Annotated in this window: 47 protein-coding genes (2 of these 47 running past the window's edge); 27 read left to right on the forward strand and 20 right to left on the reverse strand. The window is 33.7% G+C overall.

Annotated elements, in window-relative coordinates; all coding sequences use genetic code 11:
• The 5 genes from C4S35_RS02835 to C4S35_RS02855 all read left to right on the forward strand — a co-directional run.
• A protein-coding gene (locus C4S35_RS02835; RefSeq protein ID WP_425269132.1) for a M23 family metallopeptidase crosses the window boundary here: on the forward strand, positions 1-1,118 show its 3' portion. Its footprint begins 115 nt before the window's first position; only the last 1,118 of its 1,233 coding nucleotides appear in the window; its start codon lies off the left edge, out of view; it ends in the stop codon at positions 1,116-1,118.
• Positions 1,119-1,370: 252 nt separating this feature from the next.
• Positions 1,371-3,014: a glucose-6-phosphate isomerase gene (pgi, locus tag C4S35_RS02840; protein ID WP_103998703.1), complete on the forward strand. Its 1,644-nt coding sequence runs from the start codon at positions 1,371-1,373 to the stop codon at positions 3,012-3,014.
• A 313-nt stretch (positions 3,015-3,327) separates the two neighbouring features.
• The gene (locus tag C4S35_RS02845; RefSeq protein ID WP_103998704.1) at positions 3,328-6,117 is read left to right on the forward strand and encodes a TonB-dependent receptor; all 2,790 of its coding nucleotides are present in this window, start codon (positions 3,328-3,330) and stop codon (positions 6,115-6,117) included.
• Between the two features lie 98 nt (positions 6,118-6,215).
• Positions 6,216-6,638, forward strand: a complete 423-nt coding sequence (locus C4S35_RS02850) for a hypothetical protein (protein ID WP_103998790.1) — start codon at positions 6,216-6,218, stop codon at positions 6,636-6,638.
• An 83-nt stretch (positions 6,639-6,721) separates the two neighbouring features.
• Positions 6,722-7,204 (forward strand): septal ring lytic transglycosylase RlpA family protein, encoded by a 483-nt coding sequence (locus C4S35_RS02855; protein ID WP_103998705.1) that lies wholly within the window; start codon positions 6,722-6,724, stop codon positions 7,202-7,204.
• A gap of 1 nt (position 7,205) precedes the next feature.
• On the opposite strand, the gene C4S35_RS02860 is transcribed toward C4S35_RS02855, so the two are convergent.
• Entirely contained in the window at positions 7,206-7,673 is a 468-nt protein-coding gene (locus C4S35_RS02860) for a CYTH domain-containing protein (RefSeq protein ID WP_103998791.1), read from the reverse strand.
• Between the two features lie 306 nt (positions 7,674-7,979).
• On the opposite strand from C4S35_RS02860, the gene C4S35_RS02865 reads away from it, so the two are divergent.
• The 3 genes from C4S35_RS02865 to C4S35_RS02875 all read left to right on the forward strand — a co-directional run bounded on the left by C4S35_RS02865 (position 7,980) and on the right by C4S35_RS02875 (position 11,813).
• Positions 7,980-10,061 (forward strand): recombinase, encoded by a 2,082-nt coding sequence (locus C4S35_RS02865; RefSeq protein ID WP_103998792.1) that lies wholly within the window; start codon positions 7,980-7,982, stop codon positions 10,059-10,061.
• 54 nt (positions 10,062-10,115) lie between these two features.
• Entirely contained in the window at positions 10,116-11,198 is a 1,083-nt protein-coding gene (gene dinB / locus C4S35_RS02870; protein ID WP_103998706.1) for a DNA polymerase IV, read from the forward strand.
• Between the two features lie 96 nt (positions 11,199-11,294).
• Entirely contained in the window at positions 11,295-11,813 is a 519-nt protein-coding gene (locus tag C4S35_RS02875) for a PAS domain-containing protein (RefSeq protein WP_103998707.1), read from the forward strand.
• Between the two features lie 44 nt (positions 11,814-11,857).
• Here C4S35_RS02875 and C4S35_RS02880 read toward each other — a convergent pair whose 3' ends face one another.
• The 6 genes from C4S35_RS02880 to C4S35_RS02905 form a co-directional block, all read right to left on the reverse strand.
• Positions 11,858-12,628, reverse strand: a complete 771-nt coding sequence (locus tag C4S35_RS02880; RefSeq protein ID WP_103998708.1) for a Bax inhibitor-1/YccA family protein — start codon at positions 12,626-12,628, stop codon at positions 11,858-11,860.
• Positions 12,629-12,761: 133 nt separating this feature from the next.
• Complete coding sequence (pyk, locus tag C4S35_RS02885) at positions 12,762-14,192, reverse strand: pyruvate kinase (RefSeq protein WP_103998709.1); 1,431 nt, start codon at positions 14,190-14,192, stop codon at positions 12,762-12,764.
• Between the two features lie 5 nt (positions 14,193-14,197).
• Positions 14,198-14,686, reverse strand: a complete 489-nt coding sequence (locus C4S35_RS02890; protein WP_103998710.1) for an IPExxxVDY family protein — start codon at positions 14,684-14,686, stop codon at positions 14,198-14,200.
• Positions 14,687-14,799: 113 nt separating this feature from the next.
• Positions 14,800-15,540 carry a ribonuclease III family protein gene (locus C4S35_RS02895; RefSeq protein WP_103998711.1) on the reverse strand — a complete coding sequence of 247 codons (741 nt, stop codon included), beginning with the start codon at positions 15,538-15,540 and terminating at the stop codon, positions 14,800-14,802.
• Between the two features lie 4 nt (positions 15,541-15,544).
• On the reverse strand, positions 15,545-16,798 hold the full coding sequence (gene fabF, locus C4S35_RS02900) for a beta-ketoacyl-ACP synthase II (RefSeq protein WP_103998712.1): 1,254 nt from the start codon (positions 16,796-16,798) through the stop codon (positions 15,545-15,547).
• 183 nt (positions 16,799-16,981) lie between these two features.
• Positions 16,982-17,218, reverse strand: a complete 237-nt coding sequence (locus tag C4S35_RS02905; protein ID WP_007137004.1) for an acyl carrier protein — start codon at positions 17,216-17,218, stop codon at positions 16,982-16,984.
• Between the two features lie 175 nt (positions 17,219-17,393).
• Here C4S35_RS02905 and purN point away from each other — a divergent pair, with 175 nt between their 5' ends.
• Together purN and rnhA are read left to right on the forward strand one after the other, a co-directional pair.
• Entirely contained in the window at positions 17,394-17,963 is a 570-nt protein-coding gene (gene purN / locus C4S35_RS02910; protein WP_103998713.1) for a phosphoribosylglycinamide formyltransferase, read from the forward strand.
• 42 nt (positions 17,964-18,005) lie between these two features.
• Entirely contained in the window at positions 18,006-18,476 is a 471-nt protein-coding gene (gene rnhA, locus C4S35_RS02915) for a ribonuclease HI (RefSeq protein ID WP_103998714.1), read from the forward strand.
• Positions 18,477-18,479: 3 nt separating this feature from the next.
• On the opposite strand, the gene C4S35_RS02920 is transcribed toward rnhA, so the two are convergent.
• Positions 18,480-19,418, reverse strand: a complete 939-nt coding sequence (locus tag C4S35_RS02920) for a hydrogen peroxide-inducible genes activator (RefSeq protein ID WP_103998715.1) — start codon at positions 19,416-19,418, stop codon at positions 18,480-18,482.
• A gap of 100 nt (positions 19,419-19,518) precedes the next feature.
• Here C4S35_RS02920 and C4S35_RS02925 point away from each other — a divergent pair, with 100 nt between their 5' ends.
• From C4S35_RS02925 to C4S35_RS02940, 4 genes are all read left to right on the forward strand, one after another.
• Entirely contained in the window at positions 19,519-21,042 is a 1,524-nt protein-coding gene (locus tag C4S35_RS02925; RefSeq protein WP_103998716.1) for a catalase, read from the forward strand.
• Positions 21,043-21,101: 59 nt separating this feature from the next.
• Positions 21,102-21,617, forward strand: coding sequence for an ankyrin repeat domain-containing protein (locus C4S35_RS02930; protein WP_103998717.1), 516 nt, complete (start codon positions 21,102-21,104; stop codon positions 21,615-21,617).
• A 166-nt stretch (positions 21,618-21,783) separates the two neighbouring features.
• Positions 21,784-22,707 (forward strand): PfkB family carbohydrate kinase, encoded by a 924-nt coding sequence (locus C4S35_RS02935; protein ID WP_103998718.1) that lies wholly within the window; start codon positions 21,784-21,786, stop codon positions 22,705-22,707.
• 216 nt (positions 22,708-22,923) lie between these two features.
• Positions 22,924-24,822, forward strand: a complete 1,899-nt coding sequence (locus C4S35_RS02940) for an amidophosphoribosyltransferase (RefSeq protein WP_103998719.1) — start codon at positions 22,924-22,926, stop codon at positions 24,820-24,822.
• A 315-nt stretch (positions 24,823-25,137) separates the two neighbouring features.
• Here the strand turns inward: C4S35_RS02940 and C4S35_RS02945 are convergent, their stop codons facing one another.
• Together C4S35_RS02945 and C4S35_RS02950 are read right to left on the reverse strand one after the other, a co-directional pair.
• On the reverse strand, positions 25,138-25,746 hold the full coding sequence (locus C4S35_RS02945; protein ID WP_103998720.1) for a superoxide dismutase: 609 nt from the start codon (positions 25,744-25,746) through the stop codon (positions 25,138-25,140).
• A gap of 334 nt (positions 25,747-26,080) precedes the next feature.
• Entirely contained in the window at positions 26,081-26,764 is a 684-nt protein-coding gene (locus tag C4S35_RS02950) for a ComF family protein (protein WP_103998721.1), read from the reverse strand.
• Positions 26,765-26,861: 97 nt separating this feature from the next.
• On the opposite strand from C4S35_RS02950, the gene C4S35_RS02955 reads away from it, so the two are divergent.
• Positions 26,862-28,403 carry a glycine--tRNA ligase gene (locus tag C4S35_RS02955; RefSeq protein ID WP_103998722.1) on the forward strand — a complete coding sequence of 514 codons (1,542 nt, stop codon included), beginning with the start codon at positions 26,862-26,864 and terminating at the stop codon, positions 28,401-28,403.
• Positions 28,404-28,455: 52 nt separating this feature from the next.
• On the opposite strand, the gene C4S35_RS02960 is transcribed toward C4S35_RS02955, so the two are convergent.
• Positions 28,456-29,001 carry a DUF3575 domain-containing protein gene (locus C4S35_RS02960; protein ID WP_103998723.1) on the reverse strand — a complete coding sequence of 182 codons (546 nt, stop codon included), beginning with the start codon at positions 28,999-29,001 and terminating at the stop codon, positions 28,456-28,458.
• Positions 29,002-29,471: 470 nt separating this feature from the next.
• Here C4S35_RS02960 and C4S35_RS02965 point away from each other — a divergent pair, with 470 nt between their 5' ends.
• The 4 genes from C4S35_RS02965 to C4S35_RS02980 all read left to right on the forward strand — a co-directional run bounded on the left by C4S35_RS02965 (position 29,472) and on the right by C4S35_RS02980 (position 33,600).
• A complete protein-coding gene (locus C4S35_RS02965) occupies positions 29,472-30,281 on the forward strand; it encodes a LytR/AlgR family response regulator transcription factor (RefSeq protein ID WP_103998724.1) in 810 nt (269 codons plus the stop codon).
• A gap of 176 nt (positions 30,282-30,457) precedes the next feature.
• On the forward strand, positions 30,458-30,739 hold the full coding sequence (locus C4S35_RS02970; protein WP_103998725.1) for a 3-oxoacyl-ACP reductase: 282 nt from the start codon (positions 30,458-30,460) through the stop codon (positions 30,737-30,739).
• Positions 30,740-30,859: 120 nt separating this feature from the next.
• Positions 30,860-32,902 carry an ATP-binding protein gene (locus tag C4S35_RS02975; protein ID WP_103998726.1) on the forward strand — a complete coding sequence of 681 codons (2,043 nt, stop codon included), beginning with the start codon at positions 30,860-30,862 and terminating at the stop codon, positions 32,900-32,902.
• A 2-nt stretch (positions 32,903-32,904) separates the two neighbouring features.
• Positions 32,905-33,600: a response regulator gene (locus C4S35_RS02980; protein WP_103998727.1), complete on the forward strand. Its 696-nt coding sequence runs from the start codon at positions 32,905-32,907 to the stop codon at positions 33,598-33,600.
• A gap of 64 nt (positions 33,601-33,664) precedes the next feature.
• Here the strand turns inward: C4S35_RS02980 and thiL are convergent, their stop codons facing one another.
• Positions 33,665-34,714 (reverse strand): thiamine-phosphate kinase, encoded by a 1,050-nt coding sequence (gene thiL, locus C4S35_RS02985; RefSeq protein ID WP_103998728.1) that lies wholly within the window; start codon positions 34,712-34,714, stop codon positions 33,665-33,667.
• Positions 34,715-34,821: 107 nt separating this feature from the next.
• Between thiL and C4S35_RS02990 the strand changes: the two genes are divergently transcribed.
• Positions 34,822-35,754: a 1-phosphofructokinase family hexose kinase gene (locus tag C4S35_RS02990; RefSeq protein WP_103998729.1), complete on the forward strand. Its 933-nt coding sequence runs from the start codon at positions 34,822-34,824 to the stop codon at positions 35,752-35,754.
• A 99-nt stretch (positions 35,755-35,853) separates the two neighbouring features.
• Here C4S35_RS02990 and lepA read toward each other — a convergent pair whose 3' ends face one another.
• The gene (lepA, locus tag C4S35_RS02995; protein WP_103998730.1) at positions 35,854-37,650 is read right to left on the reverse strand and encodes a translation elongation factor 4; all 1,797 of its coding nucleotides are present in this window, start codon (positions 37,648-37,650) and stop codon (positions 35,854-35,856) included.
• Positions 37,651-37,892: 242 nt separating this feature from the next.
• On the opposite strand from lepA, the gene C4S35_RS03000 reads away from it, so the two are divergent.
• Genes C4S35_RS03000 through dusB form a run of 3 tightly spaced genes read left to right on the forward strand, consistent with a single transcriptional unit; the run spans position 37,893 to position 40,950 of the window.
• Complete coding sequence (locus tag C4S35_RS03000; RefSeq protein ID WP_103998731.1) at positions 37,893-39,173, forward strand: putative DNA modification/repair radical SAM protein; 1,281 nt, start codon at positions 37,893-37,895, stop codon at positions 39,171-39,173.
• Positions 39,151-39,918 (forward strand): TIGR03915 family putative DNA repair protein, encoded by a 768-nt coding sequence (locus C4S35_RS03005; RefSeq protein WP_103998732.1) that lies wholly within the window; start codon positions 39,151-39,153, stop codon positions 39,916-39,918. The genes C4S35_RS03000 and C4S35_RS03005 overlap by 23 nt, the downstream gene beginning before the upstream one ends.
• Positions 39,919-39,957: 39 nt before the next feature.
• Entirely contained in the window at positions 39,958-40,950 is a 993-nt protein-coding gene (dusB, locus tag C4S35_RS03010) for a tRNA dihydrouridine synthase DusB (RefSeq protein ID WP_103998733.1), read from the forward strand.
• A gap of 89 nt (positions 40,951-41,039) precedes the next feature.
• On the opposite strand, the gene C4S35_RS03015 is transcribed toward dusB, so the two are convergent.
• The gene (locus tag C4S35_RS03015; RefSeq protein ID WP_103998734.1) at positions 41,040-42,239 is read right to left on the reverse strand and encodes an ABC transporter permease; all 1,200 of its coding nucleotides are present in this window, start codon (positions 42,237-42,239) and stop codon (positions 41,040-41,042) included.
• A gap of 3 nt (positions 42,240-42,242) precedes the next feature.
• A complete protein-coding gene (rbfA, locus tag C4S35_RS03020) occupies positions 42,243-42,635 on the reverse strand; it encodes a 30S ribosome-binding factor RbfA (protein ID WP_103998735.1) in 393 nt (130 codons plus the stop codon).
• A gap of 203 nt (positions 42,636-42,838) precedes the next feature.
• Between rbfA and C4S35_RS03025 the strand changes: the two genes are divergently transcribed.
• From C4S35_RS03025 to C4S35_RS03040, 4 genes are all read left to right on the forward strand, one after another.
• The gene (locus C4S35_RS03025; RefSeq protein ID WP_103998736.1) at positions 42,839-45,988 is read left to right on the forward strand and encodes a UvrD-helicase domain-containing protein; all 3,150 of its coding nucleotides are present in this window, start codon (positions 42,839-42,841) and stop codon (positions 45,986-45,988) included.
• A gap of 70 nt (positions 45,989-46,058) precedes the next feature.
• A complete protein-coding gene (gene kbl, locus C4S35_RS03030; RefSeq protein ID WP_103998737.1) occupies positions 46,059-47,252 on the forward strand; it encodes a glycine C-acetyltransferase in 1,194 nt (397 codons plus the stop codon).
• Between the two features lie 134 nt (positions 47,253-47,386).
• The gene (locus C4S35_RS03035) at positions 47,387-48,820 is read left to right on the forward strand and encodes an OmpA family protein (RefSeq protein WP_103998738.1); all 1,434 of its coding nucleotides are present in this window, start codon (positions 47,387-47,389) and stop codon (positions 48,818-48,820) included.
• A 64-nt stretch (positions 48,821-48,884) separates the two neighbouring features.
• A complete protein-coding gene (locus tag C4S35_RS03040; RefSeq protein ID WP_103998739.1) occupies positions 48,885-51,650 on the forward strand; it encodes a PD-(D/E)XK nuclease family protein in 2,766 nt (921 codons plus the stop codon).
• On the opposite strand, the gene C4S35_RS03045 is transcribed toward C4S35_RS03040, so the two are convergent.
• The 5 genes from C4S35_RS03045 to aceB form a co-directional block, all read right to left on the reverse strand.
• Entirely contained in the window at positions 51,647-52,429 is a 783-nt protein-coding gene (locus C4S35_RS03045; RefSeq protein WP_103998740.1) for an alpha/beta fold hydrolase, read from the reverse strand. The two genes, C4S35_RS03040 and C4S35_RS03045, sit on opposite strands and share 4 nt — an antisense overlap.
• A gap of 267 nt (positions 52,430-52,696) precedes the next feature.
• A complete protein-coding gene (locus C4S35_RS03050; RefSeq protein ID WP_103998741.1) occupies positions 52,697-53,497 on the reverse strand; it encodes a TIGR00266 family protein in 801 nt (266 codons plus the stop codon).
• A gap of 276 nt (positions 53,498-53,773) precedes the next feature.
• Positions 53,774-55,066 carry an aminopeptidase P family protein gene (locus C4S35_RS03055; protein ID WP_103998742.1) on the reverse strand — a complete coding sequence of 431 codons (1,293 nt, stop codon included), beginning with the start codon at positions 55,064-55,066 and terminating at the stop codon, positions 53,774-53,776.
• 156 nt (positions 55,067-55,222) lie between these two features.
• Positions 55,223-56,503, reverse strand: coding sequence for an isocitrate lyase (gene aceA, locus C4S35_RS03060; protein WP_103998743.1), 1,281 nt, complete (start codon positions 56,501-56,503; stop codon positions 55,223-55,225).
• 36 nt (positions 56,504-56,539) lie between these two features.
• Positions 56,540-57,671 carry the 3' portion of a malate synthase A gene (aceB, locus tag C4S35_RS03065; protein WP_103998744.1) on the reverse strand. Its footprint extends 470 nt past the window's final position, so the window shows 1,132 of its 1,602 coding nt (coding positions 471-1,602); its start codon lies beyond the right edge, outside the window — the gene reads right to left on this strand; it ends in the stop codon at positions 56,540-56,542.

Below are 57,671 nucleotides of genomic sequence, written 5' to 3' on the forward strand. Positions count from 1 at the left end.
AAGTTGAATTTGGATTTAAATATTCTGATTTTAATGTGATTAAGGACACTATAAAAAAGGGAGACACTTTTGGGACTATTATACAAAAGCAAAATATTGGCAATAGAGAGGTATTCGATATTGTTAAAAAAGTAAAGGACTCATTTGATGTAAGAACTATCAGATTAAACAGGCCTTATACTTTGCTTAGATCCAAAAATAAAACCAACAAATTACAGGTTTTTATTTACCAGCCAGATGCATTACACTATTATGTTGTTGATTTACGAGATACAACTGTAGTTGCTTATGAAAAAACCTATCCGCTTACTTTTAAGAGTAGAACAATTGGTGGCTTGTTGAAAGGTTCATTGTCAGAAACTTTAGAAAATGCTAAAGTCGAAGGTTCCTTAGCGAGTAAAATATCTAAAATTTATGCGTGGTCAATAGATTTTTATAAACTAAAAAAAGGGGATCGATTTGGAATTACTTTCAAAGAGCGATTTATAAACGACACTGTTTATGATGGTGTAGAAGATCTGGAGGCAGCATTTTTTGAGTACAAAGGAAAAATTATTTACGCATTTCCTTATGCTCAAAATGTATCCTCCGGTAAAATAGAATATTATGATGAGGAGGGAAAAACACTTAAAAATTTCTTTCTAAAAACACCAATAAAATTCAGTAGAATTTCTTCCCGATTTTCAACTAATCGATTTCATCCCGTGCAACATTCTTGGAAAGCTCATAAAGGAACGGATTATGCAGCTCCATACGGAACGCCGATCACAACCACTGCCGGTGGCACAGTTGAGCAAACTGGTTTTACCGCTGGTAACGGAAATTTTGTCAAAGTGAAACACAATGGAACCTATTCAACCCAATATTTGCATATGTCAAGAATTTTGGTGCGACGAGGTCAACATGTAAATCAAGGACAAGTTATTGGTCGCGTTGGAAGCACCGGCTTAGCAACAGGTCCGCATGTATGTTATCGATTTTGGAAAAATGGGATTCAGGTCGATGCATTAAGACTTAAATTACCAAATGGTGAACCTATGAACAGTAGAGATAAAAGCCGATTTTTAAAGATGATTGCTCCTCTCAAATGGGAATTAGATAGTATTTCTAATTTATAATTTAATTTTAGCCATTACGTAATGGATTTGCACTTTTTGATTTTTTATAAATTCAATAGTTATGATTTGCTTTCTTGTTATTAGGATATAGAATTAAATCTATCGTATTCTAATTTGAATTGTGTTGAGTTCAGAACTTTATGGATTTAGCATATTTGTCATAAATTGTTATATAATTGTAAAGGTATTTTTCATTAAAACTAATTTCGGTATTTTTGCCAAAAACTAAACAAAACTACAATTCTAATAATAATGGCTTTAAATACGATAAACCCCACAGAAACAGTATCTTGGAATAAACTTCAATTGCATTATAAAGAATTACAAAAAGCTTCCATGCATGAAATGTTTCAATCTGATACGTTAAGAACAGAAAAATTCAGCTTAAAATGGAATGATTTTTTACTTGATTATTCAAAAAACATTATCAATCAGGAAACGATTACTTTACTGCTGGAGTTGGCAAATGAAGTTGGACTTAAAAATGCGATTAAAGACTATTTTGAGGGTGCTATAATCAATCAAACTGAAAACAGGGCAGTACTTCACACGGCTTTAAGGGCTAAAGAATCAGCAATTATATATGTTGACGGTAAAAATGTAGTTCCTGAAATTTATGATGTAAAAAACAAAATAAAAGCATTTACGAATGAAGTTACTTCTGGTAAAAGAACAGGTTTTACTGGAAAAACTTTTACAGATGTTGTAAATATCGGTATTGGTGGGTCAGACTTAGGACCTGCTATGGCGGTTGAAGCATTACAATTTTATAAAAATCATTTAAACGTACATTTTGTATCGAATGTTGACGGGGATCATGTAAATGAAATTATTAAAAAATTAAATCCGGAGACGACTCTTTTTGTTATTGTTTCCAAAACATTTACAACACAAGAAACATTGACTAATTCTGAAACGATCAGAAAATGGTTTTTAAGATCAGCAAAACAAGAAGATGTTGCCAAACATTTTGTTGCGGTTTCAACCAATATCGCAAAAGTAACCGAATTCGGAATAAATCCTGACAATATATTTCCTATGTGGGATTGGGTTGGCGGACGTTTTTCTTTATGGAGTGCGGTTGGTCTTACAATTAGCTTAGCGGTAGGATTTGAAAATTTTGACGAATTATTAAGTGGTGCAAATGAAATGGATGAGCATTTCAAAACTGTTGATTTTGACCAAAATGTCCCAGTGATTTTGGCTTTATTAAGTGTTTGGTACAATAATTTTTTTGGAGCCGAAAGCGAAGCTTTGATCCCATATACCCAATATTTGCAAAAATTAGCCCCTTACTTACAGCAGGGAACTATGGAAAGCAATGGCAAAAGTGTGGGTAGAGACGGTAAGCCCGTAAATTATCAAACCGGAACCATTATTTGGGGTGAGCCCGGAACTAATTCTCAGCATGCGTTTTTTCAATTGATTCATCAGGGAACTAAATTGATTCCAACTGATTTTATTGGATACGTAAAACCATTGTATGGAGACAAAGATCATCATGATAAATTGATGTCTAACTTTTTTGCACAAACTGAAGCGTTAATGCAAGGAAAATCAAAAGAGCAGGTTCAATCAGAATTTGATAAGCAAGGGCTCTCCGCTGATAAAGCAAAATTTCTTTTGCCATATAAAGTTTTTACGGGAAACAAACCCACGAACACTATACTAATACAAAAATTGACGCCAAAAACCTTAGGTTCTTTAATCGCATTATACGAACATAAAATTTTTGTGCAAGGAATTATTTGGAATATTTTTAGTTTTGATCAATGGGGAGTTGAACTTGGAAAACAATTAGCAAATTCTATTTTAGAAGAAATTAATACAAAAGAAGTGAAAAATCACGATAGTTCAACTGCATTTTTGTTGAATCATTTTTTGAAGAATAAATAGATTATCAGAACAATTTATTGAAAAACCTCAATTTTACTATATGAAATTGGGGTTTTCTCTTTATAAGTGTCTAAATGATAGTTTTTTGATTAATTAAATTTTGGGATTTTGTTTTTTTTCGAATGTTATTTTTTTATTGTTTCTACAATATAATTTGTATATAAATACAATAAATATAATTTTTTAACAATTTTTACAAGAAAATCATTTGACAATAATGTGCCTACGTTAAAAACACACTTTATTAACATTGTGTTAACTTTTCAATCTAAAAATGTTATATTTTTGTCAAATATTAATAAACTAAACAATAATGACAACAATGAAAAATTGGTTACTCACTGGATTAATGTTTTTGGTAGTTTCAACGGTATTCTCACAAGGAAAAGTTACAGGAACTATTACAGATGGTCAAGGTTCTTTACCGGGTGCAAATGTTGCAATTAAAAATACAAACATTGGAGCTTCTGCAGATTTTGACGGTAAATTTTCTATTAATGCTTCTGTTAAATCAGGAGAGTTAGTTATTTCTTTTATAGGTTTCGAGTCTAAAACAGTTAGATTTTCAGTTGAAAATGGTGCTACAACTAATTTAGGAACGATAGTTTTAAATTCCAATAATCAATTGGAAGAAATTGTTGTTAGAAGTAGTGTTATAGATATTGCAAAAGACAGAAAAACACCTGTGGCAGTTTCAACAATTAAAGCTGCAGAAATTCAGGAAAAATTAGGATCTCAGGAATTTCCTGAAATTTTAGCGAATACACCTTCAGTATACGCTACTAAATCGGGTGGTGGTTTTGGAGATTCAAGAATCAATATTCGTGGTTTTGATCAAAGAAACATTGCGGTAATGATCAATGGAATGCCAGTAAATGACATGGAAAACAGTGCGGTTTACTGGAGTAACTGGGCAGGTTTGTCAGATGTTACTTCTGCAATGCAGGTTCAAAGAGGTTTAGGTTCTTCTAAATTGGCTATTTCTTCTGTAGGAGGAACTATCAATATTGTTACAAAAGCTTCTGATATGAAAGAAGGAGGTACAGTAGCATCAACTTTTGGAAATGCTAATTATCTAAAAACACAAGCATCATATTCTACAGGAAAAATGGGAAATGGATTGTCTGCTTCTGTTTTATTGAGTCAAACGCGTGGTGACGGATATATTGATGGAACTAAATTTCAAGGATACAATTATTTTCTTGCCCTTGGTTATGAAATCAATAAACAACATGATATCCAATTTACGTTTACAGGTGCTCCTCAATGGCATAATCAAAGATCTGCTGCTCCAACAATTGCAACTTTTCAGAAATATGGGTCAAATGGAGAGCCTAATACTAAATACAACTCGGACTGGGGTTATTTAAATGGACAAGAGTATAGTTTTAGAACTAACTATTATCATAAACCAGTTGGTTCAATCAATTGGGATTGGAAAATAAACGAAACGACTAAATTGTCAACCGTAGTTTACGGATCTTGGGGTCGTGGAGGAGGTTCTAACGGAGCTGGAGCAATAAGAGGGAATAGATTTTTTGGAGATGCTTTAAAAACAGCAGATGGTTTAATAAATGTTGACTTAATACAAGCTTATAATTCAGGTCAACCGGTTGTTGTAGGTGGAAACACTGTTACAAGAGCTAAAATAGGCGGAGCATATCAAAATAGTTCTTCTACAGCTAATAACAATACTAATGGTATTTCTCAAATCGCTTCAGTTAACTCTCACAACTGGTATGGTGGTGTTATGAACTTAAACAAAAGACTAAATGAAAAATTAGTTTTAGATTTTGGTGTTGATGCAAGAACATATAGAGGTATTCATTACCAAGTGTTAAATGATTTATTGGGAGCAAATAGATATTCAGATAATACAGATGTGAATAATGTTAATGCAGCTAATGCTCAAGTTCCAAGGCTTTTAACTAATACTTATGAAGCAAGACCAAATGCGAATCCTTTTTATAATGGTTCAAATCAAGAAAAAATTAATTTCAATAATGACGGTCTGGTTAGATGGTATGGTGCTTTTACTCAATTAGAGTACAGTGCTGATAATCTTACTGCTTTTATCCAAGGAGCGGTTTCTCAGCAAGCTTTCAAAAGAAATGATTTCTTTAAATATAAAACAACTGATCCTTTATATTCTACAGATTTTGAAAATATTTTAGGAGGAAATGTAAAAGGAGGAGCGAATTATAATATTAATGAAAACCATAATGTTTTTGTTAACGCAGGATATTATTCAAAACAACCTTTCTTTAATGCGGTTTATCCTAATAATGCTTCTGTTGTAGCAGCAAATTTAACTAATGAAAAAATTACTGGATTAGAAGCAGGATACGGTTTCCGTTCAGCTGTTTTCAATGCTAACTTAAACGTTTACCATACTAATTGGAAAGACAGATACCAAAGATCTACTGACAATTCAATTGATAATCCTGGTGGTTATTATGATTTCTCAGGTATAACAGAAATTCATTCTGGTGTAGAACTTGAAGCTAATGCGAAAGTTGGTGATCAATTCAAAATAAATGCTATGTTTTCTGCAGGGAAATGGGTTTATAATGGTAATAGTGTTAGCAATAGATATGATAATACGAATAATCCAATTGATGGTGGTACATCAACAACTTTATATTTAGATAAAGTTAAAGTTGGAGATGCAGCTCAAGTTACTGCTTCTTTGGGAGCTTCTTATGAAGTTGTTAAAAGAGTTACTTTAGACGCTAATTACAGATATTCTGATAAATTATACGCTTCTATTTCTCCTGGAAACTTTACTTCTGCGACTAATAAAGGTTCTTTGCAATTGCCTTCTTATGGTTTAATGGATGCTGGTTTCTCATACAAAATGCTCGTAGGCAAAAACAAAGATAATTCAGTAAACTTCAGATTGAATGTAAACAATGTTTTAGACGAAGTTTACATTGCAGAATCAAGAACTAATATTTTTGCAGATGATAATGTAAGTTCAAGTAATCCAGCATTAGGAACTTATGCATCAAACAACAGACTTTATAATGGTGTTGCAAATGCAAATCAAGTTTTCTTCGGTTTTGGAAGAACATGGAACTTTAGTTTACGCTACAATTTCTAAAAAATAATTTAGTTAATTAAAAACGGCATCTGCTTTTAGCGTGATGCCGTTTTTTTATGCCTTTTTTTCTTATATTTGTTAAAACAAAAACAAGTTATATGTACGAATTTATTCAAAAATTTCATTCTGGTTGGGCTTATTTAGCACTTTTAGTATTAGTTGTTGCGGTGGTTAATTCATTTGTAGGAATGTTTTCCAAAAAAGAATTTACTGCAAAAGATAGAAAAATTGCGCTGTTTGGATTAATAGGGATACATACACAATTATTGATAGGCTTGATTTTATATTTTGTTTCTCCTTTAGGTTTTGCATCTTTTGGGCAAATGTCAGATAAGGCATTACGACTAACTTCGTTAGAACATCCGTTAATCAACATCATTGGGGTTGCGTTGATTACGATAGGGTGGTCTAAGCATAAAAAGATGGTGACAAGTGAATCAAAATTTAAAACTTTTTCTATTTTTTACGGTTTAGGACTGCTTCTTATTTTGAGTAGAATTCCATGGTCTATGTGGTTTTAAAAATCTGTTAAAGCTCTAGAAATAGAGCTTTTTTTTTATCTAGGTATGGTTTTTGTAAATAGGGTTAACTAAAATAAGAATAAATGAGAAAATTAATTACATTATTTTTTTTACTAGCAATTATAGGTTTAGTCAGCAGTCAAAGCAGCGGTTCAAATAAACAAAAAGCTTTTGTTCAAAAGGATACTATTAAGAAAAGTAAAATGGTGCTTGGCCGTCAGGAAATTATTTCAGATACTTTACTACTAGAGAACGGCAAATTTAAAATCTATAAGACAGAGGCTCATGCTTCGTATTATGCTGATAAATTTAACGGAAAAAGAACAACAAGCGGCAGGAAATTCGATAATAATAAATATACTGCAGCCCATAAAAAATTGCCTTTCGGAACAAAAGTAAAAGTGACTAACGAAGCTAATGGTAAATCAGTTATTGTAGAAATCACAGATAGAGGTCCGTTTGTAAAGTCAAGAGAAATTGATTTATCAAAAAGAGCTTTTAAGGATATTGCTTCCCGTAAAGACGATGGAGGAATGAAAGTTACGATTGCAGTTTTGAATAATTAAATCACCATTTTTTGTAGGGATGATTACTTAGATAAGAATTATAATAACGTTTGTCTTTTGTGACTTCTTCTCCTAACCAATTTGGTTTATTGAAGGTTTCAGTTTCAAAATCAAGTTCGATTTCGGCGATAATCAAGCCTTCGTTTTCTGCATAAAATTCGTCGACTTCAAAAATATGATTGTCTATTTTTATTTCAAAGCGAGTTTTGTCAATAACTCCTTCTTCACACAAAAGCAGTAGTTTTTTGGCTTCATCAACAGGAATTTCTTTTTCCCATTCAAAACGAGACATTCCGGTATCGTTAGATAAGCCTTTTATGGTTAAATAGCTTTTGTCTCCTTTAATGCGCACTCTTACCGTGCGTTCAGGAACTGTGCTTAGATAGCCTTGCGTAATACGATTTTTATTAAAAGCCGCAACCTTAAATGAATTGTTTAAAACCAGGAATTTCTTTTCTATTTCTATCATTTTCATGCGCTAAACTTATTTTAATATTTTAAATTGTTCCATTCTTCATTTTAGGGCCAATAATTTGGATTCAAATAAAAAACAGTTTAATCCTAGATTTCCATTGCAGCATGGGCTAATATTATATTTCAAAGATATTGATATTCTCTGGATGATTAATAATCATGCCCCTATTAAATCTGCAATTACTTTCGTCTCACTGATTTTTATAATTCCCTATTTTAACTTCAAGAATTGCTTTTTATGATGAAGTTAATGAAAGTTAATAGACCAAATTGTACTTTTACAAAAAAGGAGACTACTAAAATGAGATTATTTTTCAAGACAAAATCCAAACCTACTTTCTCGGAATTATTAACTTCTTGTTTTGATGACAGTCAGTCTTGGCGTAACAGAGAGGATGATTTAGAAGCCCTAGTAACCTTAGTTGAACTCATTCGACCTTCAAAAATCAAGAAATTACAAACAGTCGACTTACAGGAAATTATTTCTTTTTTAAAAGAAAATGATTCTTGCCGTACGCAGTTTTCTATTTATATAAAAGAAATTTTAAGAGGTAAAAAATTTAGTAAGATCCTTTCTGATGCAGCTATACTGCAAGATGTTGATTTTATTTTTGAAGTTAAAAAAAGGATTTTCTCTAAATTTTTACCATATCAGCCACAAAAAAACACTTTAGAATATGTTCTGAACCAAGTGTTTTATAATCGGGATGACGCGCTTTGGATTAATAGAATACAATCCAATCAATTAGGTGAATTATATACACTTTTAGAATTTAAATCAATTTATGAAACCGCAGCCGCTAACACAAATTTGTCAGAGCTGTTGATTGCTATGTCTTTACTAACGCAACGAATTAGTGGACGCGCTATGGAAACCGATGTACTTAAGATGGTGCCGGAGTTTGATGATTTTGAAAGTCCGTTTGGTGCTTTTGAAAAAGAATTACTTCAAATTGGGGATAAAATTAGAAACTCTGATTTGCATTATATAAAACCGGATAATTTGTCGTATGCACAGGTACTGGTACTACATAAACAGTGCGAGGCCTTTGTTGATAAGGCATTCCATAATAGTTCTAAATATGGAATTTCGCTTCGAGTAAATCAGAATTTATTGAAAATCAGACAACAATTAGATAGATTAAAACATTTAATTCCACTTTTAATAGTTGATAAACAGCAGGATATCAAAGCGAACGGAATTGCTTTGGCTTTGCAATTAATAAGATACAATTGTTATAAAAATAATGTTAGGAAATTTATTGGAGAAAGTACACAGTTGATTTCTTATGAAATAACGCAACATACGGCAAAAACAGGAGAACATTACATTACAGAAACGCGAAGCGAATATTTTAAAATGTTTCGAACTGCAATGGGAGGAGGATTTATTGTGGGTATAATGTGCATAATTAAAGTATTGCTTTCTAAAGTGGATGCAAGTTTTTTTGGGCATGCCTTTCTTTATAGTATGAATTATGCTTTTGGATTTATTGTCATTTATCTTTTGGGATTTACTTTGGCAACTAAACAACCAGCTATGACTGCTGCTGCTTTAATAAAAGCGCTGGAAGAGGGAGAGATAAAACAAGGGAAAGATTCTGAAAAATATCAAGCGTTTGCCATTCTTTTTGCGCGTGTTTTTCGGTCTCAGTTTATAGCTTTTGTGGGGAATGTTATTATGGCTTTTCCTATTTCATTACTTGGGATCTGGTTGATTGATTATACTTTAGACTATAATATTGCAGCAACAAAATGGAAAAATTTACTCGTTGATTTAAGTCCTATTCATTCCTTAGCGATTCTTCATTCAGCTATTGCTGGTGTGTTTTTGTTTTTATCGGGAATCATTTCAGGAAGTGTTGCCAATAGAGATAAACATAATCAGGTTTATTTTCGAATAGCAGAACATCCTGGATTAAAGAGGAGTTTTGGGAAATTACGCACACTGAAATTGGCAAAGCTTTATGAAAAAAGATGGGCAGGAATTATATCTAATTTCTGGTTTGGTATTTTCATGGGAAGTATTGGTTCAATTGGATTATTTTTAGGATTAAATCTGGATATTAGACATATTACTTTTGCCAGCGGAAATTTGGCTTTAGGTCTGTATGGAGCAAATTATGCGATTAGTAATTCTATGTTATTTTGGGGTATTTTTGGAATTGGTATTATTGGATTAGTGAATTTTATGGTGAGTTTTAGTCTGTCTTTGGGTTTAGCATTCCGTTCAAGAGCTATTTCTGTATTCGAGTTAAAATTCGTAACGGCTTCTATTTGGAAACATTTTAAAGCAAGGCCAATTAGTTTCTTTTTTCCGACAGAAAAGAAAATTAAATCAGTAACGGTTGAAAACTACTTAAATACAGAGAAAAAGGAGTAATTTTTAAGTAATTTGTAAATAATGCCGTAAGACTACAGCGATAATTGGAATACTATGCAAGTTTTAAATCCAAATAGAAAAATCATACACATCGATATGGATGCTTTCTACGCTTCAGTAGAGCAAATGGATAATCCTTTATTGAGAGGCAAACCTGTTGCTGTTGGTGGTTCCGAAAATCGAGGTGTTGTGGCTGCTGCAAGTTATGAAGCAAGGAAATTTGGTGTTCGGAGTGCTTTAAGTGGAGTGTTGGCAAAAAAATACTGCCCGGAACTTATTTTCGTCAAACCACGATTTGACAGGTATAAGGAAATTTCAAATATAATTCGAAAAATTTTTCATGAATATACGGATTTAGTAGAACCACTTTCCCTTGATGAAGCCTATTTAGACGTGACCAAAAACAAAAAAGGGAATCCAAGTGCTTCTTTATTGGCGCAAGAAATCCGATTACGTATTCTTAGTGAAACGGGATTAACGGCTTCGGCTGGAATATCAGTTAATAAGTTTGTTGCAAAAATAGCCAGTGATTATAACAAACCTAATGGTCAAAAGACAGTTAGTCCAGATGAAGTTATTTCTTTTCTGGAAGATTTGCCTATTAGGAAATTTTATGGAGTAGGAAAAGTGACTACCGAAAAAATGTATCAACTAGGAATTTTTACCGGAGTGGATTTAAAAAGTAAGCCATTAAATTTTCTGGAGAAAAATTTTGGAAAATCAGGAACTTTTTACTTTAATGTGGTGCGAGGTATTCATAATAGTGAGGTAAAAGCGGATCGAATAACCAAATCAGTTGCCGCCGAGCATACTTTTGAAGTCAATCTTTCCTCAGAAATATTCATGATGGAAAAATTAGAAAGCATCGCGATTGGACTGGAAAAACGATTAAAAAAATACAATGTTGCTGGTAAAACAGTCACATTAAAAATAAAATATAGTGATTTTTCCCAACAAACCAGAAGTAAAACCCTACCTTATTTTATTTCAGATAAAGGACTGATTTTAGAAATTGTAGAAGAACTTTTGTTTCAAGAACGAATGAAAGATTCCGTGCGATTACTGGGAATTTCATTAAGCAATTTGAATACAGAAGAAAAAAAATTTCTTGTAGTACAGCTAAAATTTGCTTTTTAATTCGAAAAAAAGCTCGTTCAACAATGGTTAAAACTGTAAAATTCTTTCTCTTTTTTTATAAAAAAAATTACATTTGACGCATCTAATTAAAAAGTCATGAGTAATTTAAAACAATATGAAGATGCTATTGTGAACTATCACAGTGTTTTACGAATTAAATCGCTTCCTATTTTTTCTTCCAATTTTCATTATGAATTTTTAAAAGAAGTAAAGGAATCGTTCTTAGACCTTAATAGTCTCAAAGAAATTGCCCATCAAAATAAGTGGAAACTTTCGTCAGATTGGGATATTTCTACGGCTGTAAAAGAAGAAGTGATAATCGTTACAGATGCTAAATTAACAATCATTTTTGCTTCCCGTAATATGGTTAAAATGAATGGCTATTCAGGAACAGAAGTTTTGGGTAAAACCCCTAAAATGTTTCAAGGTCAAGTCACTGACAGAATTGTTTCGAAAGAAATAAGCAGTGCGATACAATTACAGCAGGCTTTTGAAAAAACGGTTTTAAATTATAAAAAGAACGGAGAGATATACGCTTGTTTAATAAAAGGATATCCTGTTTTTAATTTAAAAGGACAATTCAGTCATTACATTGCTTTTGAGAAAGCGGCATAAAAAAACCTTTCGGTAGAGAAAGGTCTTTTAGTATTTTATCATTATTAGTTTTTACTACTCAGTTTTGACAGTAATCGTAAAAACTCAATATACAGCCAAACTAAGGTTATCATTAAACCCATTGCGCCATACCATTCCATGTATTTTGGCATTTTTTGATCCGCTCCTTTTTCAATGCGGTCAAAATCCAAAAACAGATTTAAAGCAGCGATTACAATTACAAAAACACTAATACCAATGCTCATCATTGAATTGCCATAGTGAACCGGGACAAAGCTGGTGAACATAGAAAACAACCATGAAATTAGGTAATAAGTGGCGATCGCCAGTGTCGCTGCAACCACTACCGATTTGAATTGCTCCGTTACTTTTACAATTTTATATTTATACAATCCGAGGCATATCATAAAAGTTACAAAAGTTGCTCCAACTGCTTGTATTACGATTCCGGGATAGATAGTCTCGAAAATTGCTGAAATTCCACCAATAAATAGCCCTTCAAACAAAGCATAACCTGGAGCTAAATAAGGAGAATATTGTGGTTTGAAAGCAGAGATAAGAACTAAAACAAGACCTACTACAGCTCCGCCTATTGCAGGAACTATAGGGTTCAGACCATTAAAAGCCATCCACCAAATCACCATAGCGGAAGCAGTAAGGAGTAAAAACAAGATGATACTTTTGTTGATTGTTCCTGCCAAAGTCATTTCCTGCTTGTAATCAATTAAAGTGGCATTGTGAACTTCGTCTTTTCTGGATACCGCCGACGAAAAAGATTTATTATTTAAAAATGGATTTTTCGAATTGAAACTCATAGTTGATAAGATTTTATGAGTCAAATATAAATTTTATTTTACAGAAGAATGTTTATTTATTCTTAAATCTTTTTACAAAAAAACCCGTCTCATTTAACTAACGAGACGGGTTTAATATTGTTTTATATATTTGCTATTCTATTTCAGAAACTCTTAAGGTATTTACCATTCCTTTATCTTTGATAGGCATTGCTGCTAAATTAATAAGGAAATCGCCTTTTTGTACAAAACCTTTTTGTTTTACGATTTCGTTGATGTCCGTTACGGTATCATCTGTACTTACATCTTTGGTGTACATGAAAGATTTCACTCCCCACAATAAATTAAGTTGTGTAAGAATTCTTTTATTCGATGTGAAAACTAGGATATGTGCATTTGGTCTCCAAGCTGAGATTTGAAATGCAGTATATCCACTATTAGTCAAGGTACAAATGGCTTTTGCTTTAATTACATTGGCCATAGTTGCAGCGTGATGACAAATTGTTTTCGTAATAAAACGTTTTGTTTTTATTTGTGGTGTATTTTGTGGTACGTGAATTAACGGAGAATCTTCAACAGCTTCAATGATTTGAGTCATTTTCTGGATTACTTGAACAGGATAATTCCCTGTAGCAGTTTCACCAGATAGCATTACAGCATCTGCACCATCCATAACTGAATTCGCAACGTCATTTACCTCAGCACGCGTCGGTGTTAAGCTGGTGATCATTGTTTCCATCATTTGCGTAGCTACAATTACCGGTATTCTTGCCGTTTTTGCTTTGCGAATCAATTCTTTTTGAACAAGAGGTACTTCGTGTGCAGGAAGTTCAACACCTAAATCGCCACGGGCTACCATCAAACCATCACAATAAGCAACAATTTTATCAATATTTTCTAATGCTTCCGGCATTTCAATTTTGGCAATAATTGGAATTTTATAATCAGAATGTTTGGCTATTAATTCCTGTAATTCTTGTAAATCTTGTGGTGTTTTTACAAATGAAAGAGCAATCCAATCTACATTTTGTCCAATGGCAAAAATAGCATCTGCAATATCTTTCTCTGTCATTGCAGGTAAAGATATTTTTGTGTTAGGAAGATTAACTCCTTTTTTAGATTTCAATTCCCCACCTTGAATTACTTTTGCTATAACCTCTGACTTTTTATCAGTCTCAATGATTTCGAAAATAAGTTTTCCATCATCTAGCAAAATTCTTTCTCCCGGATTTACATCATTTGGAAAGTTGTGGTATTTCATGAATACTTTTTTTGCAGTTCCAAGGATATCTTCAGCAGTTGTAAATGTGATTAAATCGCCATCATGAACAACTACGCCCTCTTTCATAACTCCTACGCGAAGTTTAGGACCTTGTAAATCTCCAAGAATTGCAGTAGTGTAACCAAACTCTTCATTTAAACCCCGTATTAAATTAATTTTCTCTTTTACATCGTCGTAGTCAGCATGGGAAAAATTCACTCTAAAAACATTTACACCTGCGTCAATCATGTCTTTTATGATCTCTCTTGTACTACATGCAGGCCCAAGTGTGGCTACAATTTTCGTTTTTTTGTTTGTAAGCATTTGTATTAAAAAATTAAATTGTTTTTTGATTTGATTTGATTTGTTTCAACCTTGTAAATGGCCGAAATACTATCAATTTTGTTTAGTTTAGTTTGTATTTTTGATATGTTTAAAAGATCGTCGGTATTTTCGATCTTTAAGAAATAATCTACTTTTTTCAATTCAGGAAGTAAGAAAACTTTTGTTGCCACTTCCATGATTATATTTGAAAATAAATTGCTGCTATTTCCTTCCTTATATTGGATGACTTCACTTTTATTTTGAATCAAATTCCAGGATATAGTATTTTCAATATCATAGTAATAAAATCTAGAGAAATTTGCTTCACCTTCTTTTATATTAATTTGAATTTCACTCTCGTTTTTACTTAAATTAATCGGAAGATTTTGATTAATAAAATAAGCCAAACGATAGTCTTCTAATGAAGTGTGAATAGCAATAAGATAATAATCTATTTCGTCAAATTCGTCAAGATTCAATTTATGAATACCCATTTTGTGCAAAATCTGATGTAAATATAGTATTTCTATTGAAGTTTTATCCTCTTCAAATGAGATGTTTGTGTTAATTTATAAACGAAATCGTTATAGTTTTAAGAAAATTAATATTATTTTCTATCCATCTTTTCTTGCAACGCAAAATAGGCGCGTTGAGATGCTTTTTCTTCTGCTTTCTTTTTAGAAGTGGCTCTGGCTTTTGCAATAACTTTATCGTCAATGCTGAGTTTAACTCCAAACAATCGTTGCCCGTCAATTGCATTGTCCTCAAAAATATCAAAATGAAATATTTTTTTTTCTTTTTGACACCATTCTATGACCAAACTTTTATAACTGATCACTTTTCCTTCTAGTCTTGCAATGTCTACGTAGGGAACTACGACTCTCCTTTGAATAAATTTTTCGCAATACGTATAGCCTCGGTCTAAGTATATGGCTCCAACCAACGATTCAAAAATATTACCATGAATGTTCTCGCCAAAATGTTGTAGAGGTACTTTGCTTTCAATATACTGTATTAAATTTAGATCCTTTCCTAATTCATTCAGGTGTTCTCTGCTTACAATTTTAGAACGCATTTTGGTAAGGTATCCTTCATCACCTGCTGGTGCTTTGCTGAATAAATGAGCAGCAATTACAGAACTTAGCATGGCATCACCTAAAAATTCTAAACGTTCATAGTTGATTGGATTTCCTAGAACATCTAACCGATTAGAGGAGCGGTGGGTAAATGCCTTTTTGTAATAATTTAAATTTATCGGAGCAAAACCTAGAATTTTCTGGATAGAATCAAAAAAAATCCCGTCTTCTAGAGAACGGGATTTTGAAAATATTTTTTTAATTATGCGCATACAACTAGATTTCTAATTTTTTTACTAATACACAAGCATTATGTCCTCCAAAACCAAAAGTGTTACTCATAACAACATTCATATCTCTCTTCTGCGCTTTGTTAAACGTGAAGTTTAATTTAGAATCGATGTTTTCATCATCGGTAAAATGATTGATTGTAGGTGGTACTATTCCGTGTTTCAAGGAAAGAATTGAAGAAATTGTTTCTACTGCTCCAGCTGCACCAAGTAAATGGCCTGTCATGGATTTAGTCGAATTTAAATTCATAGTATACGCATGTTCGCCAAAAACATGCAATATTGCCTTAGATTCTGCCAAGTCACCAAGTGGTGTAGAAGTTCCGTGCATATTTACACCATCTACATCGGTTGCCTGTAATCCGGCATCTCTTAAACAATTTAGCATGACATTTTTAGCGCCGAGTCCGTCAGGATGCGGAGCGGTAATGTGATACGCATCGGCAGACATTCCGCCACCGCCTATTTCACAATAGATTTTTGCCCCACGAGCAACGGCATGTTCATATTCTTCAAGTACTAATGCTCCAGCTCCTTCACCTAAAATAAAGCCATCTCGGTCTTTATCCATTGGTCGTGAAGCGGTTTTAGGGTCGTCATTTCTGGTAGATAAAGCATGCATGGCATTGAAACCACCCATACCTGCTATCGTCACCGCGGCTTCAGAACCACCGGTTACCATTGCATCAGCGTGACCTAATCTAATATAATTGAAAGCATCAATAATAGCATTTGTAGAAGATGCACAGGCTGAAACAGTTGTAAAGTTTGGACCTCTGAATCCGTATTTTATTGAAATATGACCACCGGCAATATCCGAAATCATTTTAGGGATGAAGAAGGGATTGAATTTTGGAGTACCGTCCCCAGCTGCATAGTTTAACATTTCGATTTGAAACGTTTCTAACCCACCGATTCCCGATCCCCAAATTACGCCAACTCTGTCTTTATCTAATTTTTCAAAATTAAAACCAGCGTCAAGTACAGCTTCATCAGATGAAACCATAGCGTATTGTGCATATCGGTCCATTTTTCTAGCTTCTTTTCTATCTAAAAAGTCTTCTGCATTAAAATTTTTTAATTCACATGCAAACTGAGTTTTAAACTTTGAAGCGTCAAAATAAGTGATTGGAGCAGCTCCACTAACGCCGTTAATAAGTCCGTTCCAATATTCTTCAATGTTATTTCCAATGGGTGTAAGAGCGCCTAAACCTGTTACCACAACTCGTCTTAATACCATAAATTCTTTATTTTTGTTATCTTTAAACAAATAAAACCCATGCTATCTTTGCTGTATTACTATTACGAAAGAGCCATGGGTGTTACAATAAATATAGTTTTTGATTGAAATTCAATCTCGAATTTAATTTTTAAAAAAAATAATAACACCCGTTTACAAGATTGCAAACGGGTGTGTCCTTTATTATTTTTTAGCTTCCTCGATGTAAGAGATTGCTTGACCTACAGTAGCGATGTTTTCTGCTTGATCGTCTGGAATTTGAATGTCAAATTCTTTTTCGAATTCCATAATAAGCTCAACAGTGTCTAATGAGTCAGCTCCTAAATCATTAGTGAAGCTTGCTTCTGTTACAACTTCGTTTTCGTCAACACCTAATTTGTCTACGATAATCGCTTTTACTCTTGATGCAATGTCTGACATAATCTTTAATTTTAGAATTTAATTTGTTGGCAAAAATAAAAAACTTTATTTTAAAACAACGAATAAGTTAATAAATGTGACAACTAATTTATAAAATATATTTGACAAAGCCTTCTGAATGTTATTTAATTTAATTTTTTATTCCTTTTTTTGCATAATATAAATGGGTTGAATTATGAAAAAAATTGTCATTTTTGCTTCTGGATCGGGGACTAATGCTGAAAATATTATAAAATATTTTGCTGTAACAAAAATTGGAACAGTTGAAGCGGTGTTTACAAATAATCAAAGTGCCGCAGTGATTGAAAAGGCAAAAAACTATGGAGTTCCAACAATATCTTTCTCAAAAGAAGAGTTAAATGAAAGTTTTGTATTACATAAAATAAATGAACTCCAACCGGATTTGATTGTTTTGGCAGGATTCTTATTAAAATTCCCCGAAAATATCATTGCAGCCTACCCTAATAAGATTATAAATATTCATCCTGCATTACTTCCAAAATATGGCGGAAAAGGAATGTATGGTATGTACATTCATAGAGCAATTGTAGGGAATAAAGAAATAGAAACTGGAATTACTATTCATTTTGTTGATGAAAATTATGATGAAGGGAATATTATTTTTCAAAAAAAGATAACTTTATCGGGAGATGAAACTCCAGAAGAAGTTGCGAGTAAAATACATCAGTTAGAACAAAAATATTTCCCGGAGGTAATTGAAAAATTGTTAGCAAAGGTACTGTAGTATCACAAAAAAACTAACAATATTTAAGTCTAACAATTTACAATGGAACACGAAGTACATATATATACAGATGGCGCCGCCAAAGGAAATCCTGGAAACGGCGGTTATGGTGTGGTAATGGAATGGGTAGGAAAGCCGTATAAAAAAGAATTCTATGAAGGCTTTCGTCGCACTACTAATAACAGGATGGAATTGTTGGGCGTTATTGTAGGTCTCGAAAAATTAAAAAATCCGAACACAAGAGTTTTAGTGGTTTCTGATTCGAAGTATGTGGTAGATTCAGTTGTAAAAAAATGGGTTTTGGGCTGGGAAAAAAAAGGATTTGTTGACAGGAAAAATTGCGACTTGTGGAAAAGGTTTTTAATTGTCTACAGAAAACACAAAGTTGATTTTAAATGGATCAAAGGACATAACAGTCATGTTCAAAATGAAAGGTGTGATCAGCTGGCAGTTATGGCTTCGATGCAAAAACAACTTTCCATAGATGTTTTTTATGAAAGTACGTGTGAGTAATTATTATATATGAGTAATTGCTAATTCGCTTTTTTTATACTTATTCGAAATCAAATCTTTGTTTATTGTACTGTGGATAATGTTGGCAAGTGCTTCAATTGTTCTGATTTTTGCATAAGGCCGATGATAAATAATACTCATTTCACGCACTGGAATGGGAGCGTTGAAAAAACTAACTTGCTTTTTTCTTTCGGAGGAAAGGGTGTTATAATATAATTCGGGAATTAAAGTTAATCCGCCAAATTCGTCAATCATATTCAATAAAGTATCAAAAGAACTTGCTTCAAGTTTTAAATTTTCAACCATTTTTTCTTTTTTCTTTAAAGAGCATAATTTAATAAATTGTTCTCTAAGGCAATGGCCTTCTTCTAAAAGCCAAATTTTATGATTTCTAATTTCATCAGGTAAAATGTAGTTTTGTACTGGATCAATATCGCCATACACCATTAAAGTTTCATAAAACAAAACGATATCTTCAATTTCAGGGTCGTGTAAAGGCGTAGCAACAATTCCCATGTCAAGTTGCCCTTCTTTCAATTGTTTTGTAATGGAATTAGTAGTTGATTCTGATATTTCTAATTTTAAGTCAGGATAGTTTTCTAAAATAGGTTTTATGATTTTTGGCAGTAAAGAGTTTGCAATTGTTGGGATAATTCCAATTCTAATCTTCCCCTCAATTTTCCCATTAATCTTTTTGGCATTGTCTTTCAAAAGCTGGCTGTGAAGAACTACTTTTTTTGCATTTTCAACAGTTTCCATTCCAATTTCGGTAGTTTCAGTTGGATTTTTCTTTCGGTCAAAAATAATTATTTCAAGCTCTGCCTCTAATTTTTTGACCATCGTGCTTAATGTTGCTTGGGTAACATTGCAATACGCAGCAGCTTTTGTAAAGTTTTTTAATCGATCTACAGCGATTATATATTCTAATTGTTGGATATTCATGTATATAGATATTGTCAATGGCAAAGATATAAACTTTCAGTTATGTCAATATGTTTTTTGTCAATATTTTTGCATTAATAAATAAATTAAAAATAGTTTTATGAAACAAAAAGTACTCGTCTTATCATTAGCAATATTGATAACTCAGCTAACATTTGGTCAAACGTTGACAACAAATTCTGGAGCTCCAGTAGGAGATAATCAAAATTCAAAAACAATCGGGCAAGACGGACAAGTCCTGCTTGAAGATATACATTTGATTGAAAAATTAGCTGCCTTTGACCGTGAACGTATTCCGGAAAGAGTGGTTCATGCTCGAGGAACTGGTGCTTTTGGAGAATTTGTTGCAGCCTCTGATTTTTCAGATGTTACTATGGCAGATTTCCTAAACAAAGCGGGTAAAAAAACACCATTATTGGTTCGCTTCTCAACCGTAACACATCAGGCAGGTTCTCCAGAAACGTATCGTGATCCTCGAGGTTTTGCAGTTAAATTTTATACAGAACAAGGAAATTATGACTTAGTGGGAAACAATTTGCCTGTTTTCTTTATTCGTGATGCGATGAAGTTTCCGGATATGGTTCATGCCTTTAAACCTTCTCCAATAACAAATGGCGCATCAGATCCGAATCGAGTATTCGATTTCTTTTCGAATGTGCCAGAATCAACACACATGTTGACTTGGGTATTTTCTGATTATGGAATCCCAGCGAATTTTCGCCAAATGGAAGGCAATGGAGTCCATGCTTACAAATGGGTAAATGCGAAAGGCGCAGTTACTTACGTAAAATACAAATGGGTTCCGCAACAAGAAGTGCGTAATTTATCGCAAGCAGAAGCCAATCTAATTCAATCCACACAAATTGAACATGCCACTTTGGATTTGCGTAATGAAATTGAAAAAGGGAATTTTCCAAAATGGGATTTGTATGTTCAAATGTTGAAAAAAGAAGATTTTTTGGCTCTGGATTTTAATGCCGTCGATCCTACTAAAATTTGGCCTGAAAAAATTGCTAAACTGATCAAAGTGGGGACGATGACTTTGAATCAAAATCCTTCAAATTATTTTCAGCAAATAGAGCAAGCCGCTTTTTCGCCAGCAATTTTGATTCCGGGAATTGAGCCTTCAGAAGATAAATTATTACAAGGAAGATTGTTTTCTTATTCTGACACACAACGCCATCGTTTAGGAGGAAATTTTCAACAAATTCCAGTAAATATGCCTAAAAATGGAGTGAATACCTATAATGAAAATGGGTATATGTCGTTGCGCCCTCAAACCGGTAATGTAAATTATCAGCCTTCAACAAATAAACCGGAGGTTAAGGATGATGCAAAATTCAAATATTCAAAATCGGAATTTGTAAACGTAACAACTGCACAGTCAAAAATTTCAAAACCAAATGATTTTGCTCAAGCGGGCGATTTGTACCGTTCTTTTTCTAAGAAAGATCAAGATGCATTAATCTTTAATTTATCAGGAGCGTTAAAACAAGTAAAAAACAAAGTGATTGTAGCTAAAATGATTTCTCATTTTTATCAAGCGGATAGTGATTATGGAATCCGTTTAGCAAAAGAGCTTAAAATGGATCGTAAAGAATTAGAATCTTTGATGATGCAATAATTATAAGTAAGATTTAATAAAGGGGCGTTTTTTAACGCTCCTTTAGTTATTTTAAAAATATGAAAAAAATAATTTTTACATTATTGATTTTGATTTCTGGTTTTTTGAATGCGCAGAACAAAGATGTTTTTGAAGCAGCAAGAACAAATGATTTAAAAACGATTGAAAACTTTGTAAAGGAAAGGAATGATATAAACCTATTAAATTCCTCCGGTTACAGTTTGCTCACTTTGTCCGTTTACAATAATAATTATGAGGTTGCAGCATATTTGATTTCGCAAAAAGCAAATTTAGATATTCAGGATTCTTCCGGTAATTCAGCTTTGATGGGCGCTTGTTTTAAAGGGTATTCTTCGCTAGCAAAATTGTTATTGATACACAAAGCGAGTCCAGACTTAATAAATTATAATAAGGCAAATGCTTTGTTTTTTGCAGCAACTTTTGGTCAGGAAAAATGTGTAGAAATTTTGTTGAAATATAAAATCAATACGCATCAGATGGATATTTTTGGAAAAACGGCTTTAGACTATGCAGTGAACCAAGAAAATGAGGCCATCATTTCCTTATTAAAATAAAGATATTTTGATTATGTCATTATGTTTTAATAAATAAAAAATGCTTTTATTTATGGTGTAAATTATTTAAAAGCTACTGCTTAAATTGGCAAAACTTTACGACTGAGACTCTTTGCAATTTTACAACTTATAAACTATCTTTGCGCTTTAATTCGAAAAAGAAAAAATGAATAAATTATTGATTGTTGGAACTGTAGCTTTCGACGCAATTGAAACTCCTTTTGGTAAAACAGATAAAATTTTAGGCGGCGCAGCAACATACATTGGACTTTCGGCTTCTTTTTTTAATTTACAGTCTGCCATCGTTTCTGTAGTTGGTGATGATTTTCCACAAGAATATTTAGATTTATTAACGGATAGAAATATTGATATTTCTGGTCTTGAAGTAGTCAAAGGTGGAAAAACGTTCTTTTGGAGCGGTTTATATCACAATGATTTAAATTCAAGAGATACATTGGCAACAGAGCTTAATGTTTTGGCTGATTTTCAACCTAAAGTACCTCAAAATTTCAAAAATGCTGATGTAGTGATGTTAGGAAACTTGCATCCATTGGTGCAAAGTAGTGTTCTGGATCAAATGGAAATCAAACCAAAATTAGTAGCATTAGATACTATGAATTTTTGGATGGACTGCGCTTTACCAGAATTATTGGAAGTAATAAAACGTGTGGATGTTATTACCATTAATGACGAAGAAGCCAGACAGCTTTCCGGTGAATATTCATTAGTTAAAGCCGCCGCCTTAATTCAAGCTATGGGACCAAAATATGTGGTAATAAAAAAGGGAGAACACGGTGCGCTTTTGTTTTATAATAAAGAAGTATTCTTTGCTCCAGCGTTACCGTTAGAAGAAGTTTTTGATCCAACAGGAGCGGGAGACACCTTTGCAGGTGGATTTGCAGGATTTATTACGCAGAGTGAAAATGTTTCATTCGAAAATATGAAAAACGCAATTATACATGGATCAAATTTAGCTTCATTTTGTGTGGAGAAATTTGGAACCGAAAGAATGGTTGATTTAGAGAAAAAAGAAGTGTTGTCAAGATTGCAACAATTTAAATCTCTTACCCAATTTGATATAGAATTATAATGTTTTGAAACCTCGGAAACGAGGTTTTTTTAATTGGAAAAAAAGAATAAAACACGAGTTACCTATATTTTCACGGCTAGAAATTAGTAGAATAGTGAAAACCGAAAGTACATCAAATCTCGTCTCCCTCTCCATTGGAGAGTTTCGTTCCGTCCCGACGCTTCGGAAATCGTGGGGAAAGAGAAAAATAATTACACAACTACAAACAACTACACAATGAGCGACGCTTTACAACACGAATGTGGAATAGCACTAGTTAGACTACTCAAACCGCTTGAATTTTACAAGGAGAAATACGGAACTGCTTTCTACGGAGTACAAAAAATGTATCTCCTAATGGAAAAGCAACACAATCGTGGACAGGATGGTGCAGGTTTTGCAAGTATAAAATTAGACATGGAGCCGGGAGAACGTTACATCAGCAGAGTACGTTCTAATCATGCACAACCTATTCAAGATGTTTTTGCACAAATAAATGATAGAATAAATGAAGAAATGGCAGCTCATCCGGAATATGCGGACGATGTGGCTCTTCAAAAAGAAAATATTCCTTACATCGGCGAATTGTTTTTGGGACATGTTCGTTACGGTACATTTGGTAAAAATAGTATTGAAAGCGTTCATCCATTTTTGCGTCAGAACAACTGGATGCACAGAAACCTGATTTTGGCGGGTAATTTCAATATGACTAATGTAAAAGAACTTTTTCAAAGTTTAGTGGAATTAGGGCAACATCCAAAAGAAATGGCAGATACCGTTACTGTAATGGAAAAAATTGGTCATTTTCTTGATGGCGCGGTAACTGATTTATATCAGGAATGCAAAAATGATGGACTAACTAAAAGAGAAGCATCAGCAATAATTGCTGAAAAATTAGATGTAGCTAAAATCTTGACCAGAGCTTCAAAAAATTTAGATGGAGGTTATGCAATGGCTGGACTTTTAGGACACGGCGATTCTTTTGTATTCAGAGATCCGGCAGGAATACGTCCCGCTTATTTTTATCAAGATGATGAAATAGTGGTTGTTGCTTCTGAAAGACCAGTTATACAAACCGTATTCAATGTACCTTTTGAAAAAGTACAGGAAATTGAGCCCGGAAAAGCTTTAATAATAAAGAAAAACGGAACTGTTTCTATGCAGGAAATCCTGCCGGCTACAGTTAAAAAAGCATGTTCGTTTGAACGTATTTATTTTTCTAGAGGAAGTGACGCTGAAATATATCAAGAAAGAAAAATGCTAGGGAAACTTATTTTGCCTGCTGTTTTGGAGTCAATTGACGAAGACACAGACAATACTGTTTTTTCTTATATTCCAAATACTGCCGAAACCTCATTTTACGGATTGGTTGAAGCAGCTCAGGATTTCTTGAACCAAAGAAAGAACAATTACATTCTTGAAAACAGGAATACATTGACGAAGGATTCTTTGCAAGAATTGCTTTCAGTAAAAATCCGGACGGAGAAAGTAGCGATTAAAGATGCAAAACTGAGAACGTTTATCACAGAGGATAGTAGTCGTGATGATTTAGTGGCGCACGTATATGATGTTACTTATGGTGTAATAAAACCAACAGACAATTTGGTGATTATTGACGATAGTATTGTACGTGGAACTACACTGAAAATGAGTATCATTAAAATGATGGATCGTTTGAATCCAAAAAGAATAGTAATTGTTTCCTCAGCACCACAAATAAGATATCCGGATTGTTACGGAATCGATATGGCTAAATTGGAAGGTTTGGTTGCATTTAAAGCAGCATTGGAATTATTGAAAGAAAGAAACTTGTATCACATTGTTGATGAAGTGTATGTGAAATGTAAAGCACAGGAAAACTTTAAAGACCATGACGTAGTAAATTATGTTACGGCTATATATGAGCCATTTCAGCCTCAGGAAGTTTCAGATAAAATTGCTGAAATGTTGAGTTCTCCTGAAATAAATGCAGAAGTAAAAATAATATTCCAAACAGTGGAAGATTTGCATATTGCTTGTCCAAAAAACTTAGGGGATTGGTACTTTACCGGTGATTATCCTACGGCAGGCGGTAACCGAGTGGTGAATAGGGCATTTATGAATTTTTATGAGGGAAAAGACGTAAGAGCTTACTGATAAACGATCGTGATTCCGTAATTAAACGTTTTTATATGTTATTCATCTAATTTATTTGTTTAGAACATATAACTACTATAAATTTACTCTGCCATATAACATTAGTAGGTTAAGTTTATGGTAGATTTGGGGCAAAAAGGGTGGAAGCAATTCCACCTTTTTTATTGGAATAAAGTCAAGAAATAAAATAAATAAAAAGCGCCGATTTCAAATTTTGAAATCGGCGCTTTTTTATAAGAGAAAAGAAAGAAGAGGCAAGATTTAAAGAAATATTCTAATAAATCTTTTATCTAGTCTCTTTCAGCTAATAAAAAATTATTTTTCTAAAGCATATCTTCTTGAAACTTCCGTCCAGTTAATTACATTGAAAAACGCTTCAATATAATCCGGTCTTCTGTTTTGGTAATGCAAATAATAAGCATGTTCCCAAACGTCCATTCCTAAAATTGGAGTTCCGCCGCAACCTACACCAGGCATTAATGGATTGTCTTGGTTTGGAGTGCCGCATACATCTAGTTTTCCCCCTTTATGAACACATAACCATGCCCAACCAGAACCAAATTGTGTAACACCAGCTTTGCTAAATTTTGCTTTAAACTCTTCAAAAGTTCCAAAAGCAGCTTCAATTGCAGCCAATAAATCACCGGTCGGAAGACCACCACCGTTCGGAGTCATTACAGTCCAATACAAATTGTGGTTGTAAAATCCGCCACCATTGTTACGAACCACCATGTTTTTCATGTCAAGATTAATCAAGATATTTTCAATAGTTTTACCTTCTAAATCTGTTCCGGCAATCGCTGCATTAACATTGGTAATGTAAGCGTTATGATGTTTTGTATGATGAATTTCCATCGTGCGTGCATCAATATAAGGTTCTAATGCGTCATACGCATAAGGTAATTGTGGTAATTCAAATGCCATAATATGATTGTTTAAATTAATTTATAATAATATTTTATTCAAATTTATACATTTAACTTTATAATCGGAAATTCTATTTAGTTATAATTTCATTAAATTAACTGATAGTGTGCTCTTTTTAATTCGATATATAATTGTAACAGGCTCGTTTTTAGGAGCAATTTCCTGCTTTTCACTGCAATCTTTTTATCCGCCGAAAAGGCGAATAAAAAGGATTTTCGTTGCAATCAGGGCTAAAAAAAACACTATTTTCCACAATGCTATTTCATTTTCAAAATATAGTATAAGTTTAAATTACTTTTTTGCTGTCAATAGGTAGATTAAAAAAGCTATTTTAAGATTGTGCCATCGCCATGCAAATTATACTGATTTTAGCCCCTGGAATTTTCAATAATGCACGAGAGCAAGCTTCTAAGGTTGCTCCGGTTGTAATAACATCATCAATTAAAAGAAAATGTTTATTGTGATTTTTTTCCGTAAAAGAAACATCAAAAATAGTTTCGATTCCTTCTGTTCTTCCCAAAAGGGTTTTCTTGGATTGTGTTTTTGAATATACATTTCTAATTAGTAGGGAATCATTATAATCGATATTTAAACTAGAAGAAAGTGCAGTCCCAAAAGCCGTTACCTGATTGTATCCTCTTTCTTTTAACTTTTTTCGGTGTAATGGAACAGGAATAATTTCATCAACAGATTGTAATAACTCAATGTTCTTTAAATCTTCGGAGTACCATTCGCCCAAAACAGTTCCTATTTCCTCATGTCCTTTATATTTCAAATTATGAATGAGTTCTTGTACAATCCCTTTTTTATGAAAATAAAATAATGCTGAGGTATGAAGTACAGGAATTCTTCCGTAAAACTTTTTGAATGCATCATTCTCTGGATTTAAGTGATGATTCGTCAACGGAATATCGTGCCTGCAAACGGTACAAATCACATTTTCATTTGATAATAAAAAGGAGCTGCAACCGGAACAGACTTTTGGAAAAAAGAGATTTATAATGCTTTCAAACATGTAATCAAGGATTTATTTATAAAAATAGACAAATCAATGCTTCAATCTTTAACAATTTTCTTTTTTTTAAGTTCACTTTTTATATTTTTGCACTATTATGGCAAAACAAGAAGATTTATTTAAGAATGTAATTTCGCACGCAAAAGAATACGGATTTATTTTTCCGTCAAGCGAAATTTACGATGGTTTAAGTGCAGTCTATGATTATGCACAAAACGGAGTAGAATTAAAAAAGAACATACGCGAATATTGGTGGAAAGCGATGGTTCAACTAAACGATAACATCGTAGGTCTTGACGCGTCTATATTGATGCATCCAACTACTTGGAAAGCTTCAGGCCACGTAGATGCTTTCAACGATCCATTGATTGACAACAAAGATTCAAAAAGAAGATATAGAGCCGATGTTTTGATTGAAGATTACGCCGAGAAGCTGAATCAAAAAGCAATTAAAGAAATCGAAAAAGCAAGAACTCGTTTTGGTGATGCTTTCAACGAACAGGAATTTGTAACTACAAATGCTAGAGTTGTTGAGTACAAAGCCAAAGAAAAAGAAATTTTGGAAAGAATGGCTCGCTCGCTTGGTAACGAAGATCTTGAAGATGTAAAAGCATTAATCGAAGAATTAGAAATTGCCGACCCGGAAACGGGTTCCAGAAATTGGACTGAAGTACGCCAATTTAACTTGATGTTTGGTACCAAATTAGGAGCCTCAGCTGATACAGCTATGGATTTGTATTTGCGTCCAGAAACAGCTCAGGGTATTTTTGTCAACTTCCTGAATGTTCAAAAATCAGGAAGAATGAAAGTTCCTTTTGGAATTGCACAAACAGGGAAGGCGTTTAGAAATGAAATAGTAGCAAGACAATTTATTTTCCGTATGCGGGAGTTTGAACAAATGGAAATGCAATTTTTTGTTCGTCCGGGCGATGAAATGAAATGGTACGAACATTGGAAAACAGCTAGACTTAATTGGCATTTGTCACTTGGTTTAGGAAAAGAAAATTACCGTTTCCACGATCACGAAAAATTAGCGCATTATGCTAATGCAGCGGCCGATATTGAGTTTAATTTTCCTTTTGGATTTAAAGAATTGGAAGGAATTCACTCTCGCACTGATTTTGACTTGAAAGCACACGAACAGTTCTCCGGCAGAAAATTACAATATTTTGATGCTGAATTGAATCAGAATTACGTTCCTTATGTAGTGGAAACTTCGGTAGGATTAGACAGAATGTTCTTGGCAGTTTTTGCAACCTCGTTAAAAGAAGAAACTTTAGAAGATGGTTCTACAAGAACAGTTCTGAAATTACCATCAGTTTTGGCTCCAACAAAAGCGGCGGTTTTACCGTTAGTTAAAAAAGACGGGTTGCCAGAAATCGCACATAAAATTGTTGACGATTTACGTTGGGATTTCAATGTGGCATATGATGAAAAAGATGCAGTAGGAAGACGTTACAGAAGACAAGATGCGCTAGGAACTCCATTCTGTATTACTGTAGATCATCAAACTATTGAGGACGCAACGGTAACCATTCGTCACAGAGATACAATGAAACAAGATCGTGTAAACATTGCCGACTTGAAAGCAATTATAGAAAATGAAGTTTCGATTAAAAACTGGTTGATGAAAATGTAATCAAACTATTGTATTTAAATAAAAAAGCTTTTCGATTGAAAAGCTTTTTTGTTTAAAATCTATAACCTAATGTTATTCCGCCTCGTCCTACCATTTCATTGTCGGTATTGTTACTATTAAATAAGTTTCTACCGACTCCTGCATTTATTTCAAAAAGAAATCCTTTTTTGGTAATCCATTTAGAACCTAGACCAAAACCAAGGGCAAAATCGGTTGTATTGTCTTTTGTAATTGTTTCTATTGTTTTGTAAGGAGGAAAATCTTCATATTCGTAATAATAGGTTTCTTGTGTATAAGAATTCAGCATCCCAAAACCTTCCACAAAAAAACCAGCCGCCGGTTTTTTACTGAAATAAAAACGATAGAAGGGAGTCAGGCTAAATTTGGTGTTATATTGATCATCATAACTAAAAAATAATGATACTCCAACTCCGGATTCTTCGTTAAGTAACTGCTCATAAGTGAATTCACCTGCGCCTAGCACTAAAAGAAGTGCATTTCCTTTTAATTCATTTCTTTTAAAATTGATTGTTTCTTTTTCTTGGCTAAAACCAAATAAAGAAGAAGTTAAGCAAATTAATACAAAAAGTTTTTTCATAGTGTTGGTTTTTTTATAAAAGTAAGATAAATTTGTAAAAAAAGTATTTTTTACGTTTAATTTAATGTAGATTAATTTGGACAAAGTGTTAGTCAATTAATTTACTTATGTCTTCTCCTTAAGTAATTTCGCTACGGAAAGTTTTTTTGTTACACTACGAAATGTTTTTAATAAACGATTTACTAAATGAATTTAATTTAGAGTACCTTTTGAAAATAAGATTCATGTATTATATCGGATTTATTTGCACTTCGTCCTAATGTATTAACATTTGTTTAAAACATATTAACAAGATCTATTGAAAAATGGTTAAATGTTTATTTTTAGAATGTTAACAAGAATCTTGAAGTGGAGAATTTCTTTTTTAGTTTAATTGGTTTATCCAAACTACTCACATAATTTAATAATTTGAAGTGTATTTTACTTTGCACGTCTAACAAAATGCCTAACCATATCAGGAAAAACAATTGATGAATTATTCGTACATTATTATTGACGATAATCAGGAAAGTTTTTTGAATACGAAAGCCGTTGCTGATGGTTTTTCGGAGCTTGTTTTTGTGGCAGAAGCAAACAATTATAGTGATGGTTTAAATCTTATATTAGAATTTAAACCGGATTTAATTTTTCTCGAAATTAACCCAATCAATAAAGAAAGTAACTTGTCATTGGCTCTTATCAATGAATTATACAGGTTTTTGGATGTAATCCCCAAAATCATTATCACAACTACCAATAAAGATTTGGCTTTTGAGGCAATACAATATGAAGTTGCGGATTATTTATTGAAGCCTTTGATAAATATTGATTTGGTAAAATTGATTTTAAAGTTAAACAAATCGTGTATTCCATTTCAAAAGTCAAATGAAACAATTATCCTTGATGAAAAACCGAACGCTTTTGTACAGCATAAACCCATGAATGATGAAAAACCGCTAATGTTATGTATAAAATCCTACGGTGATTACCGATATATTGATGCTAAAGATATTTGTTATTTTCAAGCAGATAATAATTCTACAGACATTCATCTCAATAATGGTGAAATGATTACTGCATTCAAAACACTGAAACATTTTGAAGGGATTCTATCTTTTCCTTTTATTAGAATCCACAACAGTTATATTGTAAACCGCAATTATATTTCCAGAATTCATACTGGAAATACAGTATGTTATATTAAAAATACTACAGTTAAACTGCCTTTTTCTAAATCCTATAAGGCAAATGTCGACCTGATTATTTCTGATTTTTCCAATGGGAATTATCTGGAAATTTAAAAAGCAGTCATGTACCCTCATTTGAATGTCATTCACTATCAGATGGCTATATTCCACCATATACGCCTTTTTTTGTAAGAAAAATTGAAGTTCCTCATGTACTTTTACTAAAGAAATTCTTGCTAAAAGAATGGTAATTAAAGTAAAATCAAATCAAAACATAAAAATCTCCTATTATGAAAAAAGCAATCTTAACAATCAGTTTATTCTCTTTAGTAATGGTATTAACATCATTTACAACTCCAGAAATAAATAATACTAAAGTCGAAAATAATGCAAAAGTAGATATTATTGGATCTGGTTCAGCTGGCGGTAATGTAAAAGTAGATATCATTGGATCTGGTTCAGCTGGAGGTAATGTAAAAGTAGATATTATTGGATCTGGCTCAGCTGGAGGTAATGTGAAGGTTGACATTATTGGTTCAGGGTCAGCAGGTGGAAATGTGAAAGTAGACTAAAAATTAGGTTACTAAATAAAATCCTTAAACATATATTTTAGGCTGTCAAATTTTTTTGATAGCCTTTTTTTATGTCAATAGTTTTATTTTACTATTTTTGATAAAATTCAAGAAAAACTATTGAAAAAAAAATCGCTGATATTAACACTTCTCTTGTTGATTTTTTTTGGTTGCTCCAAAAAAGAATCTAATGACATTACTGTCAATTCATCTAATGATAGTCTTTTTAATTATTTATCCTTAGCAAATGACTTCAGTTTGCCACGTGAAAAAAGGAAAATATTCAATGAAAAAGCTTTTAATATAGTTATTAATCAAGAAAATGATTCTCTAAATCGAGTAAATCTGTTTAGAGTAGCTAATCGTTACTATAACATAAACAACTGGATAGATTTTAGTAAAACAGTACATCTAGTTTTAAAGAATTCAGAGAGTGTCAAGGATACTTTGAATTTAGCAAAAGGATATACTTATTTGGGTGATTACTATGGAGCTCAAGCAATTACGGACAGTGCATTTATGTACTATTCAAAAGCTGAGAAAATGTACTTGCAACGTAATGATGTTTTTTCTCTAGCTAGGTTACGGTTAAATAAAGCATTGTTGCAATATAACGAAGGTGATTTTCTTGGAAGTGAAATAGCAGTATTTAAAGCCTTGAGAGTAATAAAAGGTGAAAAAGCGAATGATGTTATATATGAATCCTATAATCTGTTAGGACTTATATACAATGAGTTGGGAGAATATGATAAAGCAATAGAATTCAACACTAAAGCTTTAGCAAGTATAGACGATAAAATAATACCAGTGGAGTTTCAATCGAAAGCCACTTCGTTTAATAATATTGGGTATATCTATCAAAACTTGAATAATCATAAAATGGCTATTTCCTATTTTACAAAGGGGTTAGAGCAAGAAAATCTAATTATTCAAAAGCCAGCTGTTTATGCTATGTTGTTGGATAATTTGGCGTATTCCAAGTTCAAGTTAAATAATATTGAGGGGTTGCCAGAAATGTATTATCAATCGCTAAAACTTAGAGATAGCTTAAAATTAACTTCAGGAATTATTGCTAGTAAATTTCATTTGTCTGAATATTTTGTATCTATCAAGAATATTGCAAAAGCGACTCGGTATTCAAAGGAGGCGCTTTTATTGTCTCGAAGTTCCAAAAGTTATAGAAATATATTAGTGGCACTTAAACAATTGGCTGTTATTGAACCTGAAAAAGCATCAGTTTACGCAAAAGAATACATTCATATAAATGAAGAACTACAAAAAACAGAACGAAATATGGGTAATAAATTTACTCGAATAGAATATGAAACGGATCAGATAAAAGATGAAAATATAAATCTGGAAACTAAAAATCGAAATTTGCTATTTGGATTTAGTGCTTTTACCATCTTGGGATTGTTTTTATATGTTATTAAATCGCAAAAAGCTAAAAATAGGGAATTGCTATTCAAACAAGAGCAGCAAAAGGTTAATGAAGAAATTTATAACTTAATGATTTCGCAACAAAGTACGATAGAAACGAATAGGGTTGTGGAGAAAAAAAGAGTTGCACAAGAGTTACATGACGGTGTGTTAGGGAGAATGTTTGGCGTACGGATGAATCTAGATGGCTTGAATAAATTCAATGATGAACCAGCCATAAAACAGCGAATTAGTTATCTCTCAGAATTAAAAAATATAGAACAGGATATTCGTGAAATTTCGCATGATTTGAATAGAGAAAAATCAGAATTAATTAATAACTTCGTTGCCATTGTAGATAATTTGCTCGAAGATCAAAAAAAGACATTCAAGCCAAAATTATTAGCAAAGATTGACAGAACTATCAAGTGGGAATTAATTAGTAATTCCGTTAAAATAAATTTGTACAGGATTATTCAAGAATCACTTCAAAATATTAATAAGTATGCTGAAGCGAATAGTATTAAAGTAGAAATTAAAAAAAGGGATGGGGATTTATTTTTAACCATAACTGATGACGGGAAGGGATTTGATGTAAAGAAATCAAAAAAAGGGATAGGTTTGCAAAATATACAGTCCCGAACCACAGAATGCAATGGAACTGTTGACATACAATCAAAAAAAGGAAATGGGACAATCATAACGATTGCAGTTCCTTTTGAAAACAAACAAATACTTATATAGAAATGACAATTGCCTCAAATCTAAAGACTACAATAAAAAACAATATTCTAATCGTTGATGATCATCCTTTTATAATCGAAGGATACAAAAATGCGATTACAAGATATAATCCTAAGGAGTTTGAGTTTTTGATTAACCAAGCCAAAGATTGCGAATCGGCATATAATATAATTACCGATCCCGATACTACTGTTTTTGATATTGCTTTTTTAGACATTAGTATGCCTCCTTACGAAGAAAAAGGGATTTATAATGGAGAGGATTTGGCAAAATTGATTTCTGAATACATGCCCAGTTGTAAAATTATTTTACTTACTATGTATACTGAATTGCTAAAAATAAAGACAATCATCAAAACAATTAACCCAAGTGGTTTGGTTATAAAAAATGATTTGACATTTGATGAATTGCTTTTTGCTTTTGATAAAGTTTTAAAAGGCAAAACCTATTATAGTGAATCAGTTTTGAAAATGTTGAACTTGTCTGAAGAAGATACGATAGAAATTGACCAATTTGACAAACAAATTTTGTTTCATTTATCGAAAGGGACTAAGTTGAATGACATACCGCAATACATTCCAATATCATTAGGTGCAATTGAACGAAGAAAAATAAATTTGAAAGAGTTATTGAAGGTAGAAGAAGGAAGCGATGTTGAATTAGTTCGAGAAGCTAAAAATAGAGGATTGCTTTTTTAACATTTAAAAAATTATTAAACAAAAAAGACACTGAATAGGTGTCTTTTTTGTTTAATTATAAAATTTATTCTTCTCGGATTGCATCCCAACCACGAGCTTTTAAAGCAATTCTTGTATTGGCTCGAGTTACTAAATGAATTCCTTCACTCTCTTGTGTCATGTGTCCAATGATGGTGAAATTTGGATTTCCTTTAATTTTTTCAAAGTCTTCCATAGCAATAGTAAAAAGCAGTTCGTAATCTTCACCGCCATTTATCGCAACGGTCGTGCTATCAATATTGAATTCCTCACATACATTTATAAATTGAGGATCTATTGGTAATTTGTCTTCGTATAAATTACAACCCACTTTGGACTGTTTGCACAAATGCATAATTTCCGAGGATAATCCATCTGAAATATCAATCATTGAAGTTGGTTTTATTTCTAAAGCGTGCAATAAGGTTCGGACATCTTTACGTGCTTCCGGCTTCAATTGACGTTCTATTAAATAAGTATACGCATCTAAATCTGGTTGAGAATTTGGATTAACCTGAAAAACTTGCTTTTCTCTTTCTAAAACCTGTAAACCCATATATGCAGCACCAAGATCACCTGTTACAACTAATAAATCGGTTTGTTTTGCGCCGTTTCTATAAACGATTTCCTCTTCGTCAGCTTCGCCAATGGCAGTAATACTAATAATTAATCCTTTTTGAGATGAAGTCGTATCACCACCAATAACGTCTACTTTATATTCGTTGGCCGCATGTGTAATTCCTGCAAATAATTCATCCAAAGCTTCTAATGGGAAACGATTGGAAACTGCAACAGAAACGGTAATTTGTGTTGCTTTAGCATTCATGGCACAAATGTCAGAGATGTTAACTACCACTGCTTTATAACCTAAATGTTTTAAGGGCATATAAGCCAAATCAAAATGCACGCCTTCAATCAACAAATCTGTAGAGATAACTACTTTTTTATCTTTGAAATCCAAAACGGCAGCATCATCCCCTATTCCTTTGAAAGTTGAAGGTTGATTGATTTCAAAATTTTTTGTTAAATGGTCAATCAATCCAAATTCTCCTAATTGGGCAATGCTTGTGCGTTGTGGGGTTTTATCTTCGATCATTTTTTTTATTGTTTTGAGGTTGCAAATATACAAAGAAATTTTCGCCTTGAATTACATCAATTTTTGCCATTTTTTTTCGCACCTTTAAGATATTAAATTCATAAAAAATGAAATCATTTGAAATCGTTACGATAACAGTTAATCCTGCTTTGGACAAAAGTACTCACTTTAAAGGCTTAATACCGGAACAAAAAATACGCTGTGATGAACCACGCTTTGATGCTGGTGGAGGAGGAATCAACGTCTCTAAGGCAATTTCGCGTTTAGGAGGAACTTCTTTAGCTGTATTTACTTCTGGTGGACCTACAGGTAAAATGCTTGAGGAATTGGTTATTAAAGAATCGATAGCTCATAAAGCAGTTGAGGTTCAGAATTGGACTAGAGAAAGTTTTGTTGCTGTGGATGACAATACCAATTCTCAATATCGTTTCGGATTTAAAGGAGGAAAAATTTCGGAAGAAGAAAGCAATAGTGTCTTAGAAAATATAACTGCTTTAAGCCCAAAATTTTTGGTAGCCAGCGGGAGTTTAAATGAAGGCTTGTCAACGGATTTTTATCGAAAAATTGCAGAAATTGCCAAAAAATCAGGTGCTAAATTAATTGTGGACACCTCAGGCGAAGCATTAAAAAAAGTATTAGAAGTTGGTGTTTATATGATCAAACCTAATGTTGGTGAATTGGCAAAACTGATTGGTGAGGAGCGACTGGAACTGGAAGAGGTAAACGAAGCTGCCAAGCAAATCATAGCTAAAGGCGGCGCCGAAATTGTAGTCGTTTCTCTGGGACCACAAGGGGCAGTATTAGTTACAAAAGATTCTTATCAGTTTGTTCCGGCACCCAATGTAGCCAAAAAAAGTACCGTTGGTGCTGGAGACAGTATGGTGGGTGGGATAGTTTGGGCGCTTTCGCAAAATAAAAGTCTAAAAGAAGTTATCCGTTGGGGAGTCGCTTGCGGTTCAGCAGCAACAATGAATGAAGGAACACAATTGTTCAAATTCGAAGATGCCAAACGATTGTTTGAATGGTTGAAGGATAAATAAAAACAAAAAAACCTGACAATTTTACACCGTCAGGTTTCATTTATAATTTAAAATCACTTCGCCAGTTCGCTTTGCTCGGGTCAGAATTATGTTTAATTTTTAATCATTTAACTTCAAAACAGCCATGAACGCTTCTTGTGGAATTTCAACATTTCCAACTAGTCTCATCCGTTTTTTACCTTTTTTCTGTTTTTCCAATAATTTACGTTTACGGGAAATATCACCACCATAACATTTGGCGGTAACGTCTTTACGCAACGCTTTTATCGTTTCACGAGAAATCACCTTTACCCCAATAGCCGCTTGAACAGGAATATCAAATTGCTGGCGCGGTATTAATTCTTTCAGTTTTTCACACATTTTTTTACCAATGTGATACGCATTGTCGGCATGCATCAACGATGATAAAGCATCCACAATGGTAGCGTTCAACAGAATATCCACTTTAACCAAATTAGAAGTTCGCATCCCAATTGGCGTATAATCAAACGAGGCATATCCTTTAGAAACAGTTTTCAAACGGTCATAAAAGTCAAATACAATCTCTGCTAAAGGCATGTCAAAAGTCAACTCTACACGTTCTGTAGTCAAATACGTCTGATTGGTAATCAACCCACGTTTTTCGATACACAAACTCATTACATTTCCAACGTAATCAGATTTAGTGATGATAGTTGCCTTGATAAAAGGTTCTTCAACATGGTCTAAACGAGAAGGCTCCGGCAAGTCCGAAGGATTATTTACGATGAGTGGTGTCGTAGGATCTTTTTTGGTGTAAGCCAAATACGAAACGTTGGGAACGGTAGTAATTACAGTCATGTTAAACTCTCTTTCCAAACGCTCTTGGATAATTTCCATGTGCAACATTCCTAAGAATCCGCAACGAAAACCAAATCCCAAAGCTGCAGAACTTTCCGGTAAAAACACCAATGAAGCATCATTCAACTGTAGTTTTTCCATAGAGTTTCTCAACTCTTCATAATCTTCGGTATCCACAGGATATATACCTGCAAAAACCATTGGTTTCACATTTTCGAAACCCTTAATTATATTTGTTGTTGGCGTTTTCGCATCCGTCAACGTATCTCCTACTTTTACTTCCTTTGCTTCTTTAATTCCAGAAATCAAATACCCAACATCACCTGCTGAAATGACTTGTTTTGGAACTTGGTTTAATTTTAAAGTACCAATCTCGTCCGCAAAATATTCATTTCCAGTAGCCATGAATTTTATCTTCTGGCCTTTTTTAATCTGTCCGTTTTTCACTCGGAAAATAACTTCAATTCCTCGAAACGGATTGTAATGTGAGTCAAAAATCAATGCTTGTAACGGTTCATCAACATTTCCTGATGGTGGCGGAATTTTTTCGATAATTGCAGCCAAAATATTTTCCACACCAAAACCAGTTTTACCTGAAGCGTGAATAATATCTTCTAATTTACAGCCAAGTAAATCAATAATGTCGTCACTTACTTCCTCAGGATTAGCACTTGGTAAATCCACTTTATTTAAAACCGGAATAATCTCCAAGTCATTCTCTAAAGCCAAATATAAATTCGAAATCGTTTGTGCCTGAATACTTTGCGCTGCATCTACAATCAAAAGTGCGCCTTCACAAGCTGCAATTGATCGTGAAACTTCATACGAAAAATCTACGTGTCCCGGAGTGTCAATCAAATTCAGGATATATTCTTGTCCTTTATAAGTGTATTCCATCTGAATCGCGTGACTTTTTATGGTAATCCCACGTTCGCGCTCCAAGTCCATATTGTCCAGCAATTGCGCCTTTTCCTCACGAGCAGTAACGGTTTGTGTTGCACCTAATAATCGGTCAGCAAGCGTACTTTTTCCGTGATCAATATGTGCAATAATGCAAAAATTACGTATATGTTTCATATTTTATGGTATTGTTTTTTGAAAACATGAAATGCATAACATATCATCTTCTTTTTTCTATCTGTCCAAGGCTTTCTATGCCCTACTTTGAGTTTGCAAATATAAAGCAAACTTTTCACAATTTCTTTAAATATTTTGCCGTCCAAAAGAAGGTTTTTACGAGAACACAAAAATGTTAAATAGCTGTTTTACAATTATTATTAACCTTACTTTTGTTTGAATAAAAGAAAGGAAACGGTATAGTGGATTACGATAAAATCAAAGAGAAATTAGAAATTCTGGCAGACGCAGCAAAATATGATGTATCCTGTTCCTCAAGTGGCGGGAACCGAAAAAACACTAATAAAGGACTCGGCGATTCATCGGCTTCTGGAATTTGTCATACCTACACCGAAGATGGACGATGTGTTTCCTTGCTAAAAATATTACTTACCAATTTTTGTATTTATGATTGCGCGTATTGTGTCACTCGAAAAAGTAATGACATTCAGCGAGCCGCTTTTACCGTAGAAGAAGTGGTTGATTTGACCATCAATTTTTACAGAAGAAATTATATCGAAGGTCTTTTTTTAAGTTCAGGAATTTTTAAAAATGCCGATTATACGATGGAACGTTTAGTTCGAGTAGCCAAAAAATTAAGGTTAGAACATAATTTTAATGGGTACATTCACCTGAAAAGTATTCCTGGAGCTTCCGATGAAATAATGCGAGAAGCCGGATTATACGCAGATAGGTTGAGTATGAATTTAGAAATTCCTACTGAATCTGGATTGAAATTATTGGCGCCAGATAAAAATCATCAAGACATGATTAAGCCGATGCGTTTTGTAAAAAATGAACTCATTCAATACAAGGAAGAAAAGAAAAAATTCAAAAGCACACCTAAATTTGCTCCAGCTGGACAAAGTACACAAGTAATTGTTGGGGCAACGCAAGAAAACGATTTTCAAATCATTCAGGTCGCCGATCATTTTTATAATAATTTTAATTTAAAACGTGTCTATTATTCTGGTTATGTACCCGTTTCCAATGATGCACGATTGCCAGCCATCGGTGTTCAAGTTCCGTTGGTACGTGAAAACAGATTGTATCAAGCCGATTGGCTGATGCGTTTTTACGGGTTTAAAGCCAATGAAATTCTGGAAAAAAATAACCCATTTCTCGATTTAGAAGTTGATCCAAAAATGGGATGGGCTCTTCGGAACATCACGCAGTTTCCAGTAATTATTCAAAATGCTCCGCTTGAAATGATTCTTCGTGTTCCGGGTATAGGAGTAAAATCGGCACACAAAATTGTTCATGCCAGACGATTCCAAAATCTGACCATGGAACACCTAAAAAAAATTGGTGTGTCATTAAACCGAGCAAAATATTTTATATCCGTAAGCAACGAAAATACCCATTTAAAATTTTTGAACGCCTTGAATTTAAAGGAAATTATTCTCAGTGATATGAAATCAAAATTTGAGAAACCGTTTGATAATCAATTATCATTACTCAATGACACAACTTTCCTACGATAATACTTTTGAGGGTTTGCTTACAACGGTTTTCGAAATTTATGAATTCAAATATTCAAACCCAAAAATCAGTAAAAAAGACGATTTACAGCACAATTTATTCGCTGAAAAAATAGAAATTATTACCGATATTTCTAAATCCGATCGTGTTATTAAAAAGCTCAACGCACAAATTGGTAATGATGGTGTTCGCTGTATTATTTACGCTTTTCTGTCTGAAAAAATAGGTTTAGAAGATGTGATTTTTAATGTAATAAATTATGCGGTTCAAAATCCTGCCATTAATATTATGAAAGATTTTGCAAATGAAAGTGTGTTGCAAATTTCTCAACTAACCAAAAATGTGGGTCGCGAAAAGCACCGAATGGAAGCATTCATTAGATTCGAACAATTGAAAGACGGCATTTATTTTGCTAAAATTGATCCCGATTTTGATGTTTTGACTTTAATTATAAGACATTTTAAAAATCGTTACCAAGATCAGAAATGGATTATATATGATTTACGACGAAAATATGGTGTGTATTATGATCTGAATGATGCCGAAATTGTGATGATGGATTTAGATATAAAATCATTAGATGATAAAAACAATCAAGTTTTTTCGGACACCGAAATTAATTATCAGAAACTGTGGTGGGAATATTTTGACCACACTAATATAAAAGAACGAAAAAACACTAAGCTTCACGTACAGCATGTTCCAAAACGCTATTGGAAATACCTAACCGAAAAGAAAATGTTTTAGACTTACAAACATTTCCGTATTTTTGCAAAAAAAATTCCCTTGATAAAAATTGGCAACATAATATTACCAGATTTCCCGCTACTTCTTGCACCGATGGAAGATGTGAGCGATCCGCCGTTTCGTAGATTGTGTAAAATGCATGGTGCCGATATGATGTATTCGGAATTTATTTCTTCTGAAGGATTAATCCGTGACGCTATCAAAAGCCGAATGAAATTAGACATCTTCGATTACGAACGTCCCGTTGGAATCCAGATTTTTGGCGGAGACGAAGAAGCCATGGCGATGTCCTCAAAGATTGTGTCTACTGTAAATCCCGATATAATTGATATAAATTTTGGTTGCCCTGTCAAAAAAGTCGTTTGCAAAGGTGCCGGCGCCGGAGTTCTGAAAGATGTCGATTTGATGATTCGTCTGACCAAAGCCGTTATCTCCAGCACGCATTTGCCTGTAACGGTAAAAACGCGTTTGGGTTGGGACGATAATTCGATTAATATTGATGAAGTTGCAGAGCGGTTGCAAGACATTGGTGTTGCTGCTTTGAGTATACATGCCAGAACACGTGCCCAAATGTATAAAGGCCATTCCGACTGGTCGCACATTGCGCGAGTAAAAAATAATCCTAGAATCACGATGCCTATTTTTGGTAATGGCGATATTGATTCTCCCGAAAAAGCATTACAATATAAAAATGAATACGGTATTGACGGAATCATGATTGGTCGCGCTGCAATTGGTTATCCTTGGATTTTTGAAGAAATCAAACATTATTTCAAAACTGGGGAACATTTAGCTAAACCCACCGTTATTGATAGAGTTGAAGCAGTTCGAAATCACCTGACATGGGCCATGGAATGGAAGGGAGAAAGATTGGGAATTGTTGAAACGCGTCCTCATTATACCAATTATTTCAAAGGAATTCATTCTTTTAAAACGCACAAGCAACAATTGGTAACCTTAGACCGACCGGAAGAATTGTTCGCCGCTTTGAATGAAATCGAAGAAGCGTATGCGGGTTATGAGGTTATTTAGATTCGTAATTTAAACACGAATTCCGCTAATTTGCACAAATTGATTCGTGTAAAATGGTGGAATTCGTGTTTTATTTTAAATGGGAAACCTTATTCCAACAACTTTTTACTCACGCGGCTACTCGCAATCAATGAAGCGACAAAACCGAGTGTAATAATAGTTGCCATAACAATCAATACATTTTCTACTTTGAAAACCACAGGATAAGCAAGAGTTGGGGTTATCATAATTAGTTCAAATTGTTGTTGAAGTAACACAATTATAATTCCTAAAACAAGCCCTATAATTCCTCCAAAAACACTCAATAAAGTGCCTTGAAGCAGGAATATTTTTCGCAAATCCTTGATTTCAGTTCCGAGATTGAATAAGGTTTTTAAGTTTCCTTTTTTGTCTAAAATCATCATAATCAAAGCGCCAATCAGGTTAAAAAGTGCTACAACAATCACCAAAGTAAATATTAAATACACAGCAATATTCTCTGTATTTAGCATTTTATACAAGGATTCGTTAAGCTGAGCCCTATTTTTTATGGTGATTTTATCCTTAAAAATGGTTTGTAGTTTGTTAATGATTGAGCTTTCATCAGCACCAGGTTTTACTTTTATTTCAATTCCAGAAACCTGATTGGTTTTATATTCCAATAGTTCTTGCGCCAAACCTAAATCTGCAAAAACATATTTAGAATCTAAATCTTCGCTGATGGCATAAATCCCAACGGGAATGATATCTGTTTTGTTAAATGCTTGTTCTTCATTTTCAATGCTGCCTTTTCCTGCCTTTGGAACCATCACCTCCAATTGATTATTAAAATCGAGTAATCCCATCGAAAATTTTTGTGCAATCCCATAACCAACCACCACTTGATACGTGTCCTGCTTCAGCCATTGGCCGTTGAATAGTTTTTTTTCGATAGCATTAACTTTGCTGAAATTAGCATCAACTCCTTTTAGATACGTGACTTCCTGTTTCCCGTCAAAAGTAAATAAAACCCGTTCTTCAATTATTTTGGTGTAAGAAGCAAGACCGTCAATTTTCTTGATTTGACTTTCCTGATTGGGGGAAATAAAAAATGATTTCCCTAAAGTACTGCTTATTTTTAAATCGGGATCAATGTCATTAGTAAACGAAAGACTAAAAACTTTTAAGCCACTAAAAACTGATAAAACTACAAACAAAGCCATTGCGCCAACAATTATTCCCATGCTGGCAATGCGATTGATAATATTTATAGCGTTGTTTTTACTGTTGCTAAGAATGTAGCGTTTAGCTATGTAAAGAGGGAAATTCAAATCTTATTGAAATCTGCGTTTGTCCAAAAGATCTCTGTTTTCTATAGGATTATCTCTGTTAGCTAAGGCATTGTCAATTTTTTCAATGTAATCTAAAGAGTCGTCTATAAAGAAAACCAAATTAGGAACTTTACGCAATTGCAAACGAACTCTTTGTGATAAATCATGTTTTATTGTTTTAGAATTGGACTTAACCGCTTCTAAAATCTCCTTTGCTTTATCCTGAGGGAAAACACTTAAATGAACAGTAGCCACTGATAAATCTGTAGTTACAGTAACCTTGGATACCGAAATAATTAAATTAGCTACTCCGTTTTTTCTCACTTCACCTTGTAGAATATCAACCAAATCTTTTTGGATAACCCCACCTATTTTTTTCTGTCTATTTGTTTCCATGCTGCAAAAATACTACTTTTAAGTTTTATCCCGAAGTTTCGCGACAATTTTTAAAAACAACCTAGCAATAGTTGTATTTTTAGGAGCTATTTCCTGCTATTCGCTATATCTTACGTGCCGAACACCGGCACATAAGGATGTCGCTTCTATCAGGGCTAGGACATTCCAGAAATTAGAACGCTAATTGTAAATCATAAATCTTAATGCAAAGACCTTCCTTCTCCATATATGACGCATCGGCCGGTTCGGGAAAAACGTACGCTTTGGTCAAAGAATATTTAAAAATTATTCTTGTTGCCAAAAAAAATGATGCCTATCGCAACATTCTCGCCATTACGTTTACCAATAAAGCGGTGCACGAAATGAAAAGCCGAATCGTAGGCAGTTTGTCCGAATTTGCTAAAGACGAACCAAGTGAGAAAGCACAAGATCTAATGCAGGATTTAGCAATAGATACGGAACTTTCCATTATTGAAATCAAAATTAAATCACAACAAATCATAAAGCATATCATTCACAATTATGCTGCTTTCGATATTTCTACCATTGATAAATTTACGCACAAAGTGATTCGCGCTTTTGCACACGATTTGAATTTACCCATGACTTTTGAAGTCACTTTGGACACTGAGAATTTATTGATTGAAGCCGTCGATGCCATTATTGCCCAAGCCGGAGAAGATGAAACATTAACAAAACTGTTAATAGATTTCACGATGGAAAAAACGGATGATGACAAATCTTGGGATATTTCACGAGAGATCCTCGATACCGGTCGTTTAGTTCTTAATGAAAATAATCGAAACGAAATCTCGCATTTTCAAGATAAATCCATCGCTGAGTTTGTTGAAATAAAAAACAAATTATCTGAAGCCTGCAAAGTTTTGGAAAAAGAAAGTGTTGTTTTTGCTGAAGAAGCATTGTTGTTAATAGAAAAAAACGGAATTGATGCCAAATCATTTTCTGCAGGACATTTTCCAAAACATTTGTTAAGCATTCAGGAAGGAAAATTCAATCCAAAAAACAAAACCTATCACGAATTTGACGATATAAAAATTAATAAAACGGCAAAAGATCGAGCGATTATTGAAAACATAATCCCGGATTTATTACAAATTTTGGACCGGATTTATAAAACTTTCGAAAAAAGAGATTTCTACAAAGCTTTTCTGAAAAACATCACACCATTATCATTGCTAAATACAGTCAGCAATGAATTAGCAAAAATTCAAAGCGAGCAGAATGTTCTTTCCATTTCGGAATTTAACGCTATAATCCATAGAGAAATTCAAAACCAGCCGGCACCTTTTATATATGAAAGATTGGGAGAGCGCTATCGTCATTTTTTTATTGACGAATTTCAGGATACATCCGAAATGCAATGGCAGAATTTAATTCCCCTTATTGATAATGCTACGTCTAGCGAAAATGATGGCGAAAAAGGAACTTTGATGATTGTGGGCGATCCAAAACAATCTATTTACAGATGGCGTGGCGGAAAAGCCGAGCAATTTATCGACTTGAGTAAAGAACAAAATCCGTTTAATAATCCGGAGAAAGTTCTGGAACATTTAGATAAAAATTATAGAAGTTATTCGCAGGTAATTCAATTCAACAATGATTTCTTTCAACTATTATCGAATGAATTTGAACATTTAGATTATAAAGATTTATACGAAAATCACAGTCATCAAAAGACAAATGATAAAACTGGCGGTTATGTAAATATTTCTTTTATTCCAAAAGTGGAAACTTCAGAAGACGAGGAAGAAACTTTAGATAAAACAGAATTATTTGTTTTAGCGACATTAAACACGATCCAAACAGTAATTAGAGAAGGTTTTGAATATAAAGACATCGTGATTCTGACCAGAAAACGAAGCCAGGGAATTGCGATCGCTAATTATTTAACAGAACAAAAAATTCCGCTTTTGTCATCAGAAACATTGCTGATACAAAACGCTACTGAAGTTCGGCTGATTATTCATTTATTAAAATATTTGAAAAACAGTTCTGATTTGGAATCTAAAGCTAATTTTCTCCAATATTTAGCGCAAAATATTCAGGATCAAATACCAATCCATGATTTTATTGCTAAAGGAATGTCTTTAATTCAAGAAACGGATTTCGAAAATTGGCTGACGAGTTTCAATGTGGAATTATCTTTTCAAAATATTAGAAAAAAATCATTGTATGAGGCTGTCGAGGTTATTATTTCGAAATTTCTAAATCCAACAATAAGTAATGCTTATGTGCAATATTTCCTGGACATTGTTCTTGAGCGAGACATTCGTAACCAAGCAGGAATTTCGGATTTTATAAATTTTTGGGACAAAAATGCCGAGAAATTCAGTATTCCTTCGCCGGAAGGTAACAATGCTGTTCGGATTATGACGATTCATAAATCAAAAGGATTGGAATTTCCAGTGGTTATTTTTCCTTTTGCTGAAGAAGATTACAACAGAAAACCAAAAGATAAACTATGGCTCAACGCCGGAGAGGAAAATATAGGTTTGCCTAAAGTTTTAATTGACAATAGTAGTGCCGTAGAAGGTTTTGGAGAGGAAGCATCATTGGTTTATAACCAAAAAAAGCAAGAAGAATTGTTGGATAACATCAATGTTTTATATGTGGCTTTAACTCGTGCCGAAGAACAATTATATGTTGTTTCCAATATGAATTTGTCCCGAAAAGGAGAAATTCCAAAAAATAATATGTGTACTTTTTTTATTAATTATTTGATGAGTAAAGGAGAATTCGACGAAAGTAAATTGGTGTACGAATTTGGGAATTCAATAAAATTGTCTGTTGACAAGAAACATGTAGATAGTTCTAAAACGATTCCTTTGGTTACGGAAATTCTCAATCCAAAAAACATAAAAATTGCTCAACGAGAAGCTCTTATGTGGGGAACGCACCAGCAAGAAGCTATAGAGTACGGAAATGTAGTTCACGAAATTCTGTCTTTTGTAAAAACAAAAGTCGACGTGGATTTAGCGATTACAAAATCCATCGAGAGTGGATTAATCAATTTTGGACAAAAAGAAACGGTTTATAAAAGTATTCAAGAAATTGTTAATCATAGTGAACTTTCAATTTATTTTTCTGCGGAAAATGAGGTTTTAAACGAACAAACCATAATCCAAAAGCAAGGGAAAACCATCAAGCCGGATCGAATGGTGATAAACAAAGATAAAGAAGTGTTTTTGTTGGATTATAAAACTGGAACACACAATTCAAAATACCAATTACAATTGGAAAATTATCAACAGGCAATAGAATTAATGGGATACAAAGTGGTAAAAAAAGCACTTGTGTATATAGGTTCAGCAATCGATGTAGTACATTTGTAACCTAAATTATAAACTTTGAGTCTTCATGTCGTTAGGACAAGAGCTTTAAATCTTAAACTTTAACAATATCATGTACGGAAAAATACAACAACACCTGCAAGCAGAGCTTCAATCGATTGTGGATAATGGAATTTTTAAATCAGAAAGAATTATTACTTCACCACAAGGAGCAGAAATCACGATTTCAACAGGAGAAAAAGTGTTAAATTTTTGTTCCAATAATTATCTTGGATTGTCATCGCATCCCGAAGTAATTCAAGCTGCAAAAGATGCTTTGGATACACATGGTTTCGGAATGTCATCAGTGCGTTTTATTTGTGGAACTCAGGATATTCACAAGACATTGGAAAAAAAAATATCTGAATTTTACGGAACGGAAGATACTATTCTTTACGCAGCTGCTTTTGATGCTAATGGTGGGGTTTTCGAGCCGTTACTGGGAGAGCAAGACTGTATTATATCTGATAGTTTGAATCATGCTTCTATTATTGATGGCGTTCGTTTGTGTAAAGCAGCGCGCTATCGCTATGAAAATAGCAATATGGAAGATTTGGAGCAACAATTAATCAAGGCTACGGAAGCTGGAACTCGTTTCAAATTAATTGTTACGGACGGTGTCTTTTCTATGGACGGAGTAGTAGCGCCATTGGATAAGATTTGTGATTTAGCCGATAAATATGATGCTATGGTTATGGTTGATGAATGTCACGCTGCTGGATTCATTGGTGCAACCGGAAAAGGAACATTAGAAGCGAAAGGAGTAATGGGCCGTGTAGATATCATTACTGGAACTTTAGGAAAAGCACTTGGTGGTGCTATGGGTGGTTATACCACTGCCAAAAAAGAAATTATTGAAATTTTGCGTCAACGATCAAGACCTTATTTGTTCTCAAATTCTTTGGCTCCTGCTATCGTTGGAGCTTCCATAAAAGTTTTTGAAATATTAGAAAGAGATACTGTTTTACGTGATAAATTAGAATGGAATACTAATTATTTCAAGGAAGGAATGAAAAAAGCAGGATTTGATATAATTGATGGCGATTCAGCGATCGTTCCGGTGATGTTATATGATGCTAAATTGTCACAGAATATGGCAAACGAGCTGTTGAAAAAAGGAATTTACGTAATTGGCTTCTTTTTTCCGGTAGTTCCAAAAGATAAAGCTAGAATTAGAGTTCAATTATCAGCGGCGCACACCACTGCTCATTTAGATAAAGCAATTAATGCTTTTATTGAAGTGGGTAAGATGCTAAAAGTTATATAATTTTGATCTGAAGTTATATAATTTCCACTTTTGATCTTATTTGTAGGTTTTTTTTAACATTTCATTTTGTATTTATAAAATTACGCACTACTTTTGTTTGTAATTAACTAAATTTTTAATTAAAAAAAATAAGTATGAAACATCTTAAGAAACTTTTATTTGCTGTGATGATGGTGATGGGATTAAGCTCTCACGCACAAGACAGTAACAACCCATGGGCAATCTCTTTTGGAGTTAATGCTGTTGACACCAGAACTAGTGCTGGTGGCGGAAAAAATTGGGCAGATCGTCATTTTTCTCAACCATTCGCTGTAAAAGACAATTGGAACATTCTTCCTTCAGTATCTTATCTTAGCGTATCTAGATTTGTAGGGGATGGTTTCACTTTTGGTCTTTCTGGATCGGTAAACAAAATTACTAAATACGTTCGATTTGCTCCAAATGCTGTTGGTCATGATTCTCGTGGTTACATCGTAACTAATCCTGGAGATTTAATGTATTACGGTATTGATGGAACTATTAGATATAGTTTTATGAATTTAATTAATTCTAAAGTAATTGATCCTTCGCTGTCTGTTGGTGGTGGATATACTTTCTTTGGAGAAAGTAGTTATGGAACTGTTAACCCAGGTGCTGGTTTAACTTTTTGGTTTACTGAAAACATAGGTTTATCTTTTGCTACTGCATACAAAAAATCATTTGGTGACAGAGAAGATGCTTCTGGAAAACCAGATGCTCCTTCTTATTTCCAACATACTGCTGGACTTACTTTCAAATTTGGTGGTAAAGACACAGATGGTGATGGAATTTATGACAAAGATGATGCTTGTCCAGAAGTTGCTGGTTTAAAACAATTCAACGGATGTCCTGACACAGACGGAGATGGTATTCAAGATAGTGAAGATGCTTGTCCAGAAGTTGCTGGTTTAGCTGCATTAAAAGGTTGTCCTGATACTGACGGAGATGGTATAGCTGATAAAGATGATGCTTGTCCAGAAGTTGCTGGTTTAGCTGCATTGAATGGTTGTCCAGATGCTGATGGAGACGGAGTTGCTGATAAAGATGACAAATGTCCTACAGTTGCAGGTCCTAAAGAAAACGCAGGTTGTCCTTGGCCAGATACTGATGGAGATGGTGTTCTAGACAAAGATGACAAATGTATCGATGTTAGAGGTACAGTTGCTAATCAAGGTTGTCCAGAAGTTTCTGAAGAAGTTATGAAGAAATTAAATGAGTACAGTAGAACAATCTTATTTGATTCTGGAAAATCTACTTTCAAAAAACAAACTTACCCAACTTTACAATCAATTACTTCAATCTTAAAAGAATATCCTTATTCAAGATTCTTAGTTGAAGGTCATACTGATAGCGATGGTTCTAATGAAATGAACCAAACATTATCTGAAAACAGAGCTGCAGCAGTTAAAAATTACTTAATTGAAAATGGTATTGCTGCTGATAGATTAAAATCTACAGGTTTTGGAGAAACTAAACCAATTGCAACTAATAAAACTGCAAAAGGAAAAGCAATGAACAGAAGAACTGAAATTTCTTTAATAAGAGAATAAATTTTTCTAAAATATTTATGGAAAACGCCTCGATTTATCGGGGCGTTTTTTTTATTTTTATAAAATGACAAATACTTCTTTTTTAGATAAAATAGCTGCCGTTTTAATTGAAAATTATTCAGATAAACTATCCAATGTAATAGTTGTTTTACCTAACAAACGAGCTAAAATATTTTTGATAGAGGCATTAAAGAATAAAGTTTTAACTAATATCCTTTCGCCTGAAATTATTAGTGTTGAAGATTTTATTCAGGATATTTCGGGTATTCGTTCTATAGATCCCATCGAATTGTTATTTGAATTTTATGAAGTCTACTTGTCAATTACTGAAAAATCTAATCAACAGTCATTTGAGCTTTTTGCTAATTGGGCAAAAACATTGTTGCAGGATTTTAATGAAATTGATCGGTATTTATTAGATCCTTCTTATGTTTTGTCTTATCTGAAAGACATTGAAGATATAAAAAAATGGGGAATAGAAGTTGAAAATAAAACTGTATTACTGGAGAAATATATTGATTTTTGGAAATTACTACCTAATTATTATCAATCACTTTACAGTCATTTACTTAAAAAAGGAATTGGCTATCAAGGCCTTATTTATCGCGAGGCAGTAAATAACCTAAGCCATTTCTCTAATTCAATTTCAAACAAACATTTTGTTTTTGCTGGATTTAATGCTTTGAATGCCGCCGAAGAAAAAATTATACAACATTTAATCGCTTCGGATTGCGCCAAGATATATTGGGATGTTGACCAAACCTTTCTAAATGACCCGTATCATGATGCAGGATTGTTTGTAAGACGTTTTAAGGAAAGGTGGAAATATTATAAATCGAATCCTTTTGAATGGATTGTAAATGATTTTTCGCAAATCAAAAACATTCATGTTATTGGAACACCAAAATCTATTGGTCAAGCCAAAATTACTGGAAGCATAATAGAAAATATTATCAATGATAATCCTGACGCATCATTAGATAAAGTAGCGATTGTTCTGGGCGAAGAGAACCTATTGGTGCCACTATTATATGCTTTGCCATCAAGTATTGGAGCTTTGAATATAACGATGGGTTATTCAAGTAAAAATAATCCAGCTCAGATTTTGATTGCTAAATTATTTAAGATGCATACTAATGTGTTGTCCAGAAATGCTAAAGATTATGTTTTGTATTATAAAGATGTACTCGACATTTTAACACATCCTTTGGTGGAGCCTTTTGCGAAAACTAGCGTATTAGTGAATATAATTAATAAAAATAATTACACTTTTATTACTCATAAAAAGCTGTTTGAACTGAATTCTGATCCAAGTGATTTGTTTTTATTATTATTTAAAAAATGGGAAAATGGTTCGATTGCGGTTTTGGAATCTATTTCTAATTTGTTACAAACAATTAAAAATAATCTAAGCAATGATAATGAAGAAGAGAAAATCACAAAAGCGTTTGTCTTTGCTATTTTTAAAATAATTAATAAACTTATCAATTATTACTCTCTACACAAACACATCGATAAAATTGAAACGCTTTATGCTATTTACAAACAAGTGATTGATTTAGCTGAAGTTTCTTTTGAAGGAGAACCCTTGAATGGTTTGCAAATCATGGGTGTACTGGAAAGTCGTGTATTGGATTTTGATACCGTCATTATTACTTCAATGAATGAAGGAAAATTTCCTGCGGGAAAATCCCAGAATTCATTTATCCCGTATGATGTGAAACGCGAATTGGGTTTGCCAACTTTCAAAGAAAAAGATGCCATTTATACCTATCATTTTTATCATTTGTTACAAAGAGCAAAGAATATCTATTTAATTTACAATACCGAAAGTGAAGGTTTGGATGCGGGTGAAAAAAGCCGATTCATAACGCAACTGGAAGTCGAAAAGCAAACCAATCACAATTTGTCACACGAAATTTACAATGCTGTTTTACCAGAGACAGCATATCAAACAATGGTGATTCCAAAGTCGGAAAGTGTAATGGTCCGATTGAAAGAGATTGCAGAAAAAGGGTTTTCTCCATCAGCATTGACGAGTTATATCAGGAATCCAATTCAGTTTTATTTCCAAAAAATATTGCGCATTAGTGAAGTGGAAGAGGTGGAAGAGAATATAGCGTTGAATACTTTGGGAACTATTATTCATGAAACTTTAAAGGTTTTATATGAGCCATTCATCGGTAAATTTATTTCGGAAAGTGATATTTTAAACTCTTTCAAGCAAATTGATGCGGAGGTGTTGAAACAATTCAAGTTGGTTTACAAAGAAGGCGAAATTAAAAAAGGACGTAATCTTTTGGCTTTTGAAGTGGCCAAACGAAACGTTTCGAATTTCCTGAAAGTAGAATTGGAAAGTATTAAAAATGGGGATGCAATTAAAATCTTGGCTTTAGAAAAAACTTTTGAAAGAACATTAAGTCATCCTAATTTACCTTTTCCGGTATTGATAAAAGGAAATGTAGATAGAATAGAAGAACGCAACGGAACGATTCGGATCATTGATTATAAAACAGGTAAAGTTGAGAAAGCAAATGTTATGCTTAAAACCTGGAAAGGTTTGACTGAGGACATAAAAAATGACAAAATAATTCAGGTTTTGGCGTATGCTTATATGTATGAAGAGGCAGCAAAAGGGAAACCAATAGAAGCAGGGATTATATCTTTCAAAAATTTAAAATCAGGTTTTCTTCCGTTTAATTTTAAAGAAGAAAAAGAAATGAATTCAATTATAAACCAAGAAATTTTGTTTAATTATCTCGAACAAATGGTTCTTTTGTTGAGCGAAATTTTAGATCAGAATATACCTTTTGAGGAGAAAATGATCTAGATGCTTTTGAAAAAAGCCAACAATACGGATAATAACTCGTCTTGGTTTTCAATATGACTCATGTGTCCGTCCGGAAAAGTGACCAGTTTCACCGCTGTGTTTTCTATTTGTTCTTTTGTTTCTTCATATGGTAAAACAGGATCTCTTTCTCCTAAAATCAACAGTTTAGGATAAGGCGTAAGGTGCAATAAAACTTCTCGGTCTTTTCTAATTTTCATTCCTTCCAGAGAGGCAACGATCCCTTGAAGTGGTGTTTTTAAAGCTTTGATTTTTACATTTTCTATTTCTGATGAAAGTCTTTCTCTGTTGGATTCGCTGAATAAATTAGCAATAGATAACGAAACAAAATTTATAAAAGATTGCTTCACTGCTTTAATAGCTCTGTCGCGATTTATTTTTCGTTCTTCGCTATCTGCTTTTGCCGTTGAATTCAATAAAACCAATCCTTTTACCTTTTCAGGATACAATTCGGCGAAAGCCAAAGCCACATAACCACCCATAGAATGCCCAACAAAAATGGCTTTACGAATGCGCGATGCTAATAAAACTTCGTGAACTGCATCGGCATTTTCCTCCATCGTTTGCACATATCCTAAACATTCGGTTTCGCCATGACCTAATAAATCGATGGTAATCACCCGATTTTTTTTGGCCAATTCGGGAATATAAAAATTCCACATTGTTTTGTTTTCTAAAAAACCATGAAGTAAAACAATAGCGGTGCCTTTCCCGGTATCGGAATAGGATATGTTGGTGTTTTTAAAGAGAATTTGTTTCACTTTTTTAGTTTTGTTTTGAGCGACTGCAAAATTAGGTCTTTAATTTTTTTAAACCATATAAGGCGGATAAGTAAATGTATGTTTTTAGAATTGTTGTGTTGAATTAATCGAAAAAATACCAATAAAAATCGAAAAAATATTTGAGCAGAATTATTAAACAAAAAGTGTTTTTAACCATATAAGTCATTTAAACACTACTTCTATTTGCTTACATGTCTTATATGTTTAAAAAAAACGGCTCCCATTTTGGAAAGCCGTTTATAAAATTTAGAATCGTCTGTCGCCATCGAGTAAACTTCCTAATCCGCCTAATAAACTGCCTTCATCTCGGCTATTTCCACCAGCTTTTGGTGCGGATGCAATAATTCTATCGGCAAGTCTGCTGAAAGGCAAGGATTGTACGTAAACCGTTCCCGGACCGCGAAGTGTAGCGTAAAATAATCCTTCTCCACCAAAAATAGAATTCTTGATACCGCCAATAAACTCAATATCGTAATCAACATCTTTGGTGAAACCTACGATGCAACCGGTGTCGACTTTTAGGATTTCGCCTGCGGCTAATTCTTTTTTGGCTAATGTTCCTCCTGTATGAACAAACGCCATTCCGTCGCCTTCAATTTTTTGCATGATGAAACCTTCTCCGCCAAAAAGGCCGCGTCCCAGTTTTTTAGAGAATTCAATTCCTATAGAAACACCTTTGGCAGCGCAAAGAAAGGCATCTTTCTGGCAAATGAATTTTCCTCCAAATTGCGTTAAGTCTATCGGAATTATTTTTCCAGGATATGGAGCTGCAAATGAAACTTTACTTTTAATATTATTTTGGTTGATGAACGCTGTCATAAACAGACTTTCTCCTGTAAGCACTCTTTTTCCGGCATTCAACAGTTTACCAAACAGTCCGGATTGTTGTTCTGATCCATCTCCAAAAATGGTTTCCATTTGGATGTTGTTGTCCATCATCATAAAACTTCCGGCTTCAGCAATTACGATTTCCTGTGGGTCCAATTCTATTTCTACATATTGCATTTCCTCGCCATATATATGGTAATCTATTTCGTGTGCTTGCATGATTTCTGTGTTTTAAGTTTTTTAAATAAGTCGGAATGATGTTTATAAAGTTACAGCTTTAAGATGGATTTTGGAATTGATGTTTTGGAGTAATATATTTTCTCGTTGAAGCGCGCAAGGGATAATAGCGGAAAGCCCACAGTCTCGTCTTTTTAGACGAGACGAGGACTTGCAGCGAATAGCCCGACGCAGCCGGAGTTTACGGAGGCTGGGTTGCGCCCAAAAAAAAATCGGTTCACATTGCTGTATACCGATTTCGTTGTATGTTTTTAGGAATTAATTATTCATTAATTCTTCGATTTCGTCCACTTCAATTGGGATGTTGCGCATCATGTTGAATGGTTCGCCGCTTTCCTGAACGATGATGTTGTCCTCGAGACGGATTCCGAAACCTTCAGCTGGAATGTAGATTCCCGGTTCTACCGTGAAAACCATGTTGGCTTGCATAGGCTCTGTTAAAATCCCGTAATCGTGCGTGTCCAGTCCCATGTGGTGGGAAGTTCCGTGCATAAAATATTTTTTATAAGCAGGCCAGTCTGGGTTTTCGTTTTGCACATCGGCTTTGTCGATTAATCCTAAACCTAACAATTCAGAAGTCATGATTTTCCCCACTTCGATATGATACTGTTTCCAAAGTGTTCCTGGAGCAAGCATTTTGGTTGCTTCATTTTTCACACGCAAAACGGCATTGTAAACGTCTTTTTGTCTATTAGTAAATTTTCCTGAAACAGGAATTGTTCTGGTCATATCGCTGGAATAATTAGCATATTCGGCAGCAACGTCCAGTAAAATCAAATCACCAGCCTGACATTGTTGATTGTTCTCTATATAATGCAACACATTGGCATTATTTCCTGAAGCAATAATTGGAGTGTAAGCAAAACCTTTGGAACGGTTGCGAACGAATTCGTGAATCAGCTCGGCTTCAATTTCGTATTCAGTAACGTTTGGTTTCACGAAAGGCAATAATCTTCTAAAACCAAGTTCGGTAATGTCACAGGCCTTTTGGATTAAATTCAATTCTTCACTTTCCTTTACAGAACGAAGGCGTTGCAGTATAGGATTACTTTTTGCCACTGCATGAGCCGGATATTTCTCTTTCCACCATTTTACAAAACGGGCTTCGCGAGTTTCGGTTTCCACCGTAGCGCGATAATGTTCATTGGTATTGATGTAAATTGTATCAGAATGCGTCATCATTTCGAACAGAATTTTCTCAAATTCGGGTAACCAATATACGGATTTAATTCCAGAAACTTCCAGAGCACGCTCTTTCGTAAGTTTTTCACCTTCCCAAATCGCGATGTGTTCGCTGGTTTCTTTGAGGAATAACATCTCTCTTTGGTGTTCATAAGGTGCATCAGGAAAAAGCAATAAAATACTTTCTTCTTGATCTACTCCGCTTAAATAAAAAATATCACGGTGTTGTGCAAAAGGCAAAGTGCTGTCTGCAGAAACGGGATAAATATCGTTGGAATTAAATATCGCTACACTTTTTGGCTTCATTTGAGCCGTGAATTTAGTACGATTTTTTATAAATAAGTCACGGTCAATTTGATGGTATTTCATAACAATTGTGTTTAAACTTTTAAGTACTCAAAAATAGTAAGTTTAAATCATTTTAGTTACGAATTTGGCAAAATTATATAAAAAAACACAAAACGAAATAGCTTGAAATTTGTTTTTCAGACCACTTCATTTTGTGTTTTTAACTACTTTATTTTCTTAAAACTGTGCTTCTTCAGTAGAATCTTTCATGGCTGTTGTAGAAGATTTTCCTGTAGTAACGGTATTTTGAACGGCATCAAAATAAGATGTTCCTACAAAACCTTGATGTTTTACGGCTTTGAAACCGTGTTTTTGCAAAGCAAATTCTCTTTCCTGTAATTCAGAATAACCGGCCATTCCTCTCTCTTTGTATGCTTTTGACAATTCGAACATACTGGTATTTAAAGCGTGAAATCCAGCTAATGTGATGAATTGAAATTTGTATCCCATTGCAGCAAGGTCCTCTCTGAACGTTTCCATTTCGGCAACAGATAATTTTGCAGCCCAGTTAAAAGAGGGAGAGCAGTTGTACGCTAACATTTTGCCTGGGAATTCTTTGTGAATCGCATCTGCAAATTGTTTGGCATAAGCCAAATCAGGGTTGCTGGTTTCCATCCAAATCAAATCAGCATAAGGTGCATAGCTCAATCCTCTGTCAATTCCTTGTTCAACTCCGCAATTTACGTAGAAAAATCCTTCTCCAGTTTTCTCACCTGTAATGAATTTAGCATCTCTTGGGTCGATATCACTGGTCAATAAATTGGCAGCATCAGCATCAGTGCGGGCAACAATTAACGTTGGAGTTCCCATAACGTCAGCGGCTAATCTTGCTGCGATTAATTTGTTGATTGCTTCTTGTGTTGGCACTAATACTTTTCCGCCTAAGTGACCGCATTTTTTGGCAGAACTCAATTGATCTTCAAAGTGAACGCCTGCAGCGCCAGCTTCAATCATTGATTTCATTAATTCAAAAGCATTTAGATTGCCTCCAAAACCAGCTTCAGCATCAGCAACTATAGGAACTAAATATTCTTTTTTATCGGTCGTCCCGTTAACAACTTGTATTTGATCAGCACGTAAAAGTGCGTTATTGATTCGTTTTACAACTAGCGGAACGCTGTTTGCAGGATATAAAGATTGGTCAGGGTACATTTCACCGGCAACATTTGCATCAGCGGCAACTTGCCATCCGCTTAAGTAGATTGCGTCAAGACCTGCTTCAACTTCTTGAATTGCTTGATTACCTGTTAATGCACCAAGTCCAGCTACAAAATCTTGAGAATTAAGTTTGTTCCATAGGTTGTTAGCTCCAATTTTTGCGACGCTGTGTTCTATGATGTAAGATCCTTGTAATTTGATAACTTCCTCAGCAGTGTACGGGCGTTCTACTCCTTTCCATCTAGGGTTAGAGATCCAGTCTGCAACTAATTCTTGAATTCTTGTTTCTGTTGTTTTCATTTTCTGCGTTTTTATTGTTGTTTGTTAATAGGTTTTTTAGATGTATTTATATCCTAGGATTGTCAAAAATTCGATGAAATTATCGTTTACCACTAATATGTCTAGTAGTTGTTCTGCCAATCTGTATTTTTGTTTTTCATGATTTTCATCTCCAACATTTTTTCTGATTTTTTCAAATTCTTCCATTGCCATTCGGTGGTAGTATTTTTCGTTTAATACTTTTTGATTGTCTAAAACCACTTCATTTTTAAGCCACTGCCACAATTGTGATCTTGATATTTCGGCAGTTGCAGCGTCTTCCATTAAATGGTGTAAGGCTGCTGCACCTTGTCCGTTTAGCCAGGATGCAATATACAAAACAGAAATGCTGATGTTTTTTCGAACTCCTTCTTCGGTGATTGTTCCTTTAGGAACCTCTAGCAAATCTTTTTCAGTAACGTGTACGTCTTGTCTTTTTACATGAATTTGGTTTTCTGTTGGCATGTGCTTGTCGAAAACGGTCATGGCTAATGAAACTAAATCAGGATGTGCAACCCAAGTACCGTCATGTCCGTTTTTTACCTCACGTTCTTTATCAGCGATTACTTTATTGAATGCAATTGTGTTCGCTTCATCATCGTTTTTTATCGGAATTTGAGCGGCCATTCCGCCTATTGCATGAATATTACGTTTGTGACATCTTTGAATAACCAGCTGTGAGTATGCGCTCATAAATGGAGAAGTCATTGTTACCTGATCTCTATTTGGAACAATAAAAGCCGGATTATTTCTTAATTTTTTGATGTAAGAAAAAATATAATCCCATCTTCCGCAATTAAGACCAACAATGTGATCCTTTAGTTCAAAAATGATTTCGTCCAATTGAAAACTGGCTGTTATGGTTTCAATTAAAACAGTTGCTTTAAATGTTCCGTTGGGCACTCCCAAATATTCTTGTGTAAATTCGAAAACCTCATTCCACCATCTTGCTTCTAAATAATGTTCCAATTTTGGAATATAAAAATAAGGAGCAGTTCCATCTTCAATAAGTTGTTTATAATTATGGAAAGCATACAATCCAAAATCTATAAGTGATCCTGAAGCTTGTTGACCATCAATCAAAATATTTTTTTCGTGCAAATGCAATCCTCTAGGTCGAACTATTAATACCGCCGTTTTTTCATTTAGG

The sequence above is a fragment of the Flavobacterium urumqiense genome, assembly GCF_900108015.1.
In the GTDB taxonomy this organism is placed as follows: domain Bacteria; phylum Bacteroidota; class Bacteroidia; order Flavobacteriales; family Flavobacteriaceae; genus Flavobacterium; species Flavobacterium urumqiense.

Coding starts and splice junctions, on each gene's coding strand:
- C4S35_RS02895 (WP_103998711.1), bottom strand. CDS start 15,540: ATGCGCATAATTAAAAAAATATTTTCAAAATCCCGTTCTCTAGAAGAC.
- C4S35_RS02880 (WP_103998708.1), bottom strand. CDS start 12,628: ATGAGTTTCAATTCGAAAAATCCATTTTTAAATAATAAATCTTTTTCG.
- C4S35_RS02990 (WP_103998729.1), top strand. CDS start 34,822: ATGAAATCATTTGAAATCGTTACGATAACAGTTAATCCTGCTTTGGAC.
- kbl (WP_103998737.1), top strand. CDS start 46,059: ATGTACGGAAAAATACAACAACACCTGCAAGCAGAGCTTCAATCGATT.
- C4S35_RS02955 (WP_103998722.1), top strand. CDS start 26,862: ATGGCAAAACAAGAAGATTTATTTAAGAATGTAATTTCGCACGCAAAA.
- C4S35_RS03035 (WP_103998738.1), top strand. CDS start 47,387: ATGAAACATCTTAAGAAACTTTTATTTGCTGTGATGATGGTGATGGGA.
- lepA (WP_103998730.1), bottom strand. CDS start 37,650: ATGAAACATATACGTAATTTTTGCATTATTGCACATATTGATCACGGA.
- purN (WP_103998713.1), top strand. CDS start 17,394: ATGAAAAAAATTGTCATTTTTGCTTCTGGATCGGGGACTAATGCTGAA.
- C4S35_RS02875 (WP_103998707.1), top strand. CDS start 11,295: ATGAGTAATTTAAAACAATATGAAGATGCTATTGTGAACTATCACAGT.
- C4S35_RS02920 (WP_103998715.1), bottom strand. CDS start 19,418: ATGAATATCCAACAATTAGAATATATAATCGCTGTAGATCGATTAAAA.
- C4S35_RS02935 (WP_103998718.1), top strand. CDS start 21,784: ATGAATAAATTATTGATTGTTGGAACTGTAGCTTTCGACGCAATTGAA.
- fabF (WP_103998712.1), bottom strand. CDS start 16,798: ATGGTATTAAGACGAGTTGTGGTAACAGGTTTAGGCGCTCTTACACCC.
- C4S35_RS02960 (WP_103998723.1), bottom strand. CDS start 29,001: ATGAAAAAACTTTTTGTATTAATTTGCTTAACTTCTTCTTTATTTGGT.
- C4S35_RS02940 (WP_103998719.1), top strand. CDS start 22,924: ATGAGCGACGCTTTACAACACGAATGTGGAATAGCACTAGTTAGACTA.
- aceA (WP_103998743.1), bottom strand. CDS start 56,503: ATGAAAACAACAGAAACAAGAATTCAAGAATTAGTTGCAGACTGGATC.
- C4S35_RS02930 (WP_103998717.1), top strand. CDS start 21,102: ATGAAAAAAATAATTTTTACATTATTGATTTTGATTTCTGGTTTTTTG.
- C4S35_RS03040 (WP_103998739.1), top strand. CDS start 48,885: ATGACAAATACTTCTTTTTTAGATAAAATAGCTGCCGTTTTAATTGAA.
- C4S35_RS03050 (WP_103998741.1), bottom strand. CDS start 53,497: ATGCAAGCACACGAAATAGATTACCATATATATGGCGAGGAAATGCAA.
- C4S35_RS02855 (WP_103998705.1), top strand. CDS start 6,722: ATGAGAAAATTAATTACATTATTTTTTTTACTAGCAATTATAGGTTTA.
- rnhA (WP_103998714.1), top strand. CDS start 18,006: ATGGAACACGAAGTACATATATATACAGATGGCGCCGCCAAAGGAAAT.
- C4S35_RS02905 (WP_007137004.1), bottom strand. CDS start 17,218: ATGTCAGACATTGCATCAAGAGTAAAAGCGATTATCGTAGACAAATTA.
- C4S35_RS02890 (WP_103998710.1), bottom strand. CDS start 14,686: ATGGGTATTCATAAATTGAATCTTGACGAATTTGACGAAATAGATTAT.
- C4S35_RS02965 (WP_103998724.1), top strand. CDS start 29,472: ATGAATTATTCGTACATTATTATTGACGATAATCAGGAAAGTTTTTTG.
- C4S35_RS02950 (WP_103998721.1), bottom strand. CDS start 26,764: ATGTTTGAAAGCATTATAAATCTCTTTTTTCCAAAAGTCTGTTCCGGT.
- C4S35_RS03005 (WP_103998732.1), top strand. CDS start 39,151: ATGACACAACTTTCCTACGATAATACTTTTGAGGGTTTGCTTACAACG.
- thiL (WP_103998728.1), bottom strand. CDS start 34,714: ATGATCGAAGATAAAACCCCACAACGCACAAGCATTGCCCAATTAGGA.
- C4S35_RS03025 (WP_103998736.1), top strand. CDS start 42,839: ATGCAAAGACCTTCCTTCTCCATATATGACGCATCGGCCGGTTCGGGA.
- C4S35_RS02860 (WP_103998791.1), bottom strand. CDS start 7,673: ATGATAGAAATAGAAAAGAAATTCCTGGTTTTAAACAATTCATTTAAG.
- C4S35_RS03055 (WP_103998742.1), bottom strand. CDS start 55,066: ATGAAATACCATCAAATTGACCGTGACTTATTTATAAAAAATCGTACT.
- dinB (WP_103998706.1), top strand. CDS start 10,116: ATGCAAGTTTTAAATCCAAATAGAAAAATCATACACATCGATATGGAT.
- C4S35_RS02945 (WP_103998720.1), bottom strand. CDS start 25,746: ATGGCATTTGAATTACCACAATTACCTTATGCGTATGACGCATTAGAA.
- pyk (WP_103998709.1), bottom strand. CDS start 14,192: ATGCTTACAAACAAAAAAACGAAAATTGTAGCCACACTTGGGCCTGCA.
- C4S35_RS02980 (WP_103998727.1), top strand. CDS start 32,905: ATGACAATTGCCTCAAATCTAAAGACTACAATAAAAAACAATATTCTA.
- pgi (WP_103998703.1), top strand. CDS start 1,371: ATGGCTTTAAATACGATAAACCCCACAGAAACAGTATCTTGGAATAAA.
- C4S35_RS02865 (WP_103998792.1), top strand. CDS start 7,980: ATGAGATTATTTTTCAAGACAAAATCCAAACCTACTTTCTCGGAATTA.
- C4S35_RS02850 (WP_103998790.1), top strand. CDS start 6,216: ATGTACGAATTTATTCAAAAATTTCATTCTGGTTGGGCTTATTTAGCA.
- rbfA (WP_103998735.1), bottom strand. CDS start 42,635: ATGGAAACAAATAGACAGAAAAAAATAGGTGGGGTTATCCAAAAAGAT.
- C4S35_RS02925 (WP_103998716.1), top strand. CDS start 19,519: ATGAAACAAAAAGTACTCGTCTTATCATTAGCAATATTGATAACTCAG.
- C4S35_RS02970 (WP_103998725.1), top strand. CDS start 30,458: ATGAAAAAAGCAATCTTAACAATCAGTTTATTCTCTTTAGTAATGGTA.
- C4S35_RS02845 (WP_103998704.1), top strand. CDS start 3,328: ATGACAACAATGAAAAATTGGTTACTCACTGGATTAATGTTTTTGGTA.